The 57671-nt window shown below is 61.1% G+C and carries 49 protein-coding genes and 3 tRNA genes (2 of these 52 running past the window's edge); 31 read left to right on the top strand and 21 right to left on the bottom strand.

Annotation, left to right across the window (positions count from 1 at the left end):
* The 6 genes from HB675_RS07155 to HB675_RS07130 all read right to left on the bottom strand — a co-directional run.
* Positions 1-325 carry the 5' portion of an acetate/propionate family kinase gene (locus tag HB675_RS07155; protein WP_213877096.1) on the bottom strand. The gene continues 779 nt to the left of window position 1, outside the view, so 325 of the gene's 1104 nt are visible here — the first part of the coding sequence; the start codon lies at positions 323-325; the stop codon falls past the left edge of the window.
* Positions 307-2673, bottom strand: coding sequence for a phosphoketolase family protein (locus HB675_RS07150; RefSeq protein ID WP_213877094.1), 2367 nt, complete (start codon positions 2671-2673; stop codon positions 307-309). Before HB675_RS07150 ends, HB675_RS07155 begins: the two co-directional genes overlap by 19 nt.
* A 66-nt stretch (positions 2674-2739) precedes the next feature.
* Positions 2740-3363 (bottom strand): histidine phosphatase family protein, encoded by a 624-nt coding sequence (locus HB675_RS07145; RefSeq protein WP_213877092.1) that lies wholly within the window; start codon positions 3361-3363, stop codon positions 2740-2742.
* A complete protein-coding gene (locus HB675_RS07140; protein ID WP_213877090.1) occupies positions 3360-4376 on the bottom strand; it encodes a class I fructose-bisphosphate aldolase in 1017 nt (338 codons plus the stop codon). The genes HB675_RS07145 and HB675_RS07140 overlap by 4 nt, the downstream gene beginning before the upstream one ends.
* 164 nt (positions 4377-4540) lie before the next feature.
* A complete protein-coding gene (locus tag HB675_RS07135; protein WP_213877088.1) occupies positions 4541-4933 on the bottom strand; it encodes a VOC family protein in 393 nt (130 codons plus the stop codon).
* Between the two features lie 93 nt (positions 4934-5026).
* Positions 5027-5692 (bottom strand): phospholipase, encoded by a 666-nt coding sequence (locus tag HB675_RS07130; RefSeq protein ID WP_213877086.1) that lies wholly within the window; start codon positions 5690-5692, stop codon positions 5027-5029.
* A 232-nt stretch (positions 5693-5924) separates the two neighbouring features.
* Here HB675_RS07130 and katG point away from each other — a divergent pair, with 232 nt between their 5' ends.
* Entirely contained in the window at positions 5925-8171 is a 2247-nt protein-coding gene (katG, locus tag HB675_RS07125; protein WP_213877085.1) for a catalase/peroxidase HPI, read from the top strand.
* A gap of 57 nt (positions 8172-8228) precedes the next feature.
* Here the strand turns inward: katG and HB675_RS07120 are convergent, their stop codons facing one another.
* A complete protein-coding gene (locus HB675_RS07120) occupies positions 8229-8858 on the bottom strand; it encodes an HD domain-containing protein (protein ID WP_213877083.1) in 630 nt (209 codons plus the stop codon).
* Positions 8859-8993: 135 nt separating this feature from the next.
* Between HB675_RS07120 and HB675_RS07115 the strand changes: the two genes are divergently transcribed.
* Positions 8994-9956 (top strand): GlxA family transcriptional regulator, encoded by a 963-nt coding sequence (locus HB675_RS07115; protein ID WP_213877082.1) that lies wholly within the window; start codon positions 8994-8996, stop codon positions 9954-9956.
* A 78-nt stretch (positions 9957-10034) separates the two neighbouring features.
* Entirely contained in the window at positions 10035-10271 is a 237-nt protein-coding gene (locus HB675_RS07110; protein WP_213877080.1) for a hypothetical protein, read from the top strand.
* A 91-nt stretch (positions 10272-10362) separates the two neighbouring features.
* Here the strand turns inward: HB675_RS07110 and HB675_RS07105 are convergent, their stop codons facing one another.
* Complete coding sequence (locus HB675_RS07105) at positions 10363-10623, bottom strand: DUF465 domain-containing protein (RefSeq protein ID WP_213877078.1); 261 nt, start codon at positions 10621-10623, stop codon at positions 10363-10365.
* Between the two features lie 184 nt (positions 10624-10807).
* Between HB675_RS07105 and rnd the strand changes: the two genes are divergently transcribed.
* From rnd to HB675_RS07090, 3 genes are all read left to right on the top strand, one after another.
* Entirely contained in the window at positions 10808-11941 is a 1134-nt protein-coding gene (rnd, locus tag HB675_RS07100; RefSeq protein ID WP_213877077.1) for a ribonuclease D, read from the top strand.
* Positions 11938-12231, top strand: coding sequence for a YcgL domain-containing protein (locus tag HB675_RS07095; protein WP_213877075.1), 294 nt, complete (start codon positions 11938-11940; stop codon positions 12229-12231). The genes rnd and HB675_RS07095 overlap by 4 nt, the downstream gene beginning before the upstream one ends.
* A gap of 77 nt (positions 12232-12308) precedes the next feature.
* Positions 12309-13241: a D-2-hydroxyacid dehydrogenase gene (locus HB675_RS07090; protein ID WP_213877073.1), complete on the top strand. Its 933-nt coding sequence runs from the start codon at positions 12309-12311 to the stop codon at positions 13239-13241.
* A gap of 133 nt (positions 13242-13374) precedes the next feature.
* On the opposite strand, the gene HB675_RS07085 is transcribed toward HB675_RS07090, so the two are convergent.
* Entirely contained in the window at positions 13375-13968 is a 594-nt protein-coding gene (locus HB675_RS07085; RefSeq protein ID WP_213877072.1) for a nitroreductase family protein, read from the bottom strand.
* Between the two features lie 150 nt (positions 13969-14118).
* Between HB675_RS07085 and HB675_RS07080 the strand changes: the two genes are divergently transcribed.
* On the top strand, positions 14119-14568 hold the full coding sequence (locus HB675_RS07080) for a YcgN family cysteine cluster protein (protein WP_213877070.1): 450 nt from the start codon (positions 14119-14121) through the stop codon (positions 14566-14568).
* Between the two features lie 54 nt (positions 14569-14622).
* On the opposite strand, the gene HB675_RS07075 is transcribed toward HB675_RS07080, so the two are convergent.
* From HB675_RS07075 to HB675_RS07060, 4 genes are all read right to left on the bottom strand, one after another.
* On the bottom strand, positions 14623-15912 hold the full coding sequence (locus HB675_RS07075) for an AcvB/VirJ family lysyl-phosphatidylglycerol hydrolase (RefSeq protein ID WP_213877068.1): 1290 nt from the start codon (positions 15910-15912) through the stop codon (positions 14623-14625).
* Positions 15912-18566: a bifunctional lysylphosphatidylglycerol flippase/synthetase MprF gene (mprF, locus tag HB675_RS07070; protein ID WP_213877067.1), complete on the bottom strand. Its 2655-nt coding sequence runs from the start codon at positions 18564-18566 to the stop codon at positions 15912-15914. The genes HB675_RS07075 and mprF overlap by 1 nt, the downstream gene beginning before the upstream one ends.
* A gap of 243 nt (positions 18567-18809) precedes the next feature.
* A tRNA-Met gene (locus tag HB675_RS07065) sits at positions 18810-18886 on the bottom strand.
* A 155-nt stretch (positions 18887-19041) separates the two neighbouring features.
* Positions 19042-19118, bottom strand: a tRNA-Met gene (locus HB675_RS07060).
* A 273-nt stretch (positions 19119-19391) separates the two neighbouring features.
* On the opposite strand from HB675_RS07060, the gene dinB reads away from it, so the two are divergent.
* The gene (dinB, locus tag HB675_RS07055) at positions 19392-20450 is read left to right on the top strand and encodes a DNA polymerase IV (RefSeq protein ID WP_213877065.1); all 1059 of its coding nucleotides are present in this window, start codon (positions 19392-19394) and stop codon (positions 20448-20450) included.
* Between the two features lie 162 nt (positions 20451-20612).
* Here the strand turns inward: dinB and HB675_RS07050 are convergent, their stop codons facing one another.
* Positions 20613-22328, bottom strand: coding sequence for a proline--tRNA ligase (locus HB675_RS07050; RefSeq protein ID WP_213877056.1), 1716 nt, complete (start codon positions 22326-22328; stop codon positions 20613-20615).
* Positions 22329-22510: 182 nt separating this feature from the next.
* On the bottom strand, positions 22511-23848 hold the full coding sequence (locus HB675_RS07045) for an OprD family outer membrane porin (protein ID WP_213877055.1): 1338 nt from the start codon (positions 23846-23848) through the stop codon (positions 22511-22513).
* A 936-nt stretch (positions 23849-24784) separates the two neighbouring features.
* Here HB675_RS07045 and HB675_RS07040 point away from each other — a divergent pair.
* On the top strand, positions 24785-25216 hold the full coding sequence (locus tag HB675_RS07040; protein WP_213877053.1) for an HIT domain-containing protein: 432 nt from the start codon (positions 24785-24787) through the stop codon (positions 25214-25216).
* Entirely contained in the window at positions 25213-25419 is a 207-nt protein-coding gene (locus HB675_RS07035; protein ID WP_213877051.1) for a SlyX family protein, read from the top strand. Before HB675_RS07040 ends, HB675_RS07035 begins: the two co-directional genes overlap by 4 nt.
* Positions 25420-25490: 71 nt before the next feature.
* Here HB675_RS07035 and HB675_RS26075 read toward each other — a convergent pair whose 3' ends face one another.
* Complete coding sequence (locus tag HB675_RS26075; protein ID WP_275957924.1) at positions 25491-26099, bottom strand: cold-shock protein; 609 nt, start codon at positions 26097-26099, stop codon at positions 25491-25493.
* Positions 26100-26640: 541 nt separating this feature from the next.
* On the opposite strand from HB675_RS26075, the gene HB675_RS07025 reads away from it, so the two are divergent.
* The 18 genes from HB675_RS07025 to HB675_RS06940 all read left to right on the top strand — a co-directional run bounded on the left by HB675_RS07025 (position 26641) and on the right by HB675_RS06940 (position 40856).
* A complete protein-coding gene (locus tag HB675_RS07025) occupies positions 26641-26886 on the top strand; it encodes a ribbon-helix-helix domain-containing protein (RefSeq protein WP_256737493.1) in 246 nt (81 codons plus the stop codon).
* 97 nt (positions 26887-26983) lie between these two features.
* Positions 26984-27205: a zinc ribbon domain-containing protein gene (locus HB675_RS07020; protein ID WP_213877047.1), complete on the top strand. Its 222-nt coding sequence runs from the start codon at positions 26984-26986 to the stop codon at positions 27203-27205.
* A gap of 52 nt (positions 27206-27257) precedes the next feature.
* Positions 27258-29033 (top strand): aspartate--tRNA ligase, encoded by a 1776-nt coding sequence (gene aspS, locus HB675_RS07015; RefSeq protein ID WP_213877045.1) that lies wholly within the window; start codon positions 27258-27260, stop codon positions 29031-29033.
* Between the two features lie 145 nt (positions 29034-29178).
* Positions 29179-29925, top strand: coding sequence for a YebC/PmpR family DNA-binding transcriptional regulator (locus HB675_RS07010; RefSeq protein ID WP_213877043.1), 747 nt, complete (start codon positions 29179-29181; stop codon positions 29923-29925).
* A gap of 122 nt (positions 29926-30047) precedes the next feature.
* Positions 30048-30572: a crossover junction endodeoxyribonuclease RuvC gene (gene ruvC / locus HB675_RS07005; protein ID WP_213877041.1), complete on the top strand. Its 525-nt coding sequence runs from the start codon at positions 30048-30050 to the stop codon at positions 30570-30572.
* 90 nt (positions 30573-30662) lie between these two features.
* Positions 30663-31271 carry a Holliday junction branch migration protein RuvA gene (gene ruvA, locus HB675_RS07000; protein ID WP_213877039.1) on the top strand — a complete coding sequence of 203 codons (609 nt, stop codon included), beginning with the start codon at positions 30663-30665 and terminating at the stop codon, positions 31269-31271.
* Positions 31272-32321, top strand: coding sequence for a Holliday junction branch migration DNA helicase RuvB (gene ruvB, locus HB675_RS06995; protein ID WP_213877037.1), 1050 nt, complete (start codon positions 31272-31274; stop codon positions 32319-32321).
* A 127-nt stretch (positions 32322-32448) separates the two neighbouring features.
* Positions 32449-32904, top strand: a complete 456-nt coding sequence (ybgC, locus tag HB675_RS06990; RefSeq protein WP_213877035.1) for a tol-pal system-associated acyl-CoA thioesterase — start codon at positions 32449-32451, stop codon at positions 32902-32904.
* A 2-nt stretch (positions 32905-32906) separates the two neighbouring features.
* The gene (tolQ, locus tag HB675_RS06985; protein WP_213877034.1) at positions 32907-33602 is read left to right on the top strand and encodes a protein TolQ; all 696 of its coding nucleotides are present in this window, start codon (positions 32907-32909) and stop codon (positions 33600-33602) included.
* 13 nt (positions 33603-33615) lie between these two features.
* Entirely contained in the window at positions 33616-34071 is a 456-nt protein-coding gene (tolR, locus tag HB675_RS06980; RefSeq protein ID WP_213877033.1) for a protein TolR, read from the top strand.
* Positions 34068-35201, top strand: coding sequence for a cell envelope integrity protein TolA (gene tolA, locus HB675_RS06975; RefSeq protein ID WP_213877313.1), 1134 nt, complete (start codon positions 34068-34070; stop codon positions 35199-35201). The genes tolR and tolA overlap by 4 nt, the downstream gene beginning before the upstream one ends.
* Before the next feature lie 17 nt (positions 35202-35218).
* Entirely contained in the window at positions 35219-36499 is a 1281-nt protein-coding gene (gene tolB / locus HB675_RS06970) for a Tol-Pal system beta propeller repeat protein TolB (protein WP_218626475.1), read from the top strand.
* Positions 36500-36551: 52 nt separating this feature from the next.
* Complete coding sequence (gene pal / locus HB675_RS06965) at positions 36552-37055, top strand: peptidoglycan-associated lipoprotein Pal (RefSeq protein ID WP_213877031.1); 504 nt, start codon at positions 36552-36554, stop codon at positions 37053-37055.
* Between the two features lie 6 nt (positions 37056-37061).
* Entirely contained in the window at positions 37062-37904 is an 843-nt protein-coding gene (gene ybgF, locus HB675_RS06960) for a tol-pal system protein YbgF (RefSeq protein WP_213877030.1), read from the top strand.
* A 161-nt stretch (positions 37905-38065) separates the two neighbouring features.
* Positions 38066-38713 (top strand): 7-carboxy-7-deazaguanine synthase QueE, encoded by a 648-nt coding sequence (gene queE / locus HB675_RS06955; RefSeq protein ID WP_213877028.1) that lies wholly within the window; start codon positions 38066-38068, stop codon positions 38711-38713.
* 1 nt (position 38714) lies between these two features.
* Positions 38715-39404 carry a 7-cyano-7-deazaguanine synthase QueC gene (queC, locus tag HB675_RS06950; RefSeq protein WP_213877026.1) on the top strand — a complete coding sequence of 230 codons (690 nt, stop codon included), beginning with the start codon at positions 38715-38717 and terminating at the stop codon, positions 39402-39404.
* A 60-nt stretch (positions 39405-39464) separates the two neighbouring features.
* Positions 39465-39540, top strand: a tRNA-Lys gene (locus HB675_RS06945).
* Between the two features lie 296 nt (positions 39541-39836).
* Positions 39837-40856, top strand: coding sequence for a hypothetical protein (locus HB675_RS06940; protein WP_213877024.1), 1020 nt, complete (start codon positions 39837-39839; stop codon positions 40854-40856).
* Positions 40857-40951: 95 nt separating this feature from the next.
* Here HB675_RS06940 and HB675_RS06935 read toward each other — a convergent pair whose 3' ends face one another.
* Entirely contained in the window at positions 40952-42214 is a 1263-nt protein-coding gene (locus HB675_RS06935; RefSeq protein WP_213877022.1) for a hypothetical protein, read from the bottom strand.
* A gap of 251 nt (positions 42215-42465) precedes the next feature.
* Between HB675_RS06935 and nadA the strand changes: the two genes are divergently transcribed.
* Complete coding sequence (gene nadA / locus HB675_RS06930; RefSeq protein ID WP_213877020.1) at positions 42466-43524, top strand: quinolinate synthase NadA; 1059 nt, start codon at positions 42466-42468, stop codon at positions 43522-43524.
* Here the strand turns inward: nadA and HB675_RS06925 are convergent.
* Complete coding sequence (locus tag HB675_RS06925; RefSeq protein WP_213877018.1) at positions 43488-44621, bottom strand: OpgC domain-containing protein; 1134 nt, start codon at positions 44619-44621, stop codon at positions 43488-43490. The genes nadA and HB675_RS06925 overlap by 37 nt on opposite strands.
* A gap of 178 nt (positions 44622-44799) precedes the next feature.
* Between HB675_RS06925 and HB675_RS06920 the strand changes: the two genes are divergently transcribed.
* Together HB675_RS06920 and HB675_RS06915 are read left to right on the top strand one after the other, a co-directional pair.
* Positions 44800-45477, top strand: coding sequence for a UPF0149 family protein (locus HB675_RS06920; protein WP_213877015.1), 678 nt, complete (start codon positions 44800-44802; stop codon positions 45475-45477).
* A gap of 468 nt (positions 45478-45945) precedes the next feature.
* Entirely contained in the window at positions 45946-50763 is a 4818-nt protein-coding gene (locus tag HB675_RS06915) for an RHS repeat-associated core domain-containing protein (RefSeq protein WP_213877013.1), read from the top strand.
* A gap of 57 nt (positions 50764-50820) precedes the next feature.
* On the opposite strand, the gene HB675_RS06910 is transcribed toward HB675_RS06915, so the two are convergent.
* From HB675_RS06910 to HB675_RS06900, 3 genes are all read right to left on the bottom strand, one after another.
* Positions 50821-55095 carry a DEAD/DEAH box helicase gene (locus HB675_RS06910; protein WP_213877011.1) on the bottom strand — a complete coding sequence of 1425 codons (4275 nt, stop codon included), beginning with the start codon at positions 55093-55095 and terminating at the stop codon, positions 50821-50823.
* 134 nt (positions 55096-55229) lie between these two features.
* Positions 55230-56849: a glucan biosynthesis protein D gene (locus HB675_RS06905; RefSeq protein ID WP_213877009.1), complete on the bottom strand. Its 1620-nt coding sequence runs from the start codon at positions 56847-56849 to the stop codon at positions 55230-55232.
* A gap of 288 nt (positions 56850-57137) precedes the next feature.
* Positions 57138-57671, bottom strand: partial view of an amino acid permease gene (locus tag HB675_RS06900; protein WP_213877007.1) — the end only. 933 nt of this gene lie beyond the right edge of the window; the window shows 534 of its 1467 coding nt (coding positions 934-1467); its start codon lies beyond the right edge, outside the window — the gene reads right to left on this strand; its stop codon occupies positions 57138-57140.

Here is a 57671-nt window from a genome sequence, read left to right as displayed (position 1 = left end):
CCAGCACCTTGTCATCGATCCGGCAGGGTTTGAACAACTGCGGGCCGCCGTGTACGACGCGATGACCCACTGCGTTCAGCGCCGGTAAGCCGGCCTTCTGCAGCCACTGCTCAATACGCCGCATCACGCCGCCGATACTGGCATCGGCCAGGTTTTCGCCGTCGATGCCGTCGGCACTGAAGCTTGCCTCGGCGCTGCCCAATGCCTGGGCCTCGCCACTGGCCAGCGTCTCGATCGCTTCGGCCCCGACCTGATACACGCCGAACTTCAGCGACGACGAGCCGCTGTTCAGCGCCAGTACGGTGGTCAGGCGGTCCATTGCCATTGCAGCACCTCCGGCAGGTCCTCGCCCTGTTCGCTGATGTACAGCTTGTGCCGCTCGATGCTGCTCCAGTAACGCTTTTGGGCCTTGTCCACTTCAGCGTGCAGGCGCGGGACACGCATGATGGCGTCCAGTGCCAGCTGGTAACGGTCAAGGTTGTTCAGCACCACCATGTCGAACGGCGTGGTGGTGGTGCCTTCGTCACGAAAGCCGCGGACATGGAAGTTGTCGTGGTTGCGGCGGCCGTAGGTCAGCTTGTGCACCAGCATCGGGTAGCCGTGGAAAGCGAATATCACTGGCTTGTCGGCGGTGAACAGCAGGTCGAAATCCACGTCGGTGAGGCCATGGGGGTGATCGGCGCGAGGTTCGAGGACCATCAGGTCGACAACGTTGACCACGCGGATTTTCAGGTCCGGTACGTACTCGCGCAGCAGGGTCACGGCGGCCAACGTTTCCAGAGTCGGCACGTCGCCGGCGCAGGCCATGACCACGTCCGGCTCGGCATCGCCGCAATTGCTTGCCCAGTGCCAGATGCCGGCGCCGTCGGTGCAGTGGCGTACAGCAGCGTCCATGTCCAGCCACTGCCATTCCGGCTGCTTGCCGGCGACGATCAGGTTGACGTAATCGCGCGAGCGCAGGCAGTGGTCGGTCACCGACAGCAGGCAGTTGGCGTCCGGTGGCAGGTAGATGCGCACCGTGTCGGATTTCTTGTTGGCGACGTGGTCGATAAAGCCCGGGTCCTGGTGGGACAAGCCGTTGTGGTCCTGGCGCCACACATGGGAGGTCAGCAGGTAATTGAGCGAAGCGATAGGCTTGCGCCAAGTGACCGTGCGGGCTTCCTTGAGCCACTTGGCGTGCTGGTTGAACATCGAATCGATGATGTGGATGAACGCCTCATAGCAGGAAAACAGGCCGTGGCGGCCGGTGAGCAGATAGCCTTCCAGCCAGCCTTCGCAGAGGTGCTCGCTGAGCACTTCCATCACTCGGCCATTCTGGCTGAGGTTGATGTCCACGTCCTCAATGCGCGCCATCCAGGCTTTGCCGGAGGCGTCCAGCACGGCGTCGAGGCGGTTGGAGGCGGTCTCGTCCGGGCCGAACAGGCGGAAGTTGGCGCTGTCCATATTGAGCTTCATCACATCGCGCAGAAATCCGCCCAGCACCCGCGTGGCTTCGCCGCGCACGCTGCCGGGAGTGGGCACGGCCACGGCGTAGTCATGGAAGTGCGGGAGCGCCAGCGGCACCAATAGCTCGCCGCCGTTGACGTGGGGGTTGAAACCCATGCGCTGATGGCCGGTGGGGGCTATCTCCGCGTATTCGGCGATGAACTGCCCCTTGTCGTCGAACAGTTCTTCAGGTTTGTAACTGCGTAGCCAGCCTTCGAGTTGCTGCAAGTGCTCGGGGTTCTTGAAGTCGGCGATGGGTACCTGATGGGCGCGCCAGGTACCTTCCACGGGCAGGCCGTCCACGGTCTTGGGCCCGGTCCAGCCCTTGGGCGTGCGGAAAATGATCATCGGCCAGCGCGGTCGGGGCAGGCTGGCGGGCGCGTCACTGGCCCGCGCCGCCGCCTGAATGTCGCGGATCTTGCCCAGCACCACGTCGAGGGTCGCCGCCAGCGCCTGGTGGACCTTTTGCGGGTCATCGCCTTCGACACGGTGGGGTTCATAGCCGTAGCCGTGGAGCAGGGCATCGAGCTCTTCATCGTCGATGCGTGCCAGCACCGAGGGGTTGGCGATCTTGAAACCATTGAGGTGCAGGATCGGCAGCACGGCCCCGTCGCTGGCCGGATTGAGGAATTTGTTGGAGTGCCAGCTGGCGGCCAGCGGGCCGGTCTCGGCTTCGCCATCGCCGACCACGCAGGTGACGATCAGGTCCGGGTTATCAAACGCTGCGCCGTAGGCATGCACCAGCGAATAGCCCAGCTCGCCACCTTCGTGAATCGACCCTGGCGTCTGCGCCGATACGTGGCTGGGGATGCCATTAGGCCAGGAGAACTGCCGGAACAGTCGGTGCAGGCCGTTGCGGCTGCGCTCGATGGCCGGGTAGCGCTCGGTGTAGGAGCCTTCCAGGTACGTCTGCGCCACCAGCCCCGGGCCGCCATGGCCCGGGCCGGTGATGAAGACCATGTTGAGGTCGTATTCGCGAATCAGCCGGTTGCAGTGCACATAGAGGAAGTTCAGCCCCGGCGTGGTGCCCCAGTGCCCGAGCAGCCGGCGCTTGACGTGTTCCAGGCGCAGCGGTTCTTCGAGCAAGGGGTTGTCGGCAAGGTAGATCTGCCCGACCGAGAGGTAGTTGGCGGCGCGCCAGTAGGCGTCCATTTTCCGAAGTTGCTCGGTTGATAGTGTCTTGCGCATGCTGTTCTCCGCGGTGAACGCGACCCCAAGGGGCCGCGGGCGGTGCATAAAGCAGGGAGGGGTGTGTTACAGGTGTTCCAGGAAACCTCGGCCGGGAGTGAGGTTCCACGCGCAAATGATCGGCACGTTCGAATGCTTCGGGTCCAGGCCCAGCACGCTCAGCGACGCGGTCGCCAGCGGAAAGTGACCGGTCTCGGTCAGCGGCTGGCCCAGCCAACGGGTGGCCAGCACGCCACCGATATGGCCGTGGGCAAACAGCGCGACATTGCCGCTCAGGGTCAGCAGGTGGGCGATCAGCTGGTCGATACGCGCGGTGATCTGTTCCGGCGACTCGCCGTCGGGGCAGCCGTCTCGAAAGATGTTCCAGCCGGGGCGCTGCTGGCGAATTTCCGCTGAGCGCAGGCCTTCGTAAGCGCCATAGGCCCACTCAGCCAGGGCCGGCAGCACCTCCACCGCGTCGCCCAGCCCGGCCAGCTCGCTGGTTTGCCGAGCGCGTTGCAGCGGGCTGCTGAACACATGGCTGAACTCGACGTTGCGCAACAGCGGCACCAGGGTACGCGCTTCGTCCTCGCCCTGGGTGGTCAGTGGAATGTCGGTGCGGCCGGTGTGCTGGCCGGTGAGCGACCATTCGGTCTGGCCGTGACGGACCAGATACAGCCGCACGGGCGGGCGTTCGGTGGATTCACTCATGGGCGCTCCATCCCCTCGTTGTAGGTACCCAATGCTGCCGCACGGTTGCACACCGCGCGGTGCATGAGTTCTTTCTGGCCGGCTTCGACGTTGCCGGGCACGCCGTTCCAGGCGCTCAGCGCCGGTTGCTGCAGGGCGCGGCCATAAGAGAAGGTTACCGCCCAAGGCAGTGCCTGACCTTGATGCATGTCATTGAGGTGCGCCGAGGCCACTTCGGCCGACTGGCCGCCCGAGAGGAACGCGATACCTGGAACCGCTGCCGGTACCGTGCGCAGCAGTACGGCCAGGGTGGCATCGGCCACCTGTTTGATCGATGCCTGCTCGGCCGCATCGGCCCCGCTGGTGACCATGTTCGGCTTGAGCAGCATGCCCTCCAGCACCACGCCCTGGCGATCGAGCTCGGCAAACACGGCGCGCAGCACCCGTTCGGTGACCTCGGCGCAGCGCGCCAGCGAATGATTGCCGTCCATCAAGACTTCCGGCTCGACGATCGGGACCAGCCCGACTTCCTGGCACAACGCCGCATAGCGGGCCAGAGCATGGGCATTGACCCCGATGGCGCCGTCGGTAGGCAGGCCATCACCGATGTTGATCACCCCTCGCCACTTGGCAAAACGCGCACCGAGCTTGAAGTAGTCTTCCAGGCGTTTGCGCAGGCCATCCAGCCCCTCGGTGACCGTTTCCCCCGGGTGCCCTGCCAGCGGCTTGGCGCCCAAGTCGACCTTGATCCCGGGAATCAGCCCGGCTTCACGAATGACGTCCATGAACGAAGTGCCGTCCAGCTTGGCCTGGTGCACGGTTTCGTCGAACAGAATGAGCCCGCTGACGCTTTCGGCCAGCTGAGGGGTGGTAATCAACAGCTCACGGTAGGCGCGGCGCATGGCTTCGGTGTCTTCGATGCCTTGCTCGACGAAGCGCTTGCGGCAGGTCGAGGCGCTTTCGTCCATGGCCAGCAGGCCTTTACCGTCGGCCACCAGGGCCTTGGCGATGTCGATCAGTGCCTGGGTATTCATCGGGTGTTCCCTCCTTGATCCAGAAGTTAGGTACTGGGGGTGTGACCATAGGCTATCGGGGATGGTTCGGGGGGGAAGATGAAGGTTTGAGTAGGGTTTGGGGGGGCGGGATCTCATCGAGGGCGGTCGTCAGTGGTCACAGCGTCCATGTCATGCGCACTCGCCTAGTTCAAGCAGACAAAGCACAGCTTGTTGCCTTCAGGGTCGCGGCAATAGGCACCGTAGTACCCAGTGGTGTACTGCGGACGTGGTCCCGGTGCGCCTTCGTCCTTCCCGCCCAAGGCGATAGCCTGTTGCCACGCGGCGTCCACCTGAGCGTTGGTCGCGGCGAGAAAGCTGACCTGGGTGCCATTGCCCCAGGTCGCCGGCTGGCCGTTGAACGGCAGTTGGATGAAGAACTGCGGCCAACTCTGGCCCGGCAATCGCCAGCCGGCGCCAGCGGGGCCGGAGTCGTTGTGCTCGGGCATGCGGGTCAGGCCCATGTGGACGAGGACGGCGTCGTAGAAGGCGATCATGCTGGGGAGGTCGCGGGCGCCGAGCTGGATGTGGCTGAACATGGTTGAACTCCTTTCATGGGGCTGTCACGGCAGCTTGCCTTCCATAATCCTAGTCCGGATGCTCCCAGGTTTCACCCCTTCGCCGCCCAGTTGTCAAAGCCCCAGCGGGCCTGCCAGCCAACGCAGGAAGTCTGTCGCTTCCTGGGCTATCAGCTCATGACCGCATTCATAGATGTGCACTTGCTGGCGAACCTGTAACGCCTCCAGCCATTGCTCGGCGCGTTCGGCCCAGTGCAGGGGCAGTTTGTCGTCGAAGCAGCCGTGGGCGACGAAGGCCTGCAGATTGCCCAGCGCCTCGGTCGAGGCGATGTGTGGCGCGAGTTCCGGAAGGATCCGCCCGCTGAGCAACCCGAAGCCATTGACCGCCTGTGGCGCGCTGAGGCCGACGCTGGCGCTCATGATGCCACCTTGGCTGAAACCGGCGATCACCGTGGGCAGCGTCGTGCGCGCTTCGATGAAGTCGATCAGCAGGCGCCGGCTGCGCTCGGCATGGGCTTCGTCGATCTGCGGGCCATTGGCGCCGAAACGTACCGGGAACCAGGCGAACTGGGCAGGGCCCAGATTCAGCGGCCCTTGCACCAGCAGCACTTCCACTCGCGGGTCCACCGCTTCGGCCAGTCCGGCCAGGTTGGTTTCGTTACCGCCGACCCCGTGCAGCAGCACCAGCCGTGCCTGGGCGGGCACCTGCCCGTGGCGCTGGCGGAATTTCAGATGGCTGAGGGGGTCCTGGTACAGGACGCTGTAGCTCGATTCGCTCATCGGTGTCTCCGGCAATCATTCAAGGCGGTGAAGACCAGTGTAGAGCCTTTGCGCCGGTCTCATTAATGCCCATGGACGAGACTGACTGTCCCGTCATTTGCATGAGCCTGTGGCGAAGGTCTAGGCTTGTCTGGTTGTAACGCGCGTTGGATATCGTCGGAACCCAGTGCCCCTTCCCGGGGCCCCCACAATGGGACCGATAGCCTGATTTACAGACCAAGGGTGATCATTCATGTCGTCAGAATCGAAGTGTCCTTTCAACCATGCAGCCGGTGGTGGCACAACCAACCGTGATTGGTGGCCCAACCAGCTGAATCTCAAGATCCTCCACCAGCATTCATCGCTGTCCGATCCGATGGATGAAGGTTTCGACTACGCCGAGGCGTTCAAAAGTCTCGATCTGGAGGCGGTGAAGCGCGATCTGCACGCCTTGATGACCGACTCCCAGGACTGGTGGCCGGCGGATTTCGGCCACTATGGCCCGCTGTTCATTCGCATGGCCTGGCACAGCGCCGGTACCTACCGTACCGCCGATGGCCGTGGCGGGGCGGGTTCCGGGCAGCAGCGTTTCGCGCCGCTCAACAGCTGGCCCGATAACGTCAGCCTGGACAAGGCACGGCGGTTGATCTGGCCGATCAAGCAAAAATATGGCCGCAAGATCTCCTGGGCGGACCTCATCATCCTGACCGGCAATGTGGCGCTGGAGTCCATGGGCTTCAAGACCTTTGGCTATTCGGGCGGGCGGATCGATGTCTGGGAGCCTGATGAAGACGTGTACTGGGGCACAGAGAAAACCTGGCTGGGCGGTGACCCCCGTTACGGCAAGGCCGAGAGCGGCGACGGCGTGCTGGTGGCCGAACCAGACCAGCACGGCAGTGAAACCGCCCGTACGGATCCTGCCGGGCGCAACCTGGAGAACCCCCTGGCGGCCGTACAGATGGGTTTGATCTACGTCAACCCGGAAGGCCCGGAAGGCGTCCCGGACCCGGCTGCGTCGGCCAAGGACATCCGTGAAACCTTCGGCCGCATGGCCATGAACGATGAAGAAACCGTGGCCCTGATCGCCGGTGGCCACGCTTTCGGCAAGACCCATGGCGCCGGCCCAGCCGACAACGTCGGCCCGGAACCTGAAGCCGCCCCTGTCGAGCAGCAAGGCCTGGGCTGGAAGAACAGCTTCGGCACCGGCAAGGGCGCCGACACCATCACCAGCGGCCTCGAAGTGACCTGGACCTCGACGCCGACCAAGTGGAGCAACGAGTACCTGGAAAACATGTTCCGCTTCGAGTGGGAACTGACCAAGAGCCCGGCCGGTGCCCACCAGTGGCGGCCACAGAACGGTGGCGGCGCGGGCACGGTGCCGGATGCCCATGACCCGGGCAAACGGCATGCGCCGACCATGCTCACCTCCGATCTGGCGCTACGTTTCGACCCGATCTACGAGCCGATCGCGCGCCGCTTTCGCGACCACCCCGAGGAGTTGGCGGATGCCTTCGCCCGCGCCTGGTTCAAGCTCACTCACCGCGACATGGGCCCGCTCGCGCGCTACCTGGGCCCGGACCTGCCGGCCGAGGAGCTGCTCTGGCAAGACCCGCTGCCGGTACTGGACCATGGCTTGGTGGACGGGCAGGACGTTGCCGGTCTGAAAAGCAAAATCCTCAACGCCGGCCTTTCGGTCGCGCAATTGGTGTCGACGGCCTGGGCCTCGGCCTCGACCTTTCGCAGTTCCGACAAACGCGGCGGGGCCAACGGTGCGCGCATTCGCCTGGCGCCGCAGAAGGACTGGGCGGTCAATCAACCCGAGCAGCTGGCCACGGTGCTGGATGCCCTGGAAAAGATTCAAAGCGAATTCAACACCGCTCAGACCGGGGGCAAGAAGATCTCCCTGGCCGACCTGATCGTGCTGGCCGGTGGGGTCGGGGTCGAAGAGGCCGCGCGCAATGCGGGGCACGCGACGATTGTGCCGTTCACGCCCGGGCGGGTGGATGCGTCCCAGGCGCAGACGGATGTGGAATCCTTTGCCTTGCTTGAGCCCATCGCCGATGGCTTTCGCAACTATGTGAAGGGTTATTACCGTGTCTCCAGCGAAGCGCTGCTGGTGGACAAGGCACAATTGTTGACCCTCACCGCGCCGCAGATGACCGTATTGCTGGGTGGCTTGCGGGTACTGGGGGTAGGCGCCAGTGGGCAGGGGGTGTTGACCGAGCGGGTCGAGGCGCTGACTCATGATTTCTTCGTCAACCTGATCGACATCGGTACCGAATGGCAGCCGGTGGCCCAAGACCCTCGACAGTTCAACGGCCGTGACCGCCAGACGGGCGCCGCGAAGTGGACCGCCAGCCGCGTGGACCTGGTGTTTGGCGCCAACGCGCAGTTGCGGGCGCTGGCCGAGGTGTATGCCAGCAGTGATTCGGCCGAGAAATTCGTCCGCGATTTTGTGGCGGCGTGGACCAAGGTGATGAATCTGGATCGGTTCGAGTAGGTCTGAGGTCCTCCTTGCAAGACCGAGCAAGCTCGGTCCTGCAAGGAGGGCGACAGCTCAACCCTTCCAGGCCGACCCGCGAATCACTTCGCAGAAATTCCCCCGCACAAACCGTAGGTCCTTGTCCGCCAGCACGTCAGCCTTGACGTTGCCAAAGGTGCTTTCGGGCTTGTGTTTGATCCCGTCGTAGAAGGCCTGAATGATGTCCTCCTTGAAGTGCTCGGTGCGCGGATGCAGGCGCACGATGGCTTCGCGTTCGGCATCGCTGTAATCGTTGTAGGTCAGGCCCAGCACGTCCATTTCGACCCCGGCGGTGACCAAGGCGATGACCGGGTCCATGTGCTGCGGGATGCCGGGGGTGGTGTGCAGGGCGATCGAGGTCCACACGGTGCTGATGTCGTGCTCGTGGATATGGTGGCCGCGCAGGAAGTCACGGGCGGCATTGGCGCCGTCCACTTCGAAGCGTTCGCAGGCGCTGCTGCATTGATGGGTCAGGCCCATGTCATGGAACATGCAACCGGCATACAGCAGTTCGGCATCGAATTTCAGGCCTTGACGGCGGCCGGCGAGGGCCCCGAAGTGGTAGACGCGGCTGGAGTGCTGGAACAGCAGGTCCGAGGCAGTATCGCGGACCAGTTCGGTGATTTCGCGGGCCATGGCGCTGTCGGGGATGTTCAGATCGGTCATTGTGATGCTCTCGCAGGGGGGGAAAGTCTGTTTGGGGCTGGTGTCCCATTGTCGAGCCGTGCATCATGGGCAGCAATCGTCGTAATGCGACTATTACTGCCTTATCAAGCGGTTTCCCGCCGTTGGAGTGCTGCCATGCTCACTGCCCCAAGAATCGTCGCCATTCTGGCCATGCCTGGCGTCCAGCTACTGGACGTGTCTGGACCGCTGGATGTGTTTGCCGAGGCCAACCGGCTGTCCGGTCAGGCGCTGTATGAACTGCGGGTGGTCAGTGAACAGCCGGGGCCGATCCGCAGTTCATCGGGTGCCCGCTTGCTGGCCGACGCGACCTTGAGCGAGCAGAGCGGAGCGGTGGACACGTTATTGGTAGCAGGCTCGCCAGACGCACCGCAGACCCCGGTGTCGGCGGCGACCCGGCAGTGGTTGCAGGTCCAGTGCCCGCGTTCGCGGCGTTTCGGCTCAGTGTGCACGGGCGCTTTCGCGCTGGCCCACGCTGGCTTGCTGGACGGCAAGCGGGTGACCACCCACTGGGTCGGAGCCGACCGTCTGGCGGCCGATTTTCCCTTGGTGCAGGTGGATGTCGACGCTATCCATGTGCGCGATGGCAAGGTACGAACCGCCGCCGGGGTCACCGCTGGCCTGGATCTGGCGCTGGCGCTGGTGGAGGAAGATCACGGTCAGGTGCTGGCCAAGGCGGTGGCTTCCCAACTGGTGATGTTCTTCAAGCGTCCCGGTGGGCAATTGCAGTTCAGCCGCAAGGGCGAGTCGGTGCCAGCGGGTCGCTCGGTGCTCCAGGAAATTCAGCGATACATCTCGGCCAACCCGGCCGACGACTTGAGTGTGCAGCAACTGGCCCAGCGCGCCGGCCTCAGCCCACGGCATTTCGCGCGGCTGTTTCATGACGAAGTGGGCGAGACACCGGCGGCTTGGGTCGAGGCGGCCCGGGTGGCCAGTGCGCGCACCGCCCTGGAGAGCGGCAAGCTGGCGCCCAAGCAGGTCGCGGCCTTGTGCGGATTTTCCAGCGTCGACATCCTGCGTCGGGCGTTTACCCGGCAGGTGGGGGTGACGCCAGCAGAGTTCAGGCGGCGGTTTGTTTGAGTGGGGTCAGCCAACTTCCACGGCAATTACGGGTCCATTCTGATAAGTCTGTTGCAGACGCCCTCAGGAGGATTTGTCATGCCCGGTCAGAATACGTCCTTTCATCTGTTGCTCGAACGCATCGCCGCCGGTGAGACCGTGCTCAGTGCCCCGGAAGATGTGGACACCACTCAACAACTCATCAGCTTTGGTTTTGCCACGGCCGATTTCGTCCAGCATGAGGGGCGGTTGACGTATACCCAGATAGCGATCACGCCCGAGGGCCAGAGTTACCTGGCCGATTGGGATCGGCCCGGTGGAACGGCGATCCGCTAGGGTGGGAGATTCCCGGCAGGGCCGAGCTTGCTCGGGAAACGGCCTTTACCCTCTTCCCGAACAAGCTTGACCCGAAAGGAGTCGGGCAAGCTCAGAACTTGCCGGTCCCGGCCCCCTGGGTGTCCGGGTACTGCCACTGCTGGACGATCTTGTCCTTGATCAACAGGCGCTTCTCTTTGAGCTTTTTAACCTCGTCATCATGAGCGGCTGCCGCTTCGGCATCGACTACCGCGCCGTCAGCCGTCTGGTATTCGTCCAGCAGGCGACTGAGTTTTTCGTCGCTCTGACGGCGTTTTTCGACGTCGGCCTTGGTGACATTGAGGTCTTCGAACAGGTTGTGTTTGACCGGCATGGGTGCGTTTCTCCCTGTAATGGCTTGGGGGCGTAAAACTTCAGGATAGTCTCGCTTCAGGGTTTGGACCCACAGTCCGCGGCGGTTTGTTCCCTCGACGTTGTCCGGCGGTGCCATGGCAGGAAATGCCCAGTAACAGAGAGGCGCGATATATACTGCTCGCCATTGTTCAAGGGAGAGCCTCGTGGCTATCGATATTCACTGGATTCGCGACGACGCCAGCCTGGCCGACCATTGCGCCCGCTGGCAGTCCCTGCCCTTTGTGGCCGTCGACACCGAGTTCATGCGCGTCGACACCTTTTATCCCATTGCCGGCTTGATTCAGGTTGGCGTGGGCACCACAGCGTTTTTGATTGACCCGCTGAGTATCCAGCAATGGCAACCGCTGGCGGCGTTGCTGGAAAACCCGGGCGTGGTCAAGGTGCTGCATGCGTGCAGTGAAGACCTGGAAGTGCTGTTGCGCCTGACCGGCAGCCTGCCGGCACCGCTGTTCGACACGCAACTGGCCGCTGCCTACCTCAACATCGGTTTCTCCATGGGCTACTCGCGTCTGGTGCAGGACGTGCTCGGCCTCGAACTGCCCAAGGGTGAAACCCGCTCAGACTGGCTGCAAAGGCCGTTGTCCGAGACGCAGGTCAGCTATGCCGCCGAAGACGCGGTGCATCTGGGCGAGGTGTACGAACAATTAAGGCCGCGCTTGTCGGATGAACGAGCTGCCTGGGTGCTGGACGACGGCGCCGAGCTGGTGGCCCAGTTGCGCCGCGAAGTGGACCCCGACGAGCTGTACCGCGAGGCAAAGCTGGCCTGGAAGCTTTCGCGCGCGCAATTGGCGGTGATGCGCGCCCTGTGCGCCTGGCGCGAGCGCGAGGCGCGCGCCCGAGACGTGCCGCGCAACCGCATCGTGCGCGAACACGCGCTGTGGCCCTTGGCCAAGACCCAGCCGGACAACCTGCAGGCGCTGGCGCGTATAGAAGACATGCACCCGCGTACCGTTCGTCACGACGGCGAGTTCATCCTCGACCTGATCAAGCGCAACGCCAGCCTGCCGCCGGAACAATGGCCGCCCGCGTTGCCCGAACCGCTGCCGATCGAAGCCAGCGCGGTGCTCAAGCAACTGCGTGCGGTGGGCCAGGCCGAAGCCGAGCGGCTGAGAATCGCTCCCGAGCTGATGCTGCGCAAGAAAACCCTCGAGGCGCTGCTCAAGAGCGGCTACCCCGACGGCCCTTATCAATTGCCTGACAGCCTGCGTGGCTGGCGTCGGGAACACCTGGGCGAGGCGCTGTTGCAGAGCCTGGCCACCGTTGGACAACAGTCATGAAGCGTATCTGCTCGATCTACCGTAGCCCCAAGCGCAACGAAATGTACCTCTATGTGCTCAAGAGCGAAGCACTGGAGAAAGTCCCCGAGGGGCTGCTGGCCGTGTTCGGCAAGCCCGTGCACGCCTTTGATCTGGTGCTGACCCCCGAGCGCACCCTTGCCCGCGAGGACATCACCTTGGTGCTTGAGCACCTCGACGGCCAGGGCTACCACCTGCAGATGCCCCCGGCCGAAGATGAATATATCGAGCACTTGCCCGAAGAGCTCCTGCGCCGCAACGATCCGATGTAAATTCCCCACCCTGCCGTTTCCACTTTCACTGCCTGCGGCGCCGTCCGCAGGCATGCCATTGCACAGGTTTTACGATCATGCGCGTTCTCATCGCAGAACAGGATTACGCCCTCTACGCCCAGTTGCTGCGCGAGGCGGCTGCGGACCTGGAAGTCTGCACCAGCGGCGACTCCGCCGAGCTTGCCATGCTGGCCAGCGACTGCCCGGTCTGGCTGGGCCAGCCGGATCTGCTGGCAACCTTGCTGCGCCAGGGCCACTCGCCGCAGTGGCTGCAGTCGACCTGGGCCGGTATCAAACCGTTGTTGGGAGAAGGGTTGCCGCGTCACTATCGGCTGACCCGCGCTGTGGGTATCTTCGGCCAAGTGATGGCCGAGTACATGCTCACCTACATGCTGGGCCATGAACGCGACGTGCTGGCCCGTCTGGTCAGCCAGGTGGAGCGCAAGTGGGACAACCGGGCTGGCCACAGCCTGGCAGGGCGGCGGGTGTTGATCGTCGGCACCGGTGACATCGGCCAGACCGTCGCCGATTTTCTCCTGCCGTTTGGCGTCAAGCTCTATGGCATCGCGCGTACGGCGCGCACTCAGGCGCCTTTCATCGAAGTAGCGCCCATGAGCGAGCTAGGGCGTCTGGTGGGGGAGGTGGACTATGTGCTCAACCTGCTGCCGGATACGCCCGAGACCCATGACCTTTACGACGCTGCCTTGTTTGCGCGCTTCAACCCCGATGCCTTGTTCATCAACGCCGGACGGGGGGTGGCGGTAGTCGATGCCGATTTGGTGGAGGCCTTGAAACAAGGGCATCTGGCAGGAGCGGTGATCGATGTCTGTCGCCAGGAGCCGTTGCCGCAACGCCATCCATTCTGGACGGCCTGGGGGTTGCTGCTGACCGGCCACAGTTCCGCGCCGACCTCGCCGCAAGCGATGGTGCAGGTGTTTGTCGAGAATGTGCGGGCGTGGCAGGCAGGGACCGACCTGCGTGGCGAAGTGGATTTCGCACGGGGGTATTGAGCGTCACCTCGCTTGCAGGAGCGAGCTTGCTCGGGAAGAGGACACCGCGCCGTACCTGACATACGGCGGGCGATGGTTCCCGAACAAGCTGGCTCCTGCAGGATTCCTGCGCCAAAGGCTTTGACGCAAAACCTTACAGCGTGAAATCACCCTCGGCCGCCAGCTCGCTCAGCGGCTTGCGCGGGCTGGGGGTTTCACGGGCCTGGAGGAATTCGGCCAGGGTGGCCTTGTCGCCCAGTTTGCCGATGGCCACGGCCGTGTGGATCTCGTAGCCTTCTGGCACTTTCAACTCAGTACGTGCCAGCTCCTTGTCGAAGCCGGCCATGGCGTGAGTGTGCCAGCCGCTGATGCTCGCTTGCAGGCCCAGATGGCCCCAGGCCGAACCGGTGTCGAAGGTGTGCCACAGCGCCGGGCCTTCTTCGGTGGCGCCAGGCGGGGTGAAGGTGGTCTTGGAGATGACGATCACCAGCGCCGAGGCATGCTGCGCCCAGCCACGGTTGAATTCGTTGAGCAGCCCCAGGAAGCGCTGCCAGTTCGGGGTGTCACGGCGCGCATAGAGAAAGCGCCATGGCTGCGAGTTGTAAGCCGACGGTGCCCAGCGAGCGGCTTCCAGGAAGCTCAGCAGGGTGTCTTCGCTGATGACTTCGTTGCTGAACGCGCGCGGCGACCAGCGCTGAATGAATTGCTCGTGAATGGCATAGTCGGCGACGCGGGTGTTCTCACTCATGGTGCAGATCCAGACGAGTTGATGAATCTGTCTTGATAACCAATCTCAACCTTCCGCGCAAGTGAAGTGTACCGCCAGTCGCAACTACTTGGCGGTGACCGCGCACGGCACTAGACTGCCGCGCTTGATTGACCACAGGACACCCACGCAATGGCCGCCAAAGTCGAACCCTTCTGGATTCGCAAGACCCTCGAACAACTGGATGCCGTGGAGTGGGAATCCCTCTGTGACGGCTGCGGCCTGTGCTGCCTGCAAAAGCTGGAGGATGAGGACGACAGCAGCGTGTATTACACGCGCATTGCCTGCCAGCTGCTGGACCTGAAAACGTGCCAGTGCACCGACTACCCCGAGCGCAAGGCGCAGGTGCCCGATTGCATTCAACTCACCCCAGGCCAGGCCGATCAATTCAAATGGTTGCCGCCCACGTGCGGCTATCGTCTGGTGAGCGAACGTCAGGATCTGCCGTTGTGGCACCACCTGGTGTGCGGCGATCGGGAGCAGGTGCACAAGCAGCGCATTTCTCAGTCCGGGCGCATGCTCAGCGAGAAGGATGTGGCGGAGGATGATTGGGAGGAGTATCTGATTTTCAGGGCGGGGTGATGTTCAAAGCAGGGTAAGGCGGCGCGGTCTCGAAGGATCGCGCCGCCCTCATCATCAAGGCTTGGGCGTCTTGCCCTGGCGCTTGTCGATGGCGTCGGTCAGGCGTTTGGCCAGTGCCGGGTAGTTCTCGTCGAAGTGGTGACCGCCAGGCAGTTGAACGATTTCACCCACTGCGGTGGATTCGGTGCAACCGCTTTCGTCTTTCTCTTCGATGCCGTAGATGCACAGCACCTTGGCCGGCGGCAACTTGGCCATGGCCGGCCCGGTAGGCATTTCCTTGCCTTCCTGGCCCAGCCAGCCCTCGACCTCGATCTCGAAGCTGCCACTGCGGGCATAGGCCAGCAGAATCACCGCATCGACACGTTTCTGCTCGTCGGCGGGCAGTGCGTCATAGATCGCCGGCAGCACATCGGCGCCGAACGAGAAACCGGCCAGGACGAAGCGCTTGGTGCCCCACTTCTGGCGGTAGTACTGCATCAGCTCGGCCAGGTCGTTGGCGCTCTGCTCGGGGCTTTTGTGCTTCCAGTAGTAGCGCAAGGTGTCGATGCCCACCACCGGATAACCCAGCTTGGCCATCTCGCCGGCCACGTCTCGGTCCAGGTCGCGCCAGCCGCCATCACCCGAGAGGAACAAGGTCACGGTATCGCTTGGGCCGCCCGCCGGCACTTCAACGACCGGCATCTTCGGTGCATTGCTGTCATCGTCCGGGACGAGGATATGGGTCAGCTGGTTTTTCAGGACTTGTGGCATATGAATGTCGTAGTCACTGATGCTGGTGTCGGCGTTGGCCTGGCCCCGCACGAAGGCAGCGATCGGATCATCCGGTGCGTCGTTCCAGGCCGCGGTCCAGTGGCCATGCGGCGCTTTCTGGGCCAGCGGGATGCTACAGTCCTTGTTGGCAATGTCGAAACCCACCGACACGGCATTGGCCTTATCGTTGGTCTGACCGGCCAGCCAGTTCCAGGCCAGGGTCGCCCCAGGGCCGATGCCGCCGACGGTGGTCGGGGCGCCATCCAGGTATTGCAGGCTGGACTCGAAGGTTTTCTGCTGGGCCACGCAATCGGTGGCCGGCAAGATGATCTGAACGATGCGCGCGCTGGTGTCTTCGCTGAGGTCGATCAGCTGCGCATTGGTCAGGGCCTGGTCGGCAGGAACCGCCAAGGCCACTTGAGCCTGGGCATCGTCGCCCGGAATGACTTGAGTGACGGCACTACCGTCGGCCAGTTTGAGCTGTTTTAGGGTGGGTTGCGGAGCAGGGCGATTGAACCACCAGTAGCCAACACCGGCTGCCAGGAGCAGCACTACCAGCAGGGCTATGAGCAATCGCCAGGGACGTCGAATCATCAGCGTTTCACCAATCCAGTCAGGCCGCCTGCAATCAGGGCGGCGGTATCAGCCAATGCCACCAACGGATCGAGACCCGCGGGCACGGCCATGTAACGAGGTTCCCAGTCAGGCTGGAATTTGTCTTTGAAGCGGCGCAGGCCCTGGAAGTTGTACAGTTGTTCTCCACGGCGAAACACCATCGAGCCCAGTCGTTGGGTCAGCGGCGCACCCCGGCGAGGTTGCAGCCCCGACAGTGGCACCATGCCCAGGCTGAAGCGGGCGTAATCCTTGTTCTTGTAGTGTTGAATCAGGCCGACCATCATGAATTCCATGGTCAGTTTAGGTGCGTCCGGGTGGGCGCGCATCAGGTCCAGGCTGGCCAGATCATGGCTCTGGGTTTCCAGCAGGTTGGAAAACGCCACCGGCTTGCCTTCGAAGTGGACGATGGCAATGCGAAAGTGCGACAGATATTCATCGCTGAAGCGCCCCAGCGAGAAGCCTTTCTCGCGTACGTTCTTGCCGGTCAACCAGGCATCGGAGATGACCCGCAGTTCTTCCAGCGGCGCCTGACCCGGTTCGTAGACTTCCAGCGACAGGCCGTCGCGGGTGCCGCGGTTCCAGGTGTAGCGCAGGTCCTTCATCTCCTTGCCCTTGGCGTCGATGTCGAAGCGCCGCAAGTCCACACGGGCTTCTTCACCGAGCTTGATCGCGGTCAGGCCGATGTCCATGTAGAACGGCAGGTTTTCGGCGCGCACCTGATAGAACACCGGACGGGCATGGTGGAAGTCGCACAGGTCGCGGAACTGCCAGATCATCTCGGCCCGTTGCTGAGTCGGCCCGATGGGGTCGTACAGCGCTACCAGACTGCGGCCGCGGCGGGCATACATCAGGAAGGCTTCGTCCTTGGGGTGAAACAGCAAGGCCTTGTCGCCGGTAAGGGCAAGGCCGCCGTCCGGCTGGTTGGAGGCCTGCAGGATGCGCGCCGCGCGCTGGATTTCGTCTGGCGTGGGCAGATGGATGGTCGGTCGTGCGGTACGCAGCAACCAGGTCAGCGAGACGATCACCAGTACCACGGCGCTGCCCAGGGCTGCTCGCAAGCCGCGTGGAGCATCAGCGTCCAGGGTGAATTGCCACCACAGCTGATTGCTGTAAGGGACGTCCTGATAGGCGAACAGCAGCAGCCAGATCGAAGCCCCCACCACGCTGGCGCTGGCCAGCACATAGATGGGCGAAAACGGCAGTTCCAGCAGGCGACTGGGGCGATAGAAGGAGCGCTTGAACACTGCCAGCAACGCGGCGGTCAGCACCAGCAGGGTGGCTTCTTCCCAGTCGAAACCCTTGAGTAGCGACAGGATCGCACCGATCACCAGCAGGCTCATGGTCAGGATCCAGGCCGCCGACAACCGCCGGCGCAGGCCTTGGGCCAGCAGCAGGCACAGCACGCCGATCAAGCTGGCACCGAAGTGCGACGCGTCGATCAGGCGATGGGGCAGCAGGAAACCCATGTCCTCGAGCCGGGTGTCGATTTCCGGTGTCGCGCCGGAAAACAGCAGCACCACACCTGAGAGGAACACCAGCACCGCAAGGATCGGTGCCGCCAGGCCGGAGCCGACGCGGATCGCCTGCTTGGCAAACAGCAGACGCCGACCTTCGTTGATCAGCAAGGCGACACAGGCCAGCAGTAACGGCAGCATCACGTAGATCAGCCGGTACAGGAGCAGGGCGGCAGCCAATGGCGCGGCGCCCAGGTCGTTGGCAAAGGCGGCCAGCAGGATCGCTTCGAAGACACCCACACCGCCAGGCACGTGGCTGAGCACGCCGGCGGCCAGCGCCAGCAGATACACCAGCACGAAGGCGCCGAAGGGCGGCGCCTCAGGCAGCAGCAGATACAGCACGGTCGCGGCTGCCATCACATCCAGGGCGGTGATGACCAGTTGCAGCAACGTGAGCTTCAGCCCGGGCAGGCGCAGGGTACGGCGGCCGACCTTGACCAGCAGGTTATGAGCGATGGGCTGTTCGGGCAGCCGACGGCGATAGATACCGATACCCAAGGCCAGCGCCAGCACCAGGATGCCTCCAGACACCACGCCTAGCAGCCACGGTGAGAGGTGCAGGGCGTCGGAGGCGGCGGGGAGGTTGCTCAGCGTCGCGAGGGCCGCCAGTGGTGGCAAGGCGCAGCCCAGGGACAGACTGGCAAACAGGGTCATGCGGGCGACTTCGCCGGCGCCGATGCCTTGGCGAGAATACAGGCGATAACGCACCGAGCCGCCGGACAGCATGGACAGGCCGATCGCGTTGCCGATGGCAAACGCGGTGAAGCCGCCCAGTGCCAGGGTTTGCGGTTTCAAATCTACCGAGGCATAGCGGCTCGCGGACCATTCATAGCCCAGCAGGACCAGAAAACCGAAGGCCGTGGCAGCGAAGGCACCGATCAGCGACGAGCGAGGGGTGTCCAGCACGGAGTCGTGCAGCGCATAGATATCCAGCTCGCTGAGCAAGTGGTGACAGGCGACCAGGGCAATACAGAACAACAACAGGGTGACGGCCAGGCCGATAGGCTGACGGTATTTGCTGATCAGTTCGCCGAGCGCCGGGCGCGAGCGAATCGGATCGGGATCTGGAGCGGTTTCAGGTACCGCAGGGTCGAGAGCGTTGGGCGAGTCGGGGCGCATCAATCACCTCTTGGATAATGCGCAACAGGATGAGGGTATCCAATCAAGTTACCAATCCTTACGAAGAAAATAATTCAGTACATATTAACCTGTCAGCACATTCTACAGGCCTGGCGGTTCAGCTATAGGGGAAGTTTCACGGCTGACCTCCCCTCAGGTGGACCACGTTTTTGCCATTCAGTGCGACGTCAAAGTGTCGCGCAAACAAAAAAGGCCACTCTTTCGAGTGGCCTTTTTCGATGTTGGTTGCGGGAGCCGGATTTGAACCGACGACCTTCGGGTTATGAGCCCGACGAGCTACCAGACTGCTCCATCCCGCGTCTGTGGGGGCGCATTCTACCTGTAAAGGTGAGGGTGTCAAGCAAGAGTTTGATCTTTCTTCAGATGAGCTGATTGTTATCAGATGAGCCGGGTTTCACCATGAAACAACCAGACACAAAAAAGGCCACTCTTTCGAGTAGCCTTCTTTGATGTTTGGTTGCGGGAGCCGGATTTGAACCGACGACCTTCGGGTTATGAGCCCGACGAGCTACCAGACTGCTCCATCCCGCGTCTGTGGGGTGGATTCTACAGCGTAGCCCCGGGCTGTCAATCGCTGATTTCAAGAAAACTCTTTTTGTTCAACCGCTTAGCGTGGCATGAAAGCCGTGTAAGCCATGCAGAGCAAGGCTTTGCGGGCTATTGGCCGGGGCATGACGATTGAAAAAATAAATCTGAAACAGGGCAGGGCAGGGCGATCTCGTCGGCGATGGCTGCAATTGGCCAGCCGGTGGTGCGATACTGACTGTACATTTGTACAACCTTTTGCAAAAGAATTACCGGTACATGACCCAGCGCAAGATCATCCATGTCGACTGCGACTGCTTTTATGCGGCCATCGAGATGCGCGACGACCCGCAACTGGCCGGCAAGCCGCTGGCGGTCGGCGGTTCGGCCGAGCGCCGGGGGGTGATCGCCACCTGCAATTACGAGGCTCGCGCCTATGGCGTGCGTTCGGCCATGTCGTCCCGCCATGCACTGAAACTGTGCCCCGACCTGACCATCGTCAAGCCGCGCATGGATGCCTATAAAGAGGCGTCCCGGGAAATCCACGGGATCTTTCGCGAATACACCGAGCAGATCGAGCCGCTGTCATTGGATGAGGCTTACCTGGACGTGTCCGACTGCAGCCACTTTTCCGGCAGCGCGACCCGTATTGCCCAGGACATTCGCCGCAAAGTCTCCCAGCGTCTGCACATCACTGTCTCGGCGGGTGTGGCGCCCAACAAGTTTCTCGCCAAGATTGCCAGTGACTGGCGCAAGCCCAACGGGCTGTTCGTCATCACTCCGGCCGAGGTCGAGGCGTTCGTTGCCGACCTGCCGGTGAGCAAGTTGCATGGGGTAGGCAAGGTCACGGCAGACAAGTTGGCAAGGTTGGGCATCGAGACCTGCCAGCAGCTGCGCGAGTGGAAGAAGCTGACGCTGGTGCGTGAATTCGGCAGTTTTGGCGAGCGCCTGTGGAATCTGGCCCACGGTATCGACGAGCGAGCGGTGCACAACGACAGTCGACGTCAATCCATCAGCGTCGAGAACACCTACGACGTCGATCTGCCGGATCTCGCCAGTTGCCTGGAAAAACTGCCGGAGCTGATGGAGACGCTGGCAGGACGCATGGCTCGCATCGACAGCAGTTACCGGCCGGGCAAGCCCTTTGTCAAAGTGAAATTCCATGACTTCACCCAGACTACGCTGGAGCAGGCGGGGGCAGGGCGAGACCTGGCCAGTTATCAACAGTTGCTCAGCCAGGCGTATTCCCGTGGTGAGAAACCGGTACGGCTGTTGGGGATAGGGGTGCGGTTGGAGGATTTGCGCGGGAGGTTGGAGCAGTTGGAGCTGTTTGGCTGACAGGGCCAGCCTCGATATCAAGGTTCACCCTGTCGGAGCAGCGCTTGGGGCCCGATGGCATCACCGCGCAAACCCGCCGGACCGCGTCGCCAGTATCGCAGTCAAGGCTTGCTCCGCAGCGTCCTGAATTGATCTCGAACGCTGTGGGAGCAAGCTCGGTTGTCAGCGCTGGATACGCGCCTTGAGGAAACCCAGCACATCAGCCACTGGCAAGGCCTGAGCCTCGCTTTCGGTACGGCTCTTGTACTCCAGGTTGCCCTCGGCCAGGCCGCGGTCGCTGACCACGATGCGGTGTGGGATGCCGATCAGTTCCATGTCGGCGAACTTGATGCCCGGGCTGGTTTTTTTGTCACGGTCATCCAGCAGCACTTCGAAGCCGGCGGCGGTCAGTTCGGCGTACAGCTTGTCAGTGGCTTCGCGAACCTGTTCGGTTTCATAGCGCAGCGGCACCAGGGCCACCTGGAAAGGCGCAAGGGTGTCGCTCCAGATGATACCGCCGGCGTCATGGTTCTGCTCGATGGCAGCGGCGACCACGCGGGACACACCGATGCCGTAGCAGCCCATGGTCAGGGTCACTGGCTTGCCGTTCTCGCCCAGTACCTGGCACTTCATGGCTTCGCTGTACTTGGTGCCCAGCTGGAAGATGTGGCCCACTTCGATGCCGCGCTTGATGCTCAGCGTGCCGTGCCCGTCCGGGCTTGGGTCGCCGTTCACAACGTTGCGCAGGTCGGCCACTTCCGGCACCGGCAGGTCTCGTTCCCAGTTGACACCGAAATAGTGCTTGTCGTCGATGTTGGCGCCCACGCCGAAGTCGCTCATCAGAGCCACCGAGCGATCGATGATGCAAGGCAGCGGCAGATTCAGTGGGCCGAGGGAGCCGGCACCGGCGCCGATGGCCGCGCGCAATTCGGCCTCAGTGGCCATGACCAGCGGGCTGGCCACCTGTGGCTGGTTGGCGGCCTTGATTTCATTGAGCTCGTGGTCGCCACGGATGATCAAGGCAATCAGCTTGCCTTCTTCAGCGGCGTGCACCACCAGGGTCTTGACAGTCTTTTCGATGGCCAGGCCAAAGTTTTCCACCAGTTGCGCGATGGTCTTGGCGTTGGGGGTGTCCACCAGACGCAGTGCTTCGCTGGCGGCTGGGCGGCTGGATTCCCGCGGAACGGCCTCGGCTTTTTCGATGTTGGCCGCGTACTGCGAGCCGTCGCTGAAAACGATGTCGTCTTCACCGGATTCGGCCAGCACGTGGAACTCGTGGGAGCCGGCGCCGCCGATGGAGCCATTGTCGGCTTCCACTGGGCGGAATTTGAGGCCCAGGCGCGTGAAGATATTGGTGTACGCCAGGTGCATGCGGTCGTAAGTCTGCTGCAGGGAAGCCTGGTCGGTATGGAAGGAGTAGGCGTCCTTCATGATGAACTCGCGACCGCGCATCAGGCCGAAGCGCGGACGGATCTCGTCACGGAACTTGGTCTGGATCTGGTACATGTTGATGGGCAGCTGTTTATAGCTGTTCAACTCGTTGCGGGCGATGTCGGTGATCACCTCTTCGTGGGTCGGCCCGGCGCAGAATTCGCGATCGTGGCGGTCTTTCAGGCGCAGCAACTCGGGGCCGTACTGCTCCCAGCGGCCGGATTCCTGCCACAGCTCGGCGGGCTGGATACCGGGCATCAGCACTTCCAGGGCGCCCGCAGCGTCCATTTCCTGACGGACGATGGCTTCGACCTTGCGCATCACTCGCAGACCCATCGGCAGCCAGGTGTAAAGGCCCGAGGCGAGCTTGCGGATCATGCCGGCGCGCAGCATGAGCTGGTGGCTGATGACGACCGCGTCGGAAGGGGTTTCTTTGAGCGTGGCGAGCAAATATTGACTGGTGCGCATGGTAGGCCGTTGTCTGTTGCTGAATTGTAGTGTGACTGGGCATTGTACGGGCACGTTCTCCCCCGGTACAAGGCGGGTGGGGGGAGGTGGTCCCCTCTATATATAGAGGGGCAAACAAAAGCCCGGCTGAGCCGGGCTTTTGTTTGCAGCGCCAATACCGTTGCGAGCAGAGCTCGCCTCGATTACAGGATCGAGATCGGGTAGTCGACGATCAGGCGGAACTCTTTGTGGTCGCCGTCGATCTGGCCGGCATCGGCAGTGTGGAACGCCTGGCGGATGCGGAAAGACAGGTCTTTCGCAGGGCCGGACTGAACAACGTACTTGGCTTCGACGTTGATTTCGTGGTGCTCGATGTCAGTGTACTGACGATCGTAACCGGCGTTGACGTACGGGCTGTCAGCAGCGATCTTGCTGTTGTCGATGTCCCAGCCGTAGACATAACGGGTCATGAAGCTCAAGCCAGGTACGCCGTAGCTGGCCATGTTCAGGTCATAGCGAGCTTGAACCGATTTTTCACCCGGGCTGTTGAAGTCAGAGAACTGAATCGAGTTAGCCAGGAAGATCGAGTCGCCACCGCGGTTGTTGTCACCCACACCGATGTAGTCGAACGGGCTGTTGCCGTTGACCTTCTGGAAGGCCAGGGTCAGGGTATGCGCGGTGAGGAAAGAGTAGGCTGCCGACAACGACCACGTGTTGTTGGAGATGTCACCCATCTTGGCCGAACCCGAGTCGCGGGTGTTGTAGTAGTTGAAGTCGAAAGTCAGCGCCTGGGTATCAGTCAAGGCCAGTGCGTAGTTCACGTTGGCATAGTACTGGTTCCAGATGTCTTCCAGCTTCATGCCGTACAGCGAAGCGGACAGGGCATCATTGATTTGATACTTGCCGCCGGCATAAGTGGCCGCACGCGACGTGGCGCCGCCGTATTCGGAACCGATCTCGCCATCACGGTTGACAGTGGATTCACTGGTGGCCGACGTGAAACGACCGGCTTCCAGGTCCAGACCTTTGATCTCGCTGCTCTGGATGGTAGTACCGGTGGCCGTCTGCGGCAGCAGACGCGAACCGCCGACAGCGAACACGGGCGAAGTAGTAGGCTGCTGGTTGCCGATTTTGATTTCGGTTTTCGAGAAGCGGATTTTCAGAGCGGCGCCGGCTTTGCCGAAGCTGTCCGACGGGCTGCCGTCGTGGCTGACTTCGGTGTTGTTGGTACCGGTGGTGCCTTTGCCGCCATCCAGTTTAACGCCCAGGTAGCCGAACGCATCAACACCAAAGCCCACAGTGCCCTGGGTGAAGCCCGAGCTGAACACGCCCTGAAAACCCTGAGTCCAGTCAATGGAGTCGTGGGAGTTATTCTTGTTGTCACGGTTGAAATAATAGTTACGCAGCAGAACGTTCAGGGTGCTGTCTTGAACAAAGCCCTTGGCATCTGCCTGGTCGCTGACGAAGGCTGCTGCCGAGGCCAGTTGGGTGCTGGCAGCGGTAACTGCCAATGCGATTGCGCTCCACTTCATCACTTTCACGTGACTTGCTCCTTTGGTTTTAGGAAGAGTACTGCCGGTCCACCTGGTTTTTTATCTGGGCCGGCTCTTTCTTTTTTTGCCGTGACGGACAACTCCGTTGCGGCGGGTTCAGGGTGCTGCGTATGCGGTATTGCCCATGTGCCGAAGCGCTTTCCCGCGTCAAGAGCCGCATCGCTATCGGCTCTTCCCCCGAGGGTTGGCGACCTGAATCAAGTTTCAGGCCTTTGCTTCGGTACACTCCGTAAACGGGTTCGTTGCCACTTGGGTGACTCACGCAACCTTCGCTACATGGCTCAGGTCGTCTATACGAGTGATGTTGCAACAAGCGTGCACAAAGGTGACATCTTCTAACAAATTTTTCACAACTTTTTTTCTTGACCGGCGGAACCCCCTGTAAACACTAGGGTCTGGCAGGTTTTTTTGTAAAATAACCGGCGCCTTTCGTTACCTGGCCGCCGCTAACCCTGAAGTCAGGTTGTTACCGCTGTGAGGCAATGTGGGAATGTTACTCCCCGTCCGATGCACTGAGATTAGCCAGAACGGCTCTTTTTGGTGCGAAAGGTAGCGCCAGCGTTTTAGATGCTAGACGAGCCGTGCGCTTTCGCATAGCAATCGGATAGACGGAATTTCTCGCTGTGTAAGGCAGTTAGGCATAAGACCTCGTGTGAAATATTGATCTAAGCCCGCTTTCCGTCAGCCCTTTGTGAATGTTCGCACCGAAAAAGTGCGCACTGCGCCATCAAGCATCACTTCGGTCAACGCGGTATAGACCGCTGCCTCGGGCCGGCGGATGCGGGATTGAACGAAGCAGGCATGCCATTTAAGAGTGCAGCGCCGGCAATAGGTGATCGCCTAGGTAAACGGCGTTATCCTGCAGCCACCCTGGCGAGTCTTTGTCCTGGGCATTCATTACCCAACGCTTCGGGAGATCTCACGGTGTTTCATCTGGATTCACGCCTTGAACAAGACACTCACCACCTGGGGGATCTGCCACTGTGCCGTGTGTTGCTAAGCAATGACGCGCAGTACCCCTGGTTCATTCTGGTGCCTCGGCTGGCCGAGGTCAGCGAACTGTTCGATCTTGATGAAGCCGCGCGCCGGCAGTTGTGGCTGGAAACCGAGCTGCTGACCCAGCGTCTGAGTGAGGCCTATGGGGCCGACAAAATGAACGTCGCAACCCTGGGCAATGTGGTTTCCCAATTGCATATGCACGTCATCGTTCGTTATCGCCGCGATGCCGCCTGGCCCGCGCCGGTCTGGGGCAAATCCCCGGCACAGCCCTATACGCTCGAGCAACTGGCCGCTGTACGGCTTAAGTTCAAGACCTTACTGGGCGAAAGTTGCAGTTTCGTGGAGGCAGGGGTATGAGCCTTGAAGAGCGCATCAATGACCTGGAGGGGCGGCTGGCCTTTCAGGATGACACCATCCAGGCGCTGAACGACGTGCTGGTCAAACAACAGAACGTAGTGGATCGCTTGCAGTTGCAGATGGCCGCCTTGCTCAAGCGTCATGCCGAGTTGGTGGGCCAGTTTGAAGCGGTGGAGGAGGAAGCGCCGCCGCCCCACTACTGATCTCGGCCTGCCTGAACGCTTTGCAAAAAAAAAGCCCCTGCTGATCAGGGGCTTTTTCATGGCAGTGATTGTCAGCGGCGAGGCGACGCCGCAATTACATCTTCTGCCTGCAGGCCTTTGTCACGGTTCATGACCGAAAACTCTACGCGTTGGCCTTCCACCAGGACGCGATGGCCTTCCCCGCGAATGGCACGAAAGTGCACGAAGATATCGTCGCCCGAATCGCGGGAAATGAAGCCGAAACCCTTGGACGTGTTGAACCACTTGACCGTGCCGGTATCGCGGTTGGTCATATCGTAGTGTGCAGCCGGTGCGCTGGCGGCAGGCGACGAGCGGTAAAAGCTCACACCTAGATGCAGGGCAACGGCCAGCAGGGTGCAGGTCAGGCTGAACAGCACGGCTGGTTGATTGCCGATGACCGGCAATGGCGCCAGCAGGGCGATGGTCTGCAGGATCACCGCCAGCACCAGCAGGGCACTGGAAAGGTTTTGCAGTTGGTGGCGCCCGCCACGGTGCCAATAAGGCACCACCGGCGCGATCAGCAGGTTGAGCAGGCCGAACAAGGCCAGGTAGACAGCGTCAGGTTGTTCCAGGTAGGGCAGCGCATCGGCGCGCAGGTTGGGTATGAAGGACAGCAGCAAGGCTGCTGCGCCCGTTACCAGATGAACGATTTTCAACATTTTGATTGACTCACGTTAAGACGGATCGCAAGGAAGAGCTGCCGTGGCACGGTCGCCCATGAACTGAAAGGGCGGTAATCACGTGTCACGACAAGCCTATGCGTCGATTTCCGGGGGGTCGAACGCACGCCAGCTATTTAACAGCAAAGCGTGGGGCTTCTCAAATCAAGCGCTTAGGTGGCGTACCCGGTAGTTGTTTACAAGATATGTGTGGTGCTGTCGGGGCTTTGCCAGGCAGAAGGTGCGGGCCTGCCGGGCGGGCGGAAAAACCAGTGGGAAACGCTGCCGTGCCCGTTCTTGAGGCATTGCGTGGCAGTTACAATTCGCGCGCTGCAGCGCGTTCGCCGCTGGTTTTAAATGGTTGTCCTCTGCTGGACCGATGGCAGTTCCCTTACTTGACGCATTGCGCAAGTACTGCCCGGTTCATTCGGTTCAAGGAAGAATCATGCTCAGCACCCGTGATGTCATCGCTCCCGTTATCTCCCGCGTCCTCGATCAAGCTTGCAAGCAGGGCCTCGATCCGTTCGAACAGCAGTTCGACATGCTCCTGGCTCGGCCGGTCTCCCGTTCGGTCCGGCTCAACGGCTTCGCCACCTGTCTGCGTCTTGAAGAGATCTACTGGAAGATTCTCGATCGCATCGCTCGGGCCAACGACTGTTCGATCAATGGAGTGCTCTCGCACATCGACCGCCAGGTGCACCTGCGCTATGGCGGGGTGAAGAACTTCAGCGGCCTGGTCCGAGTCGTGTGCGTGGTGCACCTGCTCGAATACCCGGTCAGCGAATGAGACGGCAGGCTGCACAGCGTTGATTAACCGGATATAATCCCGCTCTTTGTTGTTTGGCGCCGTGCGTGCCTTGAACCAGCTCGTCGAGAGATATCCCATGCCCATGTATGACTATCAGTGCGAGGCCTGCGGCCACCCGTTGGAAGCGATCCAGAAGATCGGCGCGCCGCCGTTGACCGATTGCCCTGCCTGCCAGGCGCCCGCCTTGAAGAAAATGCTGTCCATGCCCGGCTTTCGCTTGAGCGGTAGCGGCTGGTACGAGACGGACTTCAAGACCGGTACGAAAAAGAACCTGGCCGGCGCCGACAAGCCTGACTGACTTGCGCCAGACCTCTCCCGAATATCGAATCAAGAGAAGCGAAACCACCATCATGATGCGCAGCCATTATTGCGGCCAACTGAACGAGACCCTGGATGGTCAGGAAATTTCCCTTTGCGGCTGGGTCCACCGTCGTCGCGACCATGGCGGGGTGATTTTCCTCGATATCCGTGATCGTGAAGGCATGGCCCAGGTGGTCTTCGACCCGGATCGCGCGCAAAGCTTTGCTGCTGCCGACCGCGTGCGCAGCGAATACGTGGTGCGCATCACCGGCAAGGTTCGCCTGCGTCCGGCCGGTGCAGTCAACCCGAACATGGCCTCTGGCGGCATTGAAGTGCTGGGCTACGAGCTCGAAGTGCTGAACGAAGCCGAGACGCCACCGTTCCCGCTCAACGAATTCTCCGACGTCGGTGAAGAAACGCGCCTGCGTTATCGCTTCATCGACCTGCGTCGCCCTGAAATGGCCGAGAAGCTGCGTCTGCGTTCGCGGATCACCACCAGCATCCGTGGTTACCTCGACCAGAACGGCTTCCTCGACGTCGAAACGCCGATTCTGACCCGTGCCACGCCGGAAGGTGCTCGCGACTACCTGGTGCCGAGCCGTACTCACCCCGGCAGCTTCTTTGCCTTGCCACAATCGCCACAGCTGTTCAAACAACTATTGATGGTGGCCGGCTTCGATCGCTACTACCAGATCGCCAAATGCTTCCGTGACGAAGACCTGCGTGCCGACCGTCAGCCTGAGTTCACTCAGATCGACATCGAAACCAGCTTCCTCGACGAAAGCGAAATCATCGACATCACCGAGAAAATGGTGCGCAAGCTGTTCAAGGAAGTGCTGGACGTGGAATTCGCCGAATTCCCCCACATGACCTTCGAAGAGGCCATGCGCCGTTACGGTTCCGACAAGCCCGACCTGCGTAACCCGCTGGAACTGGTCGACGTCGCCGACCAGCTGAAGGACGTCGAATTCAAGGTGTTCAGCGGCCCGGCCAATGACCCGAAAGCCCGCGTTGCAGCCTTGCGCGTGCCCGGTGGTGCGAGCATGCCGCGCAGCAAGATCGACGACTACACCAAGTTTGTCGGCATCTACGGCGCGCGCGGTCTGGCCTACATCAAGGTGAACGAGCGTGCCAAGGGCGTCGAAGGGCTGCAGTCGCCGATCGTCAAGAACATCCCCGAGGCCAATCTCAATGTCATCCTCGACCGCGTTGGCGCGGTTGACGGAGACATCGTGTTCTTCGGCGCCGACAAGGCGAAGATTGTCAGCGAAGCCCTGGGTGCCCTGCGCATCAAGGTCGGCAACGACCTGGAGCTGCTGACCTGCGAGTGGGCCCCGATGTGGGTCGTCGATTTTCCGATGTTCGAAGAGAACGACGACGGCAGCTTTTCGGCCTTGCATCACCCGTTCACCGCACCCAAGTGCAGCCCGGCGGAGCTGGAGGCCAACCCGGCCACGGCGTTGTCGCGCGCCTACGACATGGTGCTCAACGGCACCGAGCTGGGTGGCGGTTCGATCCGTATCCACCGCAAGGACATGCAACAGGCGGTGTTCCGTCTGCTGGGCATCCAGGAAGCCGAGCAGGAAGAGAAATTCGGTTTCCTGCTCGACGCGTTGAAATACGGTGCACCACCCCATGGTGGCCTGGCTTTCGGTCTGGACCGTCTGGTGATGCTGATGACTGGCGCCCAGTCGATCCGCGAAGTGATCGCTTTCCCTAAAACCCAGAGTGCTGCGGATGTCATGACCCAGGCGCCGGGTGTGGTGGATGCCAAGGCGTTGCGTGAACTGCACATTCGTTTGCGCGAGACGCCGAAGGCGGAGTGATCCCCGATCGCCGAGCAACCGGGTTCTGCGCAGGACCGAGCTTGCTCGGGAAGACGGTGTAGGCCTCTCCCGAGCACATTCGGTCCTGCGCGCTCAGGCTTGTTCGCCGGGGTCGATATTCGAACCAAGAATTCTGGAGCAACACATGGCTGGTCATTCCAAATGGGCGAACATCAAGCACCGCAAAGAGCGCCAGGACGCCAAGCGGGGCAAGATTTTTACCAAGTGGATTCGTGAGTTGACCGTGGCGGCCCGTGCGGGCGGCGGCGATCCGGGTTCCAATCCGCGTTTGCGTCTGGCGCTGGACAAGGCGCTGGGCGCCAACATGAGCCGCGACATCATTGATCGTGCCGTGGCCCGCGGTACCGGGGCGGCCGGCAGCGATGACGTCGAGGAACTCAGCTATGAAGGCTACGGCCCGGGTGGCGTGGCGGTGATGGTCGAGTGCATGACCGACAACCGCAACCGTACGGCTGCAGCCGTGCGCCACGCGTTCAGCAAGTGCGGTGGCAACCTGGGTACGGACGGATCGGTCGCCTACCTGTTCGATCGCAAGGGCCAGATCAGCTTCGCCGCCGGCGTCGATGAGGATGCCTTGATGGAGGCGGCCATGGAGGCCGATGCCGATGACGTGGTGGGGAATGAAGACGGCTCGTTTGACGTCTTCACGTCCTTTGCCGGGTTCTATGGTGTGCGCAATGGGCTGGAGGCGGCGGGTTTCAAGGCTGCCGACGCAGAAATCGTGATGCTGCCGACCACCAGCGCCGAGCTGGATCTGGAGGGGGCCGAAAAAGTCCTCAAGCTGATCGACATGTTGGAGGACCTGGATGACGTGCAGAACGTCTATTCCAACGCCGAGATCCCCAACGAGGTGATGGAACAGCTGGGCTGAGTCGTTCCCGGCGGTACACTGGAAGCCGGAGTCGCCAGGCCGCGTGAAATACGCGACCATGCGGCTCCGGCTTCTGTCATCAGGCGAAGACTGCCGATACCCACCCTCATGCTGCAGGCTTTATGACGTTAATCCTAGGTATCGACCCCGGTTCGCGCATCACCGGTTATGGCATTGTTCGCGACATCGGCCGCGGCTGCGAATACGTGGCGTCCGGCTGCATTCGTACGGGCGGCGGGTTGTTGCAGGAGCGTCTGCAAATCGTCTTTCGCGGTGTACGCGAGGTGATCCAGACCTACGGCCCGGTGACCATGGGCATCGAGAAGGTGTTCATGGCCCGCAATGCCGACTCGGCGCTCAAGCTGGGGCAGGCCCGCGGAGCAGCCATCGTGGCAGCGGTGGAAGAAGGTCTGGAGATTGCCGAATACAGCGCGACCCAGGTCAAGCAGGCCATTGCCGGTACCGGGGGGGCGAACAAGGAGCAGGTGCAGATGATGGTCATGCATCTGCTCAAACTGACTCAGAAACCCCAGATCGATGCGTCGGATGCCCTGGCGATTGCCCTGTGTCATGCGCACACCCGCTCCAGCCTGATTCCCCATGGGCTGATCGGCGCACGCAGTCGCAGCGGTCGTCTGCGGATGTGATTGCAGTATCGACTTGCACATTTTACGTTGTCGGACCCTGCGATCCTGCAATGATGGCGGGATTGCTCGCCACGATTTAGGAAACAGACTGTGATTGGACGATTGCGCGGAACCTTGGCAGAAAAACAGCCGCCGCACCTGATTCTCGACGTGAATGGCCTGGGCTATGAGCTTGAGGTGCCCATGACCACCTTGTATCGGCTACCGCCGGTCGGCGAACCGGTGACCCTGCACACCCATCTGGTGGTCCGGGAAGACGCGCAATTGCTGTACGGTTTTTACGAACGCCGCGAGCGCGAACTGTTTCGTGAGTTGATCCGTCTCAATGGTGTCGGCCCGAAACTGGCACTTGCCTTGATGTCCGGGCTGGATGTGGACGAACTGGTGCGCTGCGTTCAGGCTCAGGACACGTCGGCGCTGGTCAGAATCCCCGGGGTCGGGAAAAAGACCGCCGAGCGCCTGCTGGTGGAGCTCAAGGACCGCTTCAAGGCCTGGGAGACCGTACCCGGTCTGTTCCAGCTGGTGCCCAATGGCCCGCAAGGTCCGGCACCGGTCAATACCGCCGAAACCGATGCGGTCAGCGCGCTGATCTCCCTGGGCTACAAGCCCCAGGAGGCCAGCCGCGCGGTCGCGGCCATCGATGCCAAGGGCCTGAGCAGTGAAGAACTGATCCGTCGCACCTTGAAAGGAATGATTTAAGTGATCGAAGCTGACCGTCTGATTACCGCCACCGGCCGCGACCGCGAGGAGCAGCAGGACCGTGCCATTCGGCCGTTGAGTCTGGCCGAATACATCGGCCAGCCGACCGTGCGTGAGCAGATGGAGCTGTTTATCCAGGCCGCGCGCGGGCGCAACGAATCGCTGGACCACACCTTGATCTTTGGCCCGCCGGGTCTGGGCAAGACGACGCTGGCCAATATCATCGCCCAGGAAATGGGCGTGTCGATCAAGAGCACTTCGGGCCCTGTCCTCGAGCGGCCTGGAGACCTGGCGGCGCTGTTGACCAATCTCGAACCTCATGACGTGCTGTTCATCGATGAGATCCATCGTCTGTCGCCGATCGTCGAGGAGGTGCTGTATCCGGCCATGGAAGATTTCCAGCTGGACATCATGATCGGCGAAGGTCCGGCAGCGCGCTCGATCAAGCTGGATCTGCCACCCTTTACCCTCGTGGGCGCGACCACCCGCGCCGGGATGCTGACCAATCCGCTGCGCGACCGGTTCGGTATCGTTCAGCGCCTGGAGTTCTACAGCACTGAGGATCTGGCGACCATTGTCTGCCGCTCGGCGAGCATCCTCGGCTTGCAGATCGAGGAGCAGGGGGCCTTCGAGATCGCTCGCCGTGCCCGCGGCACACCGCGTATTGCCAATCGCCTGCTGCGTCGGGTGCGGGACTTTGCCCAGGTGCGGGCGCAGGGCCACATCACCAAGCCCATCGCCGATCAGGCCTTGAACATGCTGGATGTCGACGAGCGTGGCTTCGACCACCAGGACCGACGTCTTCTGTTGACCCTGATCGAGAAGTTCGACGGTGGCCCGGTGGGCGTGGACAGCCTGGCGGCTGCCATCAGTGAGGAGCGTCACACCATCGAGGATGTGCTGGAGCCTTATCTGATTCAGCAGGGCTACATCATGCGTACCCCGCGTGGGCGAGTGGTCACCCGGCATGCCTACCTGCATTTCGGCCTGAACATTCCCAATCGGCTTGGGGAAATGCCGGACATCCAGGTTCAGGACGTACCTGAATGAACGGAGTCGAATGCGAGTTTCGGTGGTCCTAGGGCTGGTGTGCAGAGCAAACCGCCTGAACACTGGTAAAACGAATAAAAAACAGTTGCCTGCCTGGATTGGCAACCCGAGGAGTAAGCACTAGAGTATGCGCGCGCAAAACGGGCTTGGGCCATTCGCACACCGCTGTCGCGTTTATTACGAGGACACCGATGCGGGTGGCGTTGTTTATTACGTCAACTACCTGAAATTCATGGAAAGGGCTCGTACCGAGCACCTGCGCGAGTTGGGTTTTTCCCAGTCGTCGCTGGTCCTGGACAACCTCTTGTTCGTGGTGCACTCCACTGAAACGCGCTATCACGCGCCGGCCCGTCTGGATGACGAGCTGCTGGTGAGTGCCCAGGTGGTGGAATTGAATCGTGCCAGCCTGCGATTTTCGCAGCGAGTGACGCGAGCGACAGATGATGTGCTGCTCTGTGAAGGGCAGTTTTTGGTGGCCTGCGTGCGCGCCGACAATTTTAAACCCCGGGCCATCCCCACAGCACTGCGTGCGGCCTTTGCCGACGCGAGCGGCCCGGGTAAAACTCTAGAGCAGGAGATATAAGCGTGGAAGCTAACGTCGTCGACCATTCCTCCATGTGGAGCATGGTCAGCAATGCCAGTATCGTTGTGCAACTGGTCATGCTGATCCTGATTGCCGCATCGGTGACTTCCTGGGTCATGATCTTTCAACGCAGCACCATGCTGCGGGCCGGCAAGCGTGCCCTCGATGGTTTCGAGGAGCGTTTCTGGTCAGGCATCGACCTGTCCAAGCTGTATCGCCAGGCGGGCAGCAACCCGGACCCTGATTCGGGCGTCGAGCAGGTGTTCCGCGCCGGCTTCAAGGAGTTTTCGCGTCTGCGCCAGCAGCCCGGCGTGGACCCGGATGCGGTCATGGAAGGTGTCGGTCGCGCCATGCGCGTAGCCGTTTCCCGTGAAGAAGAAAAGCTCGAGCAGAGCCTGCCGTTCCTCGCCACCGTCGGTTCGGTCAGCCCGTACATCGGCCTGTTCGGCACCGTGTGGGGGATCATGAACTCCTTCCGTGGCCTGGCAACCGCCCAACAAGCGACCCTGGCCACCGTGGCCCCGGGTATTTCCGAAGCGCTGGTGGCCACCGCCATCGGCCTGTTCGCCGCTATCCCGGCGGTCATTGCCTACAACCGCTTCGCCGCTCGCAGCGAAACCCTGATCAACCGTTACTACACCTTTGCTGACGAGTTCCAGGCCATCCTGCACCGCAAAGTGCACACCAGCGAAGAGTGAGCAGGTAAACCCAATGATTCGAGGTCGTCGTCCAAAACGCAAGCCGGTCGCCGAGATGAACGTAGTGCCTTACATCGACGTGATGCTGGTACTGCTGGTCATCTTCATGGTTACCGCTCCGATGCTCAACCAGGGCGTGAAAGTCGACCTGCCCAAGGTTTCCAGCGAAGCCTTGCCGCAGGACAACAACAACCAGGTGCTGACCATCTCCATCAAGGCTGACAAGACCTACTACTGGAACGTAGGCAGTGAAGTCGACACCGACAAGCAGCAGGCCAAGGCCCTGACCCTGCCCCAGATGACCCAGGCAGTGACCGCGATCATTGCCCAGGGCACTGCGTCGGGCAAACACACCCAGGTCTTCATTCGTGGCGACAAGTCCGTGGACTACGGCTCGGTCATGGGTGCCATGGGCGGGTTGCAGAAGGCGGGTGTGGGTAACGTCGGCCTGATTACCGAGGCGCCCTGATGCGACATCGAGAGCCCTCCGCCTCGGAAAGCTACTACTGGCCCACGGTGTGGGCCGTGGCCTTGCACGTTCTGATTTTCGGTCTGCTGTTTGTCAGCTTTGCCATGACGCCTGACCTGCCGCAAGCCAAGCCGATCGTGCAGGCCACCCTGTATCAGCTTAAATCCAAGAGCCAAGCGACCGAGCAGACCAACCAGAAACTCGCGGGCGAAGCGAAGAAGTCGGCTGCGCGCCAGACTGAAGTCGAGCAGATGGAGCAGAAGAAGGTCGAGCAGGAAGAGATAAAAGCCGCCCAGGAACAAAAGAAAGCCGACGCGGCTCAAAAAGCCGAAGAAGCCAAGGCGGCCGATGCCGCGAAGAAAGCCGACGCCGATTCGAAGGCCGCCGCCAAAGCCGCAGACGATGCGAAGAAAGCCGACGACGCCAAGAAAGCCGACGACGCGAAGAAGGCTGCAGACGCCAAGAAAGCCGAGCAGGCCGACATCGCCAAGAAAAAGGCCGAAGAGGAAGAAGAGAAGAAAGAGGCCGCCGAGGAGGCCAAGAAACAGGCCGCCGACGACGCGAAGAAAAAAGCTGCCGAGGACGCCAAGAAGCAGGCTGCCGAGGATGCCAAGAAACAGGCAGCAGAAGAGGCCAAGGAAGCCGCCGCTTCTGCTGCCGCCGACGCCAAGAAGAAAGCAGCCGAAGACGCGAAGAAAACCGCCGATGCGGCCAAGAAGAAAGCTCAGGATGCGGCGCGTAAATCGGCCGAGGAGAAAAAGGCCCAGGCCCTGGCGGACCTGTTGTCCGACAAGCCTGAGCGCCAACAGGCCCTCGCCGACGAGCAAGGCGACCAGACTGCCGGCAACTACGACGACCTGATTCGCTCGCGGGCCGCTGAAGGCTGGACCCGTCCACCTTCTGCGCGCAAAGGCATGTCGGTGCAATTGCAGATCAACATGTTGCCGGACGGGACCGTGACTTCGGTCAAGGTGATCAGGTCCAGCAATGATGCGGCCTACGATGCTTCGGCGGTGGCCGCCGTGAAGAATATTGGCCGATTGACAGAAATGCAGGGCTTGAAACCGAACGAATTCAACCCTTACCGTTCATTCAAGATGACATTCACACCTGAGGACCTAGCCTTGTGATTAACCTTCTTCGAGGACTGCTGTTGGTTCTATGTTGCGCCGCGGGTTTCGCCGCTGCCGACGAAAAGAACATCATGGTCACCAGCGGCAGCGATCGGGCCGCCCCCATTGCCGTCGTACCCTTCGGCTGGCAGGGTGGCACCGTGCTGCCCGACGACATTGCCGATATCGTCAGCAACGACCTGCGCAACTCCGGTTTTTACGAACCGTTGCCGCGCCAGAACATGATCAGCCAGCCGACCCAGGCCAGCGAAGTCATCTTTCGTGACTGGAAAGCACTCAATGCCCAATACCTGATGGTCGGCAAGATCGTGCCAGCGGGCGGGCGCCTGCAGGTTTCCTACACGTTGTTCAACGTCGCTACCGAACAGCCGGTGCTGACCGGCAGTGTGTCGGGGACCACCGATCAGTTGCGCGACATGGCGCACTACATTTCCGACCAGTCTTTCGAGAAGCTGACCGGCATCAAAGGTGCGTTTTCCACCCGCATGCTGTATGTCACGGCCGAGCGGGCATCGGTGAACAACACCCGCTACACGCTGCAACGCTCGGACTATGACGGTGCTCGTGCAGTGACCCTGCTGCAGTCGCGCGAGCCGATTCTGTCGCCCAGCTATGCGCCGGACGGCAAGCGTATCGCTTACGTCTCCTTTGAACAAAAACGCCCGCGGATCTTTGTTCAGAATATCGATACCGGTCGCCGTGAGCAGATCACTAACTTTGAAGGCCTGAACGGCGCCCCGGCCTTCTCGCCGGATGGCCGCAAACTGGCCATGGTGCTGTCTAAAGACGGCAACGCGGAAATTTATGTGATCGATCTGGCCTCTCGCCAATTGACCCGCGTGACCAACAACCCGGCCATCGACACTGAACCGTTTTGGGGCAAGGATGGTTCGACTATCTACTTCACCTCCGACCGGGGCGGCAAACCGCAGATCTATAAAACGACTGTGGGCAGTGGCAATGCCGATCGCGTGACTTTTATCGGTAACTACAACGCCAATCCAAAGTTGTCGGCGGATGAAAAAACGCTGGTAATGATTCATCGGCAGGATGGTTTTACCAACTTTAAGGTGGCGGCGCAGGATATACAGCGCGGAAGCGTTAAAATCCTCACAGATTCGTCTCTTGACGAGTCTCCTACTGTTGCGCCCAACGGCACCATGGTAATCTACGCCACCCGCCAGCAGGGCCGGGGAGTCTTGATGCTCGTGTCGCTTAACGGACGCGTCAGGATCCCGCTTCCAACCGCTCAAGGCGAAGTCAGAGAACCTTCGTGGTCCCCTTACCTGAACTGACGCGGCGCTTTACGTTGTACTTAACACACTGGGGTTCATTAGGAGTTTCAAGATGGAAATGCTGAAGTTTGGTAAGTTTGCTGCCCTGGCTCTGGCCATGGCTGTAGCGGTTGGTTGCTCGTCCAAAGGCGGTCAAGACGCTGGTCAAGGCGGTGCTGCTGTTGATCCTAACGCTGGTTACGGCGCTAACACCGGTGCTGTCGACGGCTCCCTGAGCGAAGAAGCTGCTCTGCGCGCTATCACCACTTTCTACTTCGAATACGACAGCTCGGAGCTGAAGCCTGAAGCCCTGCGCGCGCTGGACGTTCACGCTAAAGACCTGAAAGCCAGCGGCGCCAAAGTCGTTCTGGAAGGTAACACCGACGAACGTGGTACCCGCGAGTACAACCTGGCTCTGGGCGAACGCCGTGCCAAGGCCGTTCAGCGTTACCTGGTTCTGCAAGGTGTAGCTCCAGCTCAGCTGGAAGTTGTGTCCTACGGTGAAGAGCGTCCAGTTGCTACCGGCAACGACGAGCAATCCTGGGCTCAAAACCGTCGCGTCGAACTGCGTAAGTAATTCGTCATGCGAACGTGCCGTCGTGCTGTAACTGCTCTGGCTTTCGCCCTGCCTTTAGTGGCCTGGGGCGCGGTTCCCGTAGTGGATAGCGATGATGCCGGTGGAGGCTATACCAATAGCACCGCCAGCAGCAACGCGCCGCCGGCGGGTTACGGTACGAACGGCGCCTATGCCGGGGGAGGTGCTTCGGCACCTGTCTCGGCACAGGGTCAGCTGTTCATGCAATTGCAACAAATGCAGGATGACATCGCGAAGTTGCGCGGTCAGATCGAAGTCCAGCAAAACGATATCCAGCAGATGAAACAGGAAGCGCTGCAGCGTTATCAGGACCTCGACAGCAGAATCCAGGCGCAGCAAGCCCCTGCGGCAGCCGCTCCTAACAATTCTCAACCCAGTGGTGGTGTCAATGCCGCTGGTGCACCGGCTCCGTCCGGTCAGGATGCACCTCCCGCTGCCAGCAGCGAGCCGGGTGACCCTGCAAAAGAAAAGCTGTACTACGACGCCGCCTTCGATCTGATCAAGGCCAAGGACTTCGACAAGGCCAGCCAGGCTTTCGCCGCATTTCTGCGCAAGTACCCTAACAGCCAGTACGCCGGCAATGCGCAGTACTGGTTGGGTGAAGTAAATCTGGCAAAAGGCGACCTGCCAGGCGCCGAGCAGGCCTTCTCCAAGGTCGGCCAACTTTATCCCAAACACGCCAAGGTGCCAGACTCACTGTACAAACTGGCTGACGTTGAACGTCGGATGGGGCATACAGACAAAGTGAAAGGCATCTTGCAGCAGGTGGTTTCGCAGTACCCGGGTACTTCCGCCGCGCAATTGGCGCAGCGTGATCTGCAGAAGATGTGAAGCTTGACCCGCTGATCAATAAACCCGCTCTTGCAGCGGGTTTTTGCGTTAGAATTCGTCTCCTTTTTTGACTCACATCTGCTCGGATCACGCGCTCGCGGCTTCGGGCAGGTGCCCAACGGAGGCCGTCAGCCTGTTCAGCTGGCGCGCCCGTGGACGCCATGCAAGACACATTACGCATCACCGAAGTGTTTTACTCGTTGCAGGGTGAAACACGCACCGCCGGTTTGCCCACGGTTTTCGTGCGCCTGACCGGCTGCCCGCTGCGCTGCCAATACTGCGACAGTGCCTACGCCTTTACGGGCGGCACCGTACGCACGCTTGAATCCATCATGGACCAAGTGGCCGCGTTCAAGCCGCGCTACGTCTGCGTCACCGGAGGCGAGCCGCTGGCGCAGCCCAATGCAATCCCCCTGATGAAGATGCTCTGCGATGCCGGTTATCAGGTTTCAGTGGAAACCAGCGGATCGCTGGATATCTCGGCCGTGGACACCCGCGTCAGCCGGGTGATGGACCTCAAGACCCCCGGCTCGGAAGAAGCTCATCGCAACCGCTATGAAAACGTTGAACTGCTGACGCCCAACGACCAAGTCAAGTTTGTCCTGTGCTCACGGGATGATTACGACTGGGCTGTCTCCAAGCTGATCCAGTACGGTCTGGAGCAGCGGGTCGATGAGGTGTTGTTTTCCGCCAGTCACCACCAGTTGAGTTCAACCGACCTGGCCGACTGGATCGTGGCCGACAATCTGCCGGTCCGCCTGCAGATGCAGTTGCATAAACTTCTTTGGAACGACGAGCCGGGGCGCTGACATGAACGAAGACAACACCACCGAAAAACGCGCAGTCATCCTGTTGTCCGGCGGCCTCGACTCCGCCACCGTTGTTGCCATGGCCAAGGCTGAAGGTTACCGCTGCTACACCATGAGTTTCGACTACGGGCAGCGGCACCGCGCCGAACTCGATGCCGCTGCCCGTGTCGCCCGTGACCTTGGCGCTGTCGAACACAAGGTCATCGGCCTCGACCTCAATGGCATTGGCGGTTCAGCACTCACCGACAGCAGCATTGATGTGCCTGAAGCCCCCAGCGAAGGCATTCCGGTCACGTATGTGCCTGCGCGCAATACCGTGTTCCTGTCCCTGGCCTTGGGGTGGGCCGAAGTGCTCGGTGCCCGGGATATTTTCATTGGCGTCAACGCGGTCGACTATTCAGGTTACCCGGACTGCCGTCCCGAGTTCGTCGAGGCCTTCGAGCGCATGGCAAACCTGGCCACCAAGGCGGGCGTGGAAGGGCAGGGCTTCACCATTCAGGCGCCGCTGCAGAACCTTTCCAAGGCCGACATCGTCAGGGCCGGGGTCAAGCTGGGCGTGGACTACAGCCTGACGGTCTCCTGCTACCAAGCGGACGATCAAGGCCGTGCCTGCGGCAAATGCGACAGCTGCCGCCTGCGCGCCGAAGGCTTCGCCGCAGCCGGTGTGGCCGACCCGACGCCTTATTTTTGAAATATCTGTAATTAGGTGTTGAATTCCCTTTAGAAATCAGTATTATACGCACCACGAAACGGGTCGTTAGCTCAGTTGGTAGAGCAGTTGGCTTTTAACCAATTGGTCGTAGGTTCGAGTCCCACACGACCCACCATTTCGAAAAGCCGGAAATCTTTGGATTTCCGGCTTTTTTTTGCTTCCTTTCTGACGCCTGGCCGAAAGCAGCGGCGCAACGTCGTGATCCTTTCAAAGCCCTGCACATAGAAATTATCATTCATTGCTAACCGGTGGCATTGGGTATTTTCTAGCCTTTCTGGTGAGGCATCAGGACTCTGAACAAGCACCGCTTATCGCTTTCAAGCCTGTCCTCCCGAATTGAATGTCGTGTATCCGCACGTCTCATTATCCCGCTTGCTTGTGCTGGGCAAGTTATCGTTCAGGGTGGTGGTCATGAAAAACACAATCGATCCCTATTGGTACGTCAGCGCTTTCGAGGTCTATACCGACTCAACGCCCGATGTGTTCGCCAACGGGCATCAGCAAGTCAAGTTGACGGTCGGTGTCAAGGCCATCAATGGTGAAGGGCAAGAGGTGGCACTGACGCCGACCGAAGTCGCCAATACTAAGATGGTGATGTACCGACGGGTTGACCAGGTTTTACCTTTCGACCATTTCGACAGCCTGGGCTGGTCGGTGTCGCGACACTACCAAGGCTATGACTATTTCCCCCGCGCCCGGCCTGCGAATGACAGGCCGGTGAGTGCAGGGCAGCCAACACTGAAAAATCAAGACAAAGCATTTCATTACTATGAATTTTACGTGTCCTGTAATGCCTTGTCGGCCGTGGGGCAAACGGTCGACTTGGCGTTTATGGTGAAAGGGGATAACGGGGATAAATTCTGTACCAACGGCCAGAGTTGGTATGCCGACGGGACATCCCATAACTCGCCTCCCCCGCAGCAGCCTTACGCCAGAATCCATGTGCACCGCCCCAAGTCATACCCCGTGGACAACTTTATCTTGTCAGCGCTTACCGATATGCCGGACAGTCCGACGCTGGGGGCTATCCGTAATCGATTGGCCACCCTCAGTCTGCAGGAAAGTGCCACCCATACGATAGCGTTACGGGAGACCACGCTTTCTCCAGAGGGAATGATTCAATGGAGCACGCCTCTGGAAGCTGATACGCATGCCAGTTTTACAGGCTATGTGGAACCGGGGCGTACTGAAATCAATTGGAATAAGCAAACCGCAGTGCCCACGGGAAATATTCCTTTGCCGGAACTCAAAACACCCATCGTCGATAAAGCCAGCTTGATCTTGTGTACCCGGGTCGATATCAAACGCACCCCTGACGTGTTTTCAGGGCCTTGCCCAGTGTCGATAGTGGATGCGTACGGCACTCACCATCGTTTGAAGGTGCAATTCAAACTCGGTGATCGCCATGTGCTTGAGTTGATGCCGGCGTGATCCTGGCTGTCTATGGAAAGGCATCCTGGGATGGCTACGTCATACGAAGTCTCGCATGAAGCGTGGGATGGGGTCGCGAATCGCCTCATCCCTAACTAGGCACGCGTGAGTGTAATATCCTGGTTATCAGTTCTGAGTGCCAATGCCAATGGATGCATATTCCCATAAATGTCACGTACTCTGAACACCTGTCGCACCTTGCTATGAGCCCGGCTGCCTGAAGAATAATACCAATAGTGGTTTTCCGTTGACACAATGCCAATCACGATCTGCCCTTCTCGAGGAAGCTGTGGGCGGTGCCCAATTTTCTCGTCCACTGGTAAATTAAAAGGAACGTATCGGCCGCTGACGCCAAAATAAGGTGGCGTGTAATAGACGATATATCCGAAAATGGGCGAGCCCAGATAGGTTCCTCTCATGGTCGGGACTGTACTGTTGGCATCGGCCCAGACCGCTAAATTGTTATCGTGAAAAAGCTCTCGGATCGGGACCATGTAGCCGCCCGGAAGCCGAATGTTAATGTGTGTTTCCTCTATCCTTGCCGAAAACCATGCAGGGCTGTAAAAAAACCATTGTCCAATATGTTCTTTGAGGAGTGCGCCATTCGACAGGCGATCCCCGTAGCTGTCATTGGATAAAACAGGGAAGGTGACGGATTGGACACGCACGGAAGAGTGGAATTTTCCATGACCGTCCCCCAGTCCGGAGTCATTCCCTATTTCCAGATAGTTTGTTCTGAACACGGTACCGTCTCCATTCACTGCACGGGCCGCGAACTGACGGGACGAGCCGCTGTCGGTCGATAAGTAAAGCTCTACTAGTTGATAACTGGACGGCTCAATACCCGGGTGAACCTCCTTCAGCAGGGCTTTCTGATCTTCGGTAAACGCCATGGTTTTCCCGGTCACCGCCATCATATTGGGCGTCTGAAGAATCGTGACGATTTCGCCATCCGCTACGGACGCGCCCATGACCTCAGCAGAGGGCGCTTCAAAACCTTCAGGATGGTCTTTTTGCGCGACCCGCACGCGTTCAAAAAAAGAACGATCCCATACAAATCCCCAGTGATTCGTCGTGGTGATCCAAGGTCCGGAGGCGCCCCACCAGTATGGGATTTCCGTGGAAGTCGTGTAATCAATAAGACAGACAGTGTCGAGTTCTGCTTGCGTCAGTTGTACGGCGTGCCCACCGGCGTTCAAGGCGGCCAGCTGAATGGTAATCTTTAGTTGTTGTACGCCATTGTTGAAGAGTGGTGAGTCACCGTGCTGAATATGCGATCTTTCCTCTGAAAACACTTTAAAAAAATACAGTTGCTTCCAGTGGGAAGCACGGGTTTCTGTGTCGATTGAATGTTCCATAAGGCGTATCGACCTCCGGCGGTCTGCGTGTGAGGGGTTTCGCTCGGGGCGCGGAATTTTATTCAAGACCGAGCCCGTCGACCTGTCATCTAGAACATACCGAATGCGCTGATTTTTCAATGAATGAAAATGCCTGTTTTTATTAAGTTTGAAAGCTATTTTTTTAGTGTCCGCAGGTCGGCGACTTGTGCGCTTAGTGCTACAATCGCCTCACAAAAATTCCGACCCCGCCCTCGCAGGCCCTCGCTACCATGACGCAAATCTCCGAACGTCTCCTTGTCCAGGCTCACCTGGATGCCAAGCAGCCCCAGGCACTCAGCGCCGAGGAAGAGGGTTTTTACCGCTCCGCCATCGCCGCCGAGCTCAAAGCTCAAGATGCCGTACTGGTTGCTCACTATTACTGCGACCCAGTGATCCAGGCGCTGGCAGAGGAAACCGGCGGCTGCGTGTCGGACTCCTTGGAGATGGCCCGTTTTGGCAATCAGCATGTGGCGCAGACCGTGGTGGTGGCCGGCGTGAAGTTCATGGGCGAAACGGCCAAGATTCTCAACCCGGAAAAGCGCGTGTTGATGCCGACCCTCGAAGCCACCTGCTCTCTGGATCTGGGCTGCCCGGTGGATGAGTTCATGGCGTTCTGCGATCAGCACCCCGAACGCACGGTGGTGGTATACGCCAACACCTCGGCGGCAGTGAAGGCGCGGGCAGACTGGGTGGTGACCTCCAGTTGCGCGCTGGAGATTGTCGAAAGCCTGATGGACAACGGCGAAAAGATCCTCTGGGCGCCAGACAAGCATCTGGGCAACTACATCAAGAACAACACCGGTGCCGACATGTTGCTGTGGGACGGTGCCTGCATCGTTCACGAAGAGTTCAAGTCCCGTCAGCTCGAAGACATGAAGGCCTTGTATCCAGGTGCCGCGATCCTCGTGCACCCGGAGTCGCCAGAGTCGGTCATCGCTTTGGCGGATGCGGTGGGTTCCACCAGCCAGTTGATTGCAGCGACGCAGAAACTGCCTCATCACACCTTCATCGTGGCCACTGATCGCGGCATTTTCTACAAAATGCAGCAGCTATGTCCGGACAAGGTTTTCATCGAGGCGCCCACCGCCGGCAACGGCGCAGCCTGCCGCAGCTGCGCTCATTGCCCATGGATGGGGATGAACACGCTGCAACGTACCCTTGAGTGCCTGCGCGCCGGCAGCGGAGAAATTTTCGTCGACCCGGCCCTCGTTCCGCAGGCGATCCGGCCGCTCAAACGCATGCTGGATTTCACTCAGGCCGCGCGTCTGAAATTGGCAGGCAATGCCTGATTCGCAGCGGCCGTGACCGGCTGGCGCAAGCGTTTGCTCAACGCCAGCCATTGGCTCAGGGCCGTCATCAACGCCACACCCACCAGCGCGGTCGTGCATTGACTGGCGAAGCTGTCATTGGCCAGTGCATTGGCCATGTCCGCCAGCGGCGCCAGCACCACGCCCAGACAGAAAATCTCCAGTGAGTGTCGGCCCATTGTGGTGATCTGACGGCTCAGCCAGTGCTGCAGCCAGCCGCCTTGGCTGACCAGTCGGGCGCTGCAATAAGCCAGAGCGAGGAAGTGCAGCAGCCGTACCGGTGCCAGGTTGGTTTTATCGATGGGGTAAAGCCACTCGCCAACAGCCTGAGGCATGAGAGCGTCGTGCATCGTCGGCCATTTCCAGCTCAGGGCGACCACCGCGCTGATCACCAGAAAGCCCGCCGCTGCCACGAACAGCGCCTGGCTGCGCAATGCGTCCGGCCGCAGCGCTGCTGCGCCGCCGATCACGAACAGCACTTGCCACGCCAACGGATTGAAGTACCACAGGCCGTTATCATGAGCGGGAATGTTCCAGCCTTGCCATTGCACCAAGCCGTACAGCAGCAGCGAGGTCGCCACCACCCAGGCGGGGCGGCGCAGCAGCAATGGCAAGATCAGCGGCAACCCTGCCAACAGGACGATGTACAGTGGCAACGGGTCCATCAGATTGGGCTTGAACCGCAGCAGCAGTTCATCCACCAGGGCCTGCTGTGGGTTGCCGAGAAAATAGCCAAGGTTCATGGCCTGGACCATGTCGCGAGTCTCAACGTGGCTATTGGCAACGAAAATAATGCCCATCAGCACTGCCAGCAGAAAGATATGCACAACGTACAAGACCCAGGCGCGGCGCAGGATGTGCACGCTTGCCACCAGCCAGCCGTCGCGTCGGGCTATCTTGCCGTAGGCCATGACCGCCGCGTACCCGGCCAGAAAGACAAAGAGTTCGGCGGCGTCGCTGAACCCGACGTTGCGCAGCGTCAGGTTGGCCCAGGGATTTTGCGGGATGTGGTCCCAGAAAATGAATATCAGTGCCAGACCGCGAAAGAAGTCGATCCGGTGATCTCGGTCCTGGGTCATGGCAATAGGCTCTCTTCGCAAATTCAAACAGGGGGGCGCGTTGCGGCGGGGAGGGTCGCCTGTTTGGTAACCAAATGCAAAACGGGGGTATTACATAATGTCTCAAAGACTCCCGCGTCCGTTGCAGGGAACCGGATCTGTGCGAAAATTCAGGTTTTCAGCGCATCGATCACCTCCCATGGCCTACACCATCAGCAACAAACCGCTCAACCACGACGACTTCGTGTTTATCCAGGACCAGCTCGAAAACCGTAGCACCGGTGCTTCTATCACGGGCGTTTCGGAGATGGACGGCTTTTTTGCGGCGGTGATGTCATGCCCCCGCATCATCCCGTTCGACAGCTGGTACCCGGCCTTCTGGGGCGGCAGCGGGTGGCTGCCCAAGTGGAGCAGCGAGCAGGATTTTCAGTGTTTTTTCGATCTGCTGGTCCAGCACATGAACCAGATCGCAATGATGCTGACCGATCATCCGGATGAGTACTCGCCCATCTTCAATCTGGCCGAAGACGACGAAACCCTGGACGTGGTCGCCTGGTGTCATGGCTACGAACGAGGTGTGGCCCTTGACGGTGGATGGCATGAGCTGCCTGAAGAGCAAGGGCTCATGCATGCTCTGATCGCCATGAAAACCTTGGATGAGGACGACAGCGACAGCCCGCTGGCTGCGCAGGATCCCGCCCAGATGATCCGCTACGCGGCCTTGGCGCTCCACGATTACTGGACCGAACAGCGTCTTGCCGAGGACGAGGAGCCAGCGCCGGGGCGATTGCCGGTCAAGGCGGGACGTAACGATCCGTGCCCGTGCGGGAGCAGCAGGAAATATAAGCAGTGCTGTTTGCAGACCGTCGGAACGTAAAGACTTTTCAAGCACCGCAGGATAAAAATTATGGTTCATTGCACCGCCAGGGTATTGGGTGTTTTGTAGCGTCAGCGGCGCTTCATTCCCATGACATCCGTGCGTGTGCTCATGCGACTCGTCCCTCATTACCTGCGCTGCGGCTGCGGACTGATGATCGTCATGCACTGGATTTGATCCCGGCCAGATCGGGTCAAGGACATTTGTATGACACAAGATGACGCCAGCGACCCTGCTGCAACTTCCCCCGGCCTTCTGGCCGCCGGCGACGTGCAATCAGGCGCGTTCAACTTCATGAGCAGTATCCAGGCGGGCGTTGATCCACGCACCGGTCTGTACTCGGCATCCGTCTCGCTGCCTGCAGGTGCTGCCAATGATCTGCGTGGGCCGTCGATTCAGTTGCGGGTCTCATACAGCCCACTGATGCCGGACGATCATGGCTTCGGCCAAGGCTGGAGTCTGGGCGGCATGACCTCCTGGGACAGCTCTACCCGGCACCTGCAATTGTCCTCCGGCGAACGCTTCAAGGGAGAGATCGTCGCTGAAACGATGCGCTTTGCCGATGCGCGGCTGCCGGCGGTCGATGTGACAGTCAAGCGTCAGGAGATGTGGGTGCGCCACGATGACGGCAGTTGCGAGCGTTTGGCACCTCTGGCAGGGCTCACTCGGTTGTGGGTGGTGACCGCGTTGGTGGGCGCCGACGGCAGTGCCTTGCAGTTCGAGTGGCGCGCTCTGGGCAATGCCGCAATGCTGCAAGGCATCAAGGACGACAGCGGCCGCAGCGTGCTGCAATTCACCTACGATCCGGGGAAAATCCAGCCAACCCAAGTGTCCTTTCAGCCCGGGACCACGGCGGCGGCGCAGGTGTTCTTCTATCGTACTGGCGGCTGGCTGCGCAGGGTGACGGTCGAAGGGCTGACGGAAGATGGCTGGCGTTTTGAGTATCAGGTGGGCGCACCGTCAGGCTTGCTGTTGCTGACAAAGTGCACTCAGCCCACTGGCAGTGCCGAAACCGTGACCTATGACGAAGCAGCGGGATTGATCATGCCGGCAGGCGCTCCCTTTGCGCGCATGCCGGTGGTTCGCAACTCGGTCAAGAGCATGAGCGACGGGACCGCCTGGCAACGCCTTCGTTATGACTATGAACTGCACGGCGTCAACAACGTGTATGGCTGGCCCGCTGTACGTCAATGGCGCAATCAGGAAGACAGCTTGTTCAACTTGACCGGCGCGGCGGATTTTCTCTACGGCTCCATTGAAACCTTGATGGATGGGGCAGGGAAAACACTCAGTACGGTGTCACGTGCGTTCAACCGCTTTCATTTGCTGACCCGCGAGCGCACCGTCAAAGGCCTCGCGCTGCAGGAAACCACGACCGACTATTACGACAACCCGGCGCGGCCGGTGGCAGAGCAGGTGCCATATTTCCAATTTCCCCGTACGGTCACCAGACTCAAGGCCCATCTTCCGGCCGATGTGGCGCTGACAGCGCTTACAGACCTGAACACCTTGGCAGGGCTCAGGCAGCGCGTGAGCCAGGAGGCCACGCGCTACGACGACCGAGGCAACGTCGTCTGGAGCTCCGATGAGCTGGGCGTGGTCGAGGAGCGCGAGTACTTCCCGGTGGAGGGGGACCCGCAGAATTGCCCAGCCGATCCACTTGGCCGTATCACCCGCTTGAAAGCCCTGACGGTCACGCCCCCCGCGGGGACCCAAGGGCCGGTCAAACAGACCCGTTACCGCTATACAGCGGTATCGGTACGCCAGGGGGCGCCAGAATTCGTACTGCCCACATTTATCCAGTGCAGCGAAGAAAGTCTCTATGTGCTCGGGAATGATCAAAGCGCCAGGCTGCTGACGCGCACGGCTCAGACGTTCATCGATGACCCCCTGTCCCCTCATCACGGCCGTCTGTCAGAGGAGCACCTGTTCGCGGGGCAGGAAGACGACGATCCGGCTACCGCGCTGATCCGGCGTCTGTACACGTACGAAGTTGCGCAAACAGCCAGTGCCCGCAACGTCGCCCATCAGGTGCTGAAGGAAACCGTGACCGTACAGGGACGCGGGGGCTCTCGTTCGGTCACTGACTCGGCGCAGGATCTTTACTCTGGCCTGATAGTGACCCGCCACAGCGACAACCAGGTTGACATTGCCTACGAACATGATGTGCTGGGGCGTGTGGTCGAGGAAGTGGCGTGCCCGAATACCCCCTATGAAGCGCGTGTCAGCTGGACACATGCGGTGTCTGCTGCGCAAAGCCGCCGGTCTCGGACCGGTGCGACCGGCCGCACCGAGACGGTTTGGCTGGATTGTCTGGGTCGCGAAGTGCGTCGTGAAAAGCAAGACGACGACGGTCAGGTCTATACCGCCTGGACCGGTGAATACGATGTGCTGGGCCAACTGGCGAGCGTGACCGAGTATGACCCGGGTAACGAAGACGCCGCCCCGCTGAGCCTCACCGTCGTACGTACCCATGACGACTGGGGCAATGTCCTGAGCCAGACCACCCCAGATGGCGTGACCCAGCATACCCTTGTCGATCCCGTCGCCCTGACCGTAACGGCCTGGCAGACCTACGCCCAAGGCATGCAGGGGCCGCGCACGGTGACCACTCAAGGCCTGGACGGGCAACCGCTGCAGGAGGAACTGTTCTCCCCACAGGGCACACTGCACAGCAGTTCGAGCTGGACCTATGACGGTCTGGGCCGCTGCATCCTGCACGTCGATGCGCTGAACCAGGAAACCCATCAGCAGTGGGATGCCTACGACCGTTTGATCGCCAGCACGTTGCCGGATGGCGCGCGGGTGGGCCGCACCTATCCCCAGGCTCAGGAAACCGGTCTTGCCACGCACGTCACCCTGGCTCATCCCTCGCTGGGCCCACAGGAGGTGGTCCTCGGCGAGCGCCGCTATGACGATCTGTCTCGTCTGGTATGGGAAAAGGTTGGTTCCCTGACGTCGACCTGGGCCTACCACGCCGGCGAGATGCAGGCGCACACCCACACTTTGCCCAATGGCACAGAGGTGAAGAGCGAGTGGATACCTGAGCTGAGCGATGCCCTGGCGTCCATGCACGCCCCAGGCGTTTCGATCACCAACCGGTTTGACCCCATCACTGGATTGCTCAGGGAGACCCGTGGCACCCACGGCCGCAAGGAACAGATCTGGTCGGCTGCCAAAACCCTCAAACAAGCCGACTACGCCTGGGACGGAGACAGCCCACGCACCCAACATCAAACCCTGACGCCGGCGGGCCGCGTGACACGGCGGACGGACGCCGATGGGGTCGAGCAGGTGTATACCTACGACGCGCTTGGCCGCCTGAGTACTCAGCAAGACACGGATGTAAGGATCGCACTGACTTACGATGACCTCTCCCGCGTAAAAAGCCAAGACAGCCGATCCCTGGACAGTAGCCGTCAGATGACGGTGACGTTTCACTATGATGCTTTTGGGCGCCCCTCGCGGCGCGAGACGCTGAGCAAGGTCGCTGGCCAACAGCACAGCGAAGAGCAGACCTGTCAATGGCACGCCAACGGCAAGTTGTCCCGCCAAGTGCTCAGCCGCGACCTCCAGGTGATTCGCGACGAAACCTATGAGTACGATGTACGCGGAAGATTGAGTAGACACCGGGTGCAAGGCTCCGCGTTGCCTGAAGATGCCTACGGCCGTCATTACATTGAACAACGCTTCGAGTATGACGCGCTGGACAACATTCGGCGGCTGGAAACGGTGTTGGCCGAGGGCGGTGAAAGCAACATCAGCCTGTTTGAATATGATCTGTCCAATCCTGCCCGACTGATCAAACTCTCCCACAGCCGCGGCGATTATCCCGCCGCCGTCATGCTCGACTATGACGCGATGGGCAACCTCAAACGCGACGAGCGCGGCAATGCCCTCCATTACGATTCGATGGGGCGGTTCGAGCGGGTCGCCCTGGCCAGTGGCGAGCGGCGCTGGTATTACGGCCCGTCGGGCGCCATCATCAAGACCGAGGACGAACGCGGCAGCCACTGGCGTTACCATCTCGACGGGCAGCTGACGTGTGAGCTGAACGCCGAGCAGCAGACACGCTGGGTACGGGCTGGCAATGTCCCGGTGGCGCAGAGTCGTCTAGCGGCCAGCATCCGCAGAGTCTGCCTGCTGGGTACGGACGCTCAAGGTTCGATCAACAGCGAAGCCGGTGACACGCTGAATTCGCTTGTTTATGGCGCTTACGGCCATAGCTCCGGTGAAGCGCTCAGCCGTCTGGGCTACACCGGTGCCCTGCGCGAGCCGGAGATCGGCTGGTATTTTCTCGGCGACTACCGGATCTACAACCCTGTCTTGATGCGCTTTCACAGTGCCGACAGCCTGAGTCCCTTTGACGAAGGGGGGCTCAATGGTTATGCGTATTGCGGGGGAGACCCGGTCAATCGGGTCGATCCGTCGGGTCATGCCTGGTGGAGTTGGGCGCTCGCCGGTATCGGGCTGGTCTTGGGCGTGGTAGCTGCCGTGGTCTCGGCAGGGGCGCTGTCAGGCGTCGCCGTGGCAATGACCGCCGGTTTTATCTCCAAGGTGACCACGGCCGTGGTGGCAGTAACGGCCGTGGCTGTGGATGCGACCGCGATAGGCTTGCAAATCGCCGGGGAGGAAAAGGCTGCCAGTGTGCTGGGCTGGGTCGGGCTCGGCCTGGGCGTGGCCAGCATCGCGATGGCGGGACCGCAGATGGCGAAGCAGGCCGCCGCCAAGTGGAACAAGTTCGTGGGCAAGGGGCTGAATTCGGGTGGCGAATTCCGACTGGAGGCGAGCCAGGCGGTGCGCAGAGTGAGTCAAGGTTCCACTCAATCTGCGGCACAACGGATTACGGATACATGGCTTGGAGATGGTGTTTCGCTGCTTCAGGTTACGGAGGACATGGCCAGTATCAAGCCAATGAGCCTTACTCCCTCTCAAGTCGGTAAAGGTCTATCCCTCCATGATCTACCCGTTCAATCGAAGATGGAGTCGGTGGCGCGCTTAGAGGCCTGGGTTGATGCGACTGGCCCGGCAAGTCCGAATCCTCGACACATGGATGTGGATTTTCTGGACGCAGGAGTCGACTTCCGGGCGCGACATGGCGTCCCCGATCCATCGGCGGCGCGTCAGCGGGAACTGGACCTCAGTCGACTCAGAAGTCGTGATCCTTGGAACAGCGACTTTGGCTACAGAAACTTCAACCGGGGTGGCGGCCGTTTGCTTACGATGGACGAGACTGCCGAATTTCGTGCTTTATACCGAAACAACACGGCGCATCTTCGAATGTAGCCAAGCACATCGTTACGACTGGGAAGCGGCGGGACCGGGGTTAGCTGACTCAATAGGTCATGGATGCCGGATCAACTTGTCCCGCAGACTCGCCTCCTCATCCACCCAATAAACCGGCTTGCCGGCCATCATCGCCGCTACCGCCACTCCATCGCGATACACCACGCGATTACTGGCCAACGCAGGCACCTTGCTCCCCGGCAGCAAGGTGCCCACCAGGTTCAACGGATCACTGGCGCTGATCGCCACCAGACTGCCGTCCAAGGGCCGCTTGCGCACCTCTCGCAACAGCGCAACCGCCTCGGGCAGGGCAAACTGTTCGCCCGCCAGCCCCCCGACAAACCGCCCGCCACGCACATCGCCGCGCGCTTCAAGGCGATGAAAGGTGCGCAACAGTTCGCGCCAGCTCGGCAGCCAGTCAGCTTCGCGCTCCAGCAGGCGCCAGAACACCACGCCATAGCGGCGCAGCAGGGTCATGGCGATGTGTTCGAGGATGTCTTCGCGGGCGTTGTTGTCATTAGACGGGCGACGCAGCAACGCCCAGCGCCCGGCGTCGTCCATACCGCCGATAAAGGCGCCGCGTCCACGCCGAGGGCTGCGGCTCTGGCGTTTGCTCGGCGGGGTGATCAAGGCGCGCAGACCGGCGAAGCTGTCGGCGTTGACCAAGCCGGCGGCGACCAACTCCTGGAGTGCAGTTTCCAGTTCGCTGGGCAGCAGGCGGGCCTCGCCGGTCAGTTCGTCGAAGAACAACGCACCCTGTTCCGCCAGCGCGGCGTGGACCTTTTGCGCGCGGGGCGTCAGTTGCTGTGGGTCGAACGGCTCGCTCAGGCCACGCCACAGGTTCATGCGCTGGCGTGGCAGCAAGACGATGGGGGTGCTGCGCAAGGTGGCAGTGACGCCCTTGGCGGACGGCGCCAATCGGGTCCAGACGGTCTTGCCGCTGCGGCAGGCGTCATCTAGCCAGCTGGCCGAATATGCCTGGAGTCGGGGACCCAGCAGTTCACTTTCCCATGCCGCAGCGGGCGCCGTATAGCCTTCGAACTGGGCGAGGACCTCGGCCAGTGCGACCTGGCCTTGCAGGCGTGTGGCGCTGGACAGGTGTTGCCAGTCCAGCAAAAAACGCATGAAGTCCTGCAGGCTGACCGGCTCGATCTCGCGCCGCAGACGCTTGACCGTGTAGCGGTGAATGCGTGCCAGCAGATGACGCTCGCACCATTGGGTGTCCCGCACATTGGGGTGGAACCGGCCGCGCAGCACGTAGCCCTCGCGCTCCAGCGTCGCCAAAGCCTGTTCGGCCTCAAGAGGTGGCCAATCCAACGGCGCGCAGATTTCCCCCAGACGCAGCGGGCCGAAGCCGCTCAGGCGCGAACGCAGCACTTCCACGCGCGCGGCATCCTGTTCCCATACTTGATCGAAGCCGGGTAGCGGTTGCAGTGGCGGGTCGATGCTTGCCTGGGGATAAAGCGCGCGCACGCAGTTCAAGCGCTCGACGGCCAACCACAAGGTGCATTCACCACTTCTCAAAACGGTCGCCCGCCCGGCGTCAGCCAGACCCTGCAGCCAGGCTTGCCAATGCGCGTCGACTTCGGCCTGCTCGATCACCGCCAGTTGCATCAAGGCCTCGTGCATCTCGTCACGGTTGTTCGGTGCCGGCCACGCCTGATCAGCCACCGAAGCAATGGCCTCGGTATCCAGCGCGCCAAGGTCATCAGCCGATTGCGGCTCGCTCCAGCGGCGGTTCAGCACCGCTTGCGTGCGCCGCTCCTCCAGGGGCGCGTCGTCGAGAAACGCATAAGGCCTTGCGTTGAGAATGGCCGCTGCCAAGGGCGACGGTGCGGGCAGGTCACGGGCGATCAGGCGCACCTCACCGCGCTCCATGCGCCTGAGCAGCGCCAGCCAGGCTTCGCTGTCCATGGCTTCGTGCAGGCAGTCGTCCAGGGTCTGCTCGACCAGCGGGTGGTCGGGAATTTCCCGTTCGCCCACCAGGTTCTCCAGGCAGGCGATCTGGTCGGGAAAGACCGTGGCGATCAAGTCTTCGCTTTTCATGCGCTGCAACTGCGGCGCCACCTTGCGCCCGCCGGTATAGCGCGGCAAGGCCAGCGCGGTGTTGGCGTTCCAGCGCCAGCGCACGCCGAACAGCGGTGCTTCCAGCACGGCCTGGACGAGGATCTGTTCGGCGCTGTTGGTGTGCAGGTAACGCCAGACTTCATCGAGTTCGAAGCTGTGGGTGGTCGACAGCGAGAGCACGATGGCGTCCTCGCTGGCCGCTGCTTGCAACTCGAAATTGAAGGTGCGGCAAAAGCGCTTGCGCAACGCCAGACCCCAGGCGCGGTTGACTCGGCTGCCGAAGGGCGTGTGGATGATCAGCTGGGTGCCCCCCGATTCGTCGAAGAAGCGCTCCATGATCAAAGTGTCATGGGAAGGCAACGCACCCAGCACCTGGCGCGTGCGGCTCAGGTAGTCGAGCAGTTGCTCGGCGCTGTCGGCGCCCAGGCCCAGATCTGCCATGAGCCATTGCCGCAAAGGGGCCGTGTCGCCATCGCTCACGGTCAGACACTGGTCGATCTCGGCTTGCAACCGCGCCACGGCCACGGATAACTCATCGCTGCGCCCCGGCGCCTCGCCGAGCCAGAAGGGGATGTTGGGTGGCATACCTTGGGCGTCTTCGACCCGCACCCGGCCGGTTTCGATACGCAGGATTCGGTACGAGGTATTGCCCAGTTGAAAGACATCGCCGGCCAGGCTCTCGACGGCAAAGTCTTCGTTGACGCTGCCGATGTTCAGCCCCTGGGGTTCGAGAATGACGCCATAGTCGGCGTTGTCGGGGATGGTGCCGCCGCTGGTGACTGCCGTCAGCTGGCTGCCCCGGCGCCCGCGCAGCGCGCCGCTGACGGCATCGCGGTGCAGATAGGCGCTGCGTACGCCCTGGCGGCCGCTGTAGCCTTCGGCAAGCATGCGCAACAGCGCCTGATAATGCGGTTCATCCAGCGCCGCATAGGGCATGGCCTGACGGAACAGGGCCAGCAGGTCCCGCTCCTGCCATTCCTGGCAGCTGACTTCGGCGATGATCTGCTGAGCCAGCACATCCAGTGGCGCCACCGGTACATGAAGGATGTCCAACTCGCCTCGGCGCACGCAGTCGAGCAGCGCCACGCACTCGATCAAGTCATCGCGGGAGGTGGCGAACAAGCGCCCCTTGGGCGTTCCGCCGACCTGGTGGCCAGAGCGACCGACCCGTTGCAGGAACGCCGAGATGCTGCGCGGCGAGGCAATCTGGCAGACCAGATTGACGTCGCCGATGTCAATCCCCAGCTCTAGCGAGGCGGTGGCCACCAGCGCCTGTAACTCACCGCGTTTGAGGCGCTGCTCGGCCAGCAACCGCTGTTCCTTGGCCAGGCTGCCATGGTGCGCGGCCACCGCTTCGCGACCCAGTCGATCGCTGAGGTGGCGGGTCATGCGCTCGGCCAGGCGCCGGGTGTTGACGAAGATCAAGGTGGTGCGGTGCTCGCGGGCCAGCTCTGCCAGCCGGTCATACACCCGCTCCCAGACGTCGTTGGCCATCACCGCGCCCAAGGGCACCGGCGGCACTTCGATGCCTAAGTCCCGTGGCCGTGCGTGGCCGATGTCGACAATCGCGCAGTCGCGGTTGTGACCCACAAGAAAGTGCGAGACTCGCTCGATGGGCTTTTGCGTGGCCGACAGGCCGATACGCCGCAACGGCTGACCGCACAACGCTTGCAGACGCTCCAGGCTCAAGGCCAGGTGACTGCCGCGCTTGCTGGCAGCAATGGCGTGGATTTCATCGACGATGACCGTGCGTGTCGAGCCCAGCATCTTGCGCCCCGACTCTGAACCCAGCAGCACATAAAGGGATTCGGGGGTGGTGACGAGGATGTGCGGCGCGCGTTTGCGCATGGCCGTGCGGTCTTTCTGCGGCGTGTCGCCGGTGCGCACGGCGGTGCGGATGGGCACCGCCGGCAGGCCCATGGCGCTCAACTGATCGGTGATGCCCGCCAACGGGCTTTGCAGGTTGAGCTGAATGTCGTTGGACAGTGCCTTGAGCGGCGAGACGTACACCACTTGGGTCTGCTCGGGCAGCACGCCGCCGTTGGCCAGCCCTTCACGCACCAATTCGTCGAGCACGGCGAGGAAGGCGGTCAGGGTCTTGCCCGAGCCGGTGGGCGCTGCGATCAGGGTCGAACGCCCGGCCTGGATCAACGGCCACGCCTGTGCCTGGGCGGGCGTCACGGCGGGGAAGCTGCGTTCAAACCAGATGCGCACGGCGGGGTGGAAACCAAGCCAGAGCGGGTCAGTGCGGGGGGGTAGGTTCATGGCCGATTAATGCGGGCCGGGGCGGGGAGTTGCAAGGTTGTTCGTCGGATCACAGGTCGTTCCCGAGCAAGCTCGGTCCTACAGTAACTCCCCGTAGGACCGAGCTTGCTCGGGAATGGCTCAACGCCGTCCTGTCAGGTGTACTTGCGCTTGTCCGGCGCCGGCGGGAAGTACTGGTACAACCAGGTCTCGCTCAGGGTCCGGTCGCTGCTCTTGATGAACAGGCGCATGTTCACCGGGTCCGTGCTGTCGCTGTCCGGGTACCAGTCGAAGGTGATGCGGTAGCCTTTGACATCAGGGATTTGCAACACGTTGATGTCCTTCACCTTGCCCGCCGTCACGCTGATGATCGGATCGATCTTCGCGTCCGCCGGCAAGTGCTCCAGACCACCGTCGACGAAGTCCACGGCAAAGCGTCGCGCCCAGACGTCCGGGTAGTGTTCGCCCGGTGCCCAGCCTTCGAGAAAGCCGCCCATGCCCGAACGGGTCGCCAGCACCTGGGCCAGCGGCGTGCGTACCGGTGGCAGGTCGCTCCAGTAAAGTTTGTAGCCGAACGCCAGGGAGTCACCGGCCTTGACTGGCTTCTTCGGGGTCCAGAAGGCGACGATATTGTCCAGGGTCTCGCCGGTGGTCGACAGCTCCATCAGGTTGATCGAGCCCTCGCCCCATGGCGTGGTCGGTTCGACCCAGAGGCTTGGCCGCTGGTTGTACCAGTCCACGGTGTCTTCATAGGTGGAAAACTTGTGGTCGGTCTGAACCAGGCCAAAACCCTTGGGGTTGGTGTCGGCGTAGGCATTGAATTGCAGCTTGGGCGGATTGTTCAGCGGACGGCAGATCCACTCACCGTTGCCGCGCCACATGGCCAGACGATCCGAGTCGTGGATTTGCGGGTGGATGGTGTCGCACATGTGCCGCTCGTCCGTGCCGCAGCTGTACATGCTGGTCATGGTCGAGATGCCCAGTTGCTCGATATCGGCCCGGGCATTGATGTGGGCCGTGACTTCCATCACCACGCGGTCATGCTGGCAATCGATGTCGAACTTGTAAGCGCCCGTGGCGCTTGGGGAGTCCAGCAAGGCGTAGACGACAAAGCGGGTGCCATCCTTGGTCGGGCTCTCGAACCAGAACTTGGTGAAGTCCGGGAACTCTTCCTGCTTGTGGGCATAGGTGTCGATAGCCAGGCCACGGGCTGAGAGACCGTACTGGCCGGTGCCGTCCACGGCGCGGAAATAGCTGGCGCCGAGGAAGGACAGAATGTCGTGGTGGTCGATTTCCGGTTGCTTGAACAGCCGGAACCCGGCAAAGCCCAGGTCGCCCTTGAGCTGCTGGGTGTCCACGCCACTGTTGGCATAGCGGAACAGCGATGGCCGGAAGTGCACTTCGCGGGCCTGCTGGGTGGCCTCATCGACGCTGAACATGCGCACCGGCTGCTTGAAGCCCGCACCGACGTGGAAGAACTGGATGTCCAACTGGCCGTTGAGGTCTTTCCACAATGAGTGGTTGGCGTCGTACTTGATGGCGTTGAACTGCTGCGGCGTCATGTTGGCCAAGGTCAGTGGCAGCACCTCCTTGCCGTTGACATAGGCGCTGCCGGCCAATTGCTTGGCCTGTGCCTGCAGCCAGTCGAAATCGAAATGCTCGCTGTCACCGTTGGCAGTGGCAGCAAAGGCACGCGCGTTCATGAGGCCCGTGGCCGACAGCCCGGTATAGGCGGCCAGAGCCATGGAGGCCTTGAGTAGATTCCTGCGATGCATGGGTCAACCTGTCGTGAATCAATCCGGCCGCGTCCTGCGCCCTGGAAAATGTCGAAATGGTGGTTCGGGCACGCCCTCGTCCAAACTCAACGAACTTTAAACAGATAACGTTAAGCTGAATCGGTTCGGTGAAAATTTATTTTTTTATCCTGAAAGCCCGCGACAGGCCTGTACCCAGTACTCGACCTGCAGCCCGGAACCCGCTCGAATTCGTCGGCATTGCGGGGGACCAGCACCCAGCCTGGGCTTCGTGCATGTGCGGCCAGCCAAAGGTCATCGTTGTCGATTTTACCGAGCGACCTTCCAGGCGTCACCTGCCGGCGCGTTGCCCCGGTCATACGGCTTGGCCAGCCACATGTAGACCAGCCCCAGGCCGATCACGATCGCCGTGGTCAGGACCATGGCGTAGTTCAGGTACCAAGGCGCATCCGGCGTGCGCGGCCAGGCCATGTTGACGATGGCCGAGACGCCGTAGAGCAGCGCGCCGATGTTGACCGGCAGGCCCCAGGCGCCGAGGTTGAATTTGCCGTTGGGTTTCCAGCCGCGGGTGCGGGCATAGAGGGCGGCGAGGACGATCATCTGGAAGGCCAGGTAGATGCCGATGGCGGCAAAGCTGACGATGGTCGCCACCGCGTCCTGCAGGAAGAAGCCGGCGACGATGATCAGCGCGGGTAACACGCCGGCCACCACCAAGGCGTTCACCGGCACCTGAGTACTCACCGAAAGCTTTTTCAGCGTGCCGCTGCCGATGATCATTTCGTCACGGGCATAGGCGTACAGCAAACGGCTGGCGGCGGCCTGCAGGCTGATCACGCAGGAGAT

Origin of the sequence: Pseudomonas sp. dw_358, from assembly GCF_018449655.1 — a bacterium.
In the GTDB taxonomy this organism is placed as follows: Bacteria; Pseudomonadota; Gammaproteobacteria; order Pseudomonadales; family Pseudomonadaceae; genus Aquipseudomonas.
Note: the sequence above shows the minus strand (reverse complement) of the source record. Positions and strands in the feature narration are given on the sequence as shown.

Excerpts from the sequence above, each read along its gene's own strand:
- HB675_RS07095 (WP_213877075.1), top strand. The coding sequence starts at position 11,938 with ATGAAGCGTATCTGCTCGATCTACCGTAGCCCCAAGCGCAACGAAATG.
- HB675_RS07110 (WP_213877080.1), top strand. The coding sequence starts at position 10,035 with ATGCCCGGTCAGAATACGTCCTTTCATCTGTTGCTCGAACGCATCGCC.
- queC (WP_213877026.1), top strand. The coding sequence starts at position 38,715 with ATGAACGAAGACAACACCACCGAAAAACGCGCAGTCATCCTGTTGTCC.
- HB675_RS26075 (WP_275957924.1), bottom strand. The coding sequence starts at position 26,099 with ATGTTGAAAATCGTTCATCTGGTAACGGGCGCAGCAGCCTTGCTGCTG.
- HB675_RS06925 (WP_213877018.1), bottom strand. The coding sequence starts at position 44,621 with ATGACCCAGGACCGAGATCACCGGATCGACTTCTTTCGCGGTCTGGCA.
- HB675_RS07090 (WP_213877073.1), top strand. The coding sequence starts at position 12,309 with ATGCGCGTTCTCATCGCAGAACAGGATTACGCCCTCTACGCCCAGTTG.
- tolR (WP_213877033.1), top strand. The coding sequence starts at position 33,616 with ATGATTCGAGGTCGTCGTCCAAAACGCAAGCCGGTCGCCGAGATGAAC.
- HB675_RS07020 (WP_213877047.1), top strand. The coding sequence starts at position 26,984 with ATGCCCATGTATGACTATCAGTGCGAGGCCTGCGGCCACCCGTTGGAA.
- HB675_RS06915 (WP_213877013.1), top strand. The coding sequence starts at position 45,946 with ATGACCTCCTGGGACAGCTCTACCCGGCACCTGCAATTGTCCTCCGGC.
- HB675_RS07025 (WP_256737493.1), top strand. The coding sequence starts at position 26,641 with ATGCTCCTGGCTCGGCCGGTCTCCCGTTCGGTCCGGCTCAACGGCTTC.
- aspS (WP_213877045.1), top strand. The coding sequence starts at position 27,258 with ATGATGCGCAGCCATTATTGCGGCCAACTGAACGAGACCCTGGATGGT.
- HB675_RS07105 (WP_213877078.1), bottom strand. The coding sequence starts at position 10,623 with ATGCCGGTCAAACACAACCTGTTCGAAGACCTCAATGTCACCAAGGCC.
- HB675_RS07115 (WP_213877082.1), top strand. The coding sequence starts at position 8,994 with ATGCTCACTGCCCCAAGAATCGTCGCCATTCTGGCCATGCCTGGCGTC.
- HB675_RS07135 (WP_213877088.1), bottom strand. The coding sequence starts at position 4,933 with ATGTTCAGCCACATCCAGCTCGGCGCCCGCGACCTCCCCAGCATGATC.
- HB675_RS07120 (WP_213877083.1), bottom strand. The coding sequence starts at position 8,858 with ATGACCGATCTGAACATCCCCGACAGCGCCATGGCCCGCGAAATCACC.
- queE (WP_213877028.1), top strand. The coding sequence starts at position 38,066 with ATGCAAGACACATTACGCATCACCGAAGTGTTTTACTCGTTGCAGGGT.
- pal (WP_213877031.1), top strand. The coding sequence starts at position 36,552 with ATGGAAATGCTGAAGTTTGGTAAGTTTGCTGCCCTGGCTCTGGCCATG.
- katG (WP_213877085.1), top strand. The coding sequence starts at position 5,925 with ATGTCGTCAGAATCGAAGTGTCCTTTCAACCATGCAGCCGGTGGTGGC.
- HB675_RS06905 (WP_213877009.1), bottom strand. The coding sequence starts at position 56,849 with ATGCATCGCAGGAATCTACTCAAGGCCTCCATGGCTCTGGCCGCCTAT.
- ruvC (WP_213877041.1), top strand. The coding sequence starts at position 30,048 with ATGACGTTAATCCTAGGTATCGACCCCGGTTCGCGCATCACCGGTTAT.
- dinB (WP_213877065.1), top strand. The coding sequence starts at position 19,392 with ATGACCCAGCGCAAGATCATCCATGTCGACTGCGACTGCTTTTATGCG.
- HB675_RS06940 (WP_213877024.1), top strand. The coding sequence starts at position 39,837 with ATGAAAAACACAATCGATCCCTATTGGTACGTCAGCGCTTTCGAGGTC.
- HB675_RS07035 (WP_213877051.1), top strand. The coding sequence starts at position 25,213 with ATGAGCCTTGAAGAGCGCATCAATGACCTGGAGGGGCGGCTGGCCTTT.
- HB675_RS07145 (WP_213877092.1), bottom strand. The coding sequence starts at position 3,363 with ATGAGTGAATCCACCGAACGCCCGCCCGTGCGGCTGTATCTGGTCCGT.
- HB675_RS07150 (WP_213877094.1), bottom strand. The coding sequence starts at position 2,673 with ATGCGCAAGACACTATCAACCGAGCAACTTCGGAAAATGGACGCCTAC.
- ybgC (WP_213877035.1), top strand. The coding sequence starts at position 32,449 with ATGCGCGCGCAAAACGGGCTTGGGCCATTCGCACACCGCTGTCGCGTT.
- HB675_RS06935 (WP_213877022.1), bottom strand. The coding sequence starts at position 42,214 with ATGGAACATTCAATCGACACAGAAACCCGTGCTTCCCACTGGAAGCAA.
- HB675_RS07140 (WP_213877090.1), bottom strand. The coding sequence starts at position 4,376 with ATGAATACCCAGGCACTGATCGACATCGCCAAGGCCCTGGTGGCCGAC.
- HB675_RS07085 (WP_213877072.1), bottom strand. The coding sequence starts at position 13,968 with ATGAGTGAGAACACCCGCGTCGCCGACTATGCCATTCACGAGCAATTC.
- HB675_RS07010 (WP_213877043.1), top strand. The coding sequence starts at position 29,179 with ATGGCTGGTCATTCCAAATGGGCGAACATCAAGCACCGCAAAGAGCGC.
- HB675_RS06910 (WP_213877011.1), bottom strand. The coding sequence starts at position 55,095 with ATGAACCTACCCCCCCGCACTGACCCGCTCTGGCTTGGTTTCCACCCC.
- HB675_RS07080 (WP_213877070.1), top strand. The coding sequence starts at position 14,119 with ATGGCCGCCAAAGTCGAACCCTTCTGGATTCGCAAGACCCTCGAACAA.
- HB675_RS07130 (WP_213877086.1), bottom strand. The coding sequence starts at position 5,692 with ATGAGCGAATCGAGCTACAGCGTCCTGTACCAGGACCCCCTCAGCCAT.
- nadA (WP_213877020.1), top strand. The coding sequence starts at position 42,466 with ATGACGCAAATCTCCGAACGTCTCCTTGTCCAGGCTCACCTGGATGCC.
- mprF (WP_213877067.1), bottom strand. The coding sequence starts at position 18,566 with ATGCGCCCCGACTCGCCCAACGCTCTCGACCCTGCGGTACCTGAAACC.
- ybgF (WP_213877030.1), top strand. The coding sequence starts at position 37,062 with ATGCGAACGTGCCGTCGTGCTGTAACTGCTCTGGCTTTCGCCCTGCCT.
- HB675_RS06920 (WP_213877015.1), top strand. The coding sequence starts at position 44,800 with ATGGCCTACACCATCAGCAACAAACCGCTCAACCACGACGACTTCGTG.
- HB675_RS07075 (WP_213877068.1), bottom strand. The coding sequence starts at position 15,912 with ATGATTCGACGTCCCTGGCGATTGCTCATAGCCCTGCTGGTAGTGCTG.
- HB675_RS07050 (WP_213877056.1), bottom strand. The coding sequence starts at position 22,328 with ATGCGCACCAGTCAATATTTGCTCGCCACGCTCAAAGAAACCCCTTCC.